The 56,078-nt window shown below is 68.9% G+C and carries 46 protein-coding genes, 1 tRNA gene and 1 pseudogene (1 of these 48 running past the window's edge); 22 read left to right on the forward strand and 26 right to left on the reverse strand.

The annotated features are described in order from the left end of the window. The first annotated feature begins 257 nt into the window (after positions 1–257). The 3 genes and pseudogenes from ACG0Z3_RS08530 to ACG0Z3_RS08540 form a co-directional block, all read left to right on the forward strand. Positions 258–527, forward strand: coding sequence for a transposase (locus ACG0Z3_RS08530; protein WP_394396857.1), 270 nt, complete (start codon positions 258–260; stop codon positions 525–527). Positions 528–587: 60 nt separating this feature from the next. Then, positions 588–815 carry a hypothetical protein gene (locus ACG0Z3_RS08535; protein WP_394396858.1) on the forward strand — a complete coding sequence of 76 codons (228 nt, stop codon included), beginning with the start codon at positions 588–590 and terminating at the stop codon, positions 813–815. A gap of 91 nt (positions 816–906) precedes the next feature. Next, positions 907–1,596 (forward strand): annotated as a pseudogene (locus tag ACG0Z3_RS08540) (transposase); the annotation flags it as partial. A gap of 508 nt (positions 1,597–2,104) precedes the next feature. Here ACG0Z3_RS08540 and tkt read toward each other — a convergent pair. The 7 genes from tkt to ACG0Z3_RS08575 form a co-directional block, all read right to left on the reverse strand. Then, positions 2,105–4,093, reverse strand: a complete 1,989-nt coding sequence (tkt, locus tag ACG0Z3_RS08545; protein WP_394396859.1) for a transketolase — start codon at positions 4,091–4,093, stop codon at positions 2,105–2,107. Between the two features lie 5 nt (positions 4,094–4,098). Next, a complete protein-coding gene (gene tal, locus ACG0Z3_RS08550; protein WP_394396860.1) occupies positions 4,099–5,046 on the reverse strand; it encodes a transaldolase in 948 nt (315 codons plus the stop codon). Between the two features lie 64 nt (positions 5,047–5,110). Next, entirely contained in the window at positions 5,111–6,577 is a 1,467-nt protein-coding gene (gene xylB, locus ACG0Z3_RS08555) for a xylulokinase (RefSeq protein WP_394396861.1), read from the reverse strand. Between the two features lie 14 nt (positions 6,578–6,591). Next, positions 6,592–7,908, reverse strand: a complete 1,317-nt coding sequence (gene xylA / locus ACG0Z3_RS08560) for a xylose isomerase (protein WP_394396862.1) — start codon at positions 7,906–7,908, stop codon at positions 6,592–6,594. Between the two features lie 47 nt (positions 7,909–7,955). Beyond that, entirely contained in the window at positions 7,956–9,506 is a 1,551-nt protein-coding gene (locus tag ACG0Z3_RS08565) for an MFS transporter (protein WP_394396863.1), read from the reverse strand. Positions 9,507–9,667: 161 nt separating this feature from the next. Beyond that, positions 9,668–11,320 (reverse strand): glycoside hydrolase family 43 protein, encoded by a 1,653-nt coding sequence (locus ACG0Z3_RS08570; protein WP_394396864.1) that lies wholly within the window; start codon positions 11,318–11,320, stop codon positions 9,668–9,670. Between the two features lie 2 nt (positions 11,321–11,322). Further along, complete coding sequence (locus ACG0Z3_RS08575; protein WP_394396865.1) at positions 11,323–12,852, reverse strand: MFS transporter; 1,530 nt, start codon at positions 12,850–12,852, stop codon at positions 11,323–11,325. Positions 12,853–13,087: 235 nt separating this feature from the next. On the opposite strand from ACG0Z3_RS08575, the gene ACG0Z3_RS08580 reads away from it, so the two are divergent. The 6 genes from ACG0Z3_RS08580 to ACG0Z3_RS08605 all read left to right on the forward strand — a co-directional run bounded on the left by ACG0Z3_RS08580 (position 13,088) and on the right by ACG0Z3_RS08605 (position 20,505). Beyond that, on the forward strand, positions 13,088–15,199 hold the full coding sequence (locus tag ACG0Z3_RS08580) for an alpha-glucuronidase family glycosyl hydrolase (protein WP_394396866.1): 2,112 nt from the start codon (positions 13,088–13,090) through the stop codon (positions 15,197–15,199). A 92-nt stretch (positions 15,200–15,291) separates the two neighbouring features. Then, positions 15,292–16,380: a LacI family DNA-binding transcriptional regulator gene (locus ACG0Z3_RS08585; protein WP_394396867.1), complete on the forward strand. Its 1,089-nt coding sequence runs from the start codon at positions 15,292–15,294 to the stop codon at positions 16,378–16,380. 43 nt (positions 16,381–16,423) lie between these two features. Further along, on the forward strand, positions 16,424–17,269 hold the full coding sequence (locus ACG0Z3_RS08590) for an NAD-dependent epimerase/dehydratase family protein (RefSeq protein WP_394396869.1): 846 nt from the start codon (positions 16,424–16,426) through the stop codon (positions 17,267–17,269). Continuing rightward, positions 17,266–18,240 carry an SMP-30/gluconolactonase/LRE family protein gene (locus ACG0Z3_RS08595; RefSeq protein ID WP_394396870.1) on the forward strand — a complete coding sequence of 325 codons (975 nt, stop codon included), beginning with the start codon at positions 17,266–17,268 and terminating at the stop codon, positions 18,238–18,240. Before ACG0Z3_RS08590 ends, ACG0Z3_RS08595 begins: the two co-directional genes overlap by 4 nt. Then, a complete protein-coding gene (locus ACG0Z3_RS08600) occupies positions 18,240–19,283 on the forward strand; it encodes an aldose epimerase family protein (RefSeq protein ID WP_394396872.1) in 1,044 nt (347 codons plus the stop codon). Before ACG0Z3_RS08595 ends, ACG0Z3_RS08600 begins: the two co-directional genes overlap by 1 nt. Positions 19,284–19,371: 88 nt before the next feature. Further along, positions 19,372–20,505 carry an ABC transporter substrate-binding protein gene (locus tag ACG0Z3_RS08605; protein WP_394396873.1) on the forward strand — a complete coding sequence of 378 codons (1,134 nt, stop codon included), beginning with the start codon at positions 19,372–19,374 and terminating at the stop codon, positions 20,503–20,505. 210 nt (positions 20,506–20,715) lie between these two features. On the opposite strand, the gene ACG0Z3_RS08610 is transcribed toward ACG0Z3_RS08605, so the two are convergent. From ACG0Z3_RS08610 to prfB, 5 genes are all read right to left on the reverse strand, one after another. Continuing rightward, entirely contained in the window at positions 20,716–22,032 is a 1,317-nt protein-coding gene (locus tag ACG0Z3_RS08610) for an SGNH/GDSL hydrolase family protein (RefSeq protein ID WP_394396875.1), read from the reverse strand. A gap of 430 nt (positions 22,033–22,462) precedes the next feature. Next, positions 22,463–22,538 (reverse strand) — tRNA-Thr (locus ACG0Z3_RS08615). A 48-nt stretch (positions 22,539–22,586) separates the two neighbouring features. After that, positions 22,587–23,603 carry a class 1 fructose-bisphosphatase gene (locus ACG0Z3_RS08620; protein ID WP_394396876.1) on the reverse strand — a complete coding sequence of 339 codons (1,017 nt, stop codon included), beginning with the start codon at positions 23,601–23,603 and terminating at the stop codon, positions 22,587–22,589. An 11-nt stretch (positions 23,604–23,614) separates the two neighbouring features. After that, on the reverse strand, positions 23,615–26,278 hold the full coding sequence (gene pepN / locus ACG0Z3_RS08625) for an aminopeptidase N (protein ID WP_394396878.1): 2,664 nt from the start codon (positions 26,276–26,278) through the stop codon (positions 23,615–23,617). Between the two features lie 98 nt (positions 26,279–26,376). Beyond that, positions 26,377–27,481, reverse strand: a protein-coding gene (gene prfB / locus ACG0Z3_RS08630; protein ID WP_394396879.1) for a peptide chain release factor 2 whose coding sequence is annotated in 2 segments (ribosomal slippage) — positions 26,377–27,399 and positions 27,401–27,481 — 1,104 coding nt in all. Because the reading frame shifts where the segments join, the coding sequence is not laid out codon by codon here. 116 nt (positions 27,482–27,597) lie between these two features. Here prfB and ACG0Z3_RS08635 point away from each other — a divergent pair. Further along, complete coding sequence (locus tag ACG0Z3_RS08635; RefSeq protein ID WP_394396881.1) at positions 27,598–29,775, forward strand: S9 family peptidase; 2,178 nt, start codon at positions 27,598–27,600, stop codon at positions 29,773–29,775. After that, positions 29,768–30,025, forward strand: a complete 258-nt coding sequence (locus ACG0Z3_RS08640) for a DUF4212 domain-containing protein (RefSeq protein ID WP_394396882.1) — start codon at positions 29,768–29,770, stop codon at positions 30,023–30,025. The genes ACG0Z3_RS08635 and ACG0Z3_RS08640 overlap by 8 nt, the downstream gene beginning before the upstream one ends. A 16-nt stretch (positions 30,026–30,041) precedes the next feature. On the opposite strand, the gene ACG0Z3_RS08645 is transcribed toward ACG0Z3_RS08640, so the two are convergent. Beyond that, a complete protein-coding gene (locus ACG0Z3_RS08645) occupies positions 30,042–30,956 on the reverse strand; it encodes an alpha/beta fold hydrolase (RefSeq protein WP_394396884.1) in 915 nt (304 codons plus the stop codon). A gap of 41 nt (positions 30,957–30,997) precedes the next feature. On the opposite strand from ACG0Z3_RS08645, the gene ACG0Z3_RS08650 reads away from it, so the two are divergent. Then, complete coding sequence (locus ACG0Z3_RS08650) at positions 30,998–31,522, forward strand: GNAT family N-acetyltransferase (protein WP_394396885.1); 525 nt, start codon at positions 30,998–31,000, stop codon at positions 31,520–31,522. Between the two features lie 85 nt (positions 31,523–31,607). Then, complete coding sequence (locus ACG0Z3_RS08655; protein WP_394396886.1) at positions 31,608–33,299, forward strand: acetate--CoA ligase; 1,692 nt, start codon at positions 31,608–31,610, stop codon at positions 33,297–33,299. Between the two features lie 105 nt (positions 33,300–33,404). Here the strand turns inward: ACG0Z3_RS08655 and ACG0Z3_RS08660 are convergent, their stop codons facing one another. The 5 genes from ACG0Z3_RS08660 to ACG0Z3_RS08680 form a co-directional block, all read right to left on the reverse strand. Then, entirely contained in the window at positions 33,405–34,055 is a 651-nt protein-coding gene (locus ACG0Z3_RS08660; RefSeq protein WP_394396887.1) for a hypothetical protein, read from the reverse strand. A 9-nt stretch (positions 34,056–34,064) separates the two neighbouring features. Continuing rightward, complete coding sequence (locus tag ACG0Z3_RS08665; protein ID WP_394396888.1) at positions 34,065–34,760, reverse strand: hypothetical protein; 696 nt, start codon at positions 34,758–34,760, stop codon at positions 34,065–34,067. A 78-nt stretch (positions 34,761–34,838) separates the two neighbouring features. Further along, a complete protein-coding gene (locus ACG0Z3_RS08670; RefSeq protein ID WP_394396889.1) occupies positions 34,839–35,579 on the reverse strand; it encodes a hypothetical protein in 741 nt (246 codons plus the stop codon). A gap of 32 nt (positions 35,580–35,611) precedes the next feature. Next, positions 35,612–35,851 (reverse strand): helix-turn-helix domain-containing protein, encoded by a 240-nt coding sequence (locus ACG0Z3_RS08675; RefSeq protein ID WP_268168466.1) that lies wholly within the window; start codon positions 35,849–35,851, stop codon positions 35,612–35,614. Beyond that, positions 35,851–36,399, reverse strand: a complete 549-nt coding sequence (locus ACG0Z3_RS08680; RefSeq protein ID WP_394396890.1) for a DUF2975 domain-containing protein — start codon at positions 36,397–36,399, stop codon at positions 35,851–35,853. Before ACG0Z3_RS08680 ends, ACG0Z3_RS08675 begins: the two co-directional genes overlap by 1 nt. Before the next feature lie 90 nt (positions 36,400–36,489). Between ACG0Z3_RS08680 and ybaK the strand changes: the two genes are divergently transcribed. From ybaK to ACG0Z3_RS08705, 5 genes are all read left to right on the forward strand, one after another. After that, positions 36,490–36,978: a Cys-tRNA(Pro) deacylase gene (gene ybaK, locus ACG0Z3_RS08685; protein ID WP_394396891.1), complete on the forward strand. Its 489-nt coding sequence runs from the start codon at positions 36,490–36,492 to the stop codon at positions 36,976–36,978. Between the two features lie 158 nt (positions 36,979–37,136). Continuing rightward, positions 37,137–37,847 (forward strand): glycerol-3-phosphate 1-O-acyltransferase PlsY, encoded by a 711-nt coding sequence (gene plsY / locus ACG0Z3_RS08690; RefSeq protein ID WP_394396892.1) that lies wholly within the window; start codon positions 37,137–37,139, stop codon positions 37,845–37,847. A gap of 4 nt (positions 37,848–37,851) precedes the next feature. Further along, positions 37,852–38,205: a RidA family protein gene (locus tag ACG0Z3_RS08695; RefSeq protein WP_394396893.1), complete on the forward strand. Its 354-nt coding sequence runs from the start codon at positions 37,852–37,854 to the stop codon at positions 38,203–38,205. A gap of 635 nt (positions 38,206–38,840) precedes the next feature. After that, positions 38,841–41,084 (forward strand): SIR2 family protein, encoded by a 2,244-nt coding sequence (locus tag ACG0Z3_RS08700; protein ID WP_394396894.1) that lies wholly within the window; start codon positions 38,841–38,843, stop codon positions 41,082–41,084. A gap of 103 nt (positions 41,085–41,187) precedes the next feature. Then, the gene (locus tag ACG0Z3_RS08705) at positions 41,188–41,385 is read left to right on the forward strand and encodes a tyrosine-type recombinase/integrase (protein ID WP_394397500.1); all 198 of its coding nucleotides are present in this window, start codon (positions 41,188–41,190) and stop codon (positions 41,383–41,385) included. Between the two features lie 142 nt (positions 41,386–41,527). On the opposite strand, the gene ACG0Z3_RS08710 is transcribed toward ACG0Z3_RS08705, so the two are convergent. After that, the gene (locus ACG0Z3_RS08710; RefSeq protein WP_394396895.1) at positions 41,528–43,555 is read right to left on the reverse strand and encodes a DEAD/DEAH box helicase; all 2,028 of its coding nucleotides are present in this window, start codon (positions 43,553–43,555) and stop codon (positions 41,528–41,530) included. A 140-nt stretch (positions 43,556–43,695) separates the two neighbouring features. On the opposite strand from ACG0Z3_RS08710, the gene ACG0Z3_RS08715 reads away from it, so the two are divergent. The 3 genes from ACG0Z3_RS08715 (at position 43,696) to ACG0Z3_RS08725 (ending at position 46,002) form a co-directional block, all read left to right on the forward strand. Beyond that, the gene (locus tag ACG0Z3_RS08715; protein ID WP_394396896.1) at positions 43,696–44,475 is read left to right on the forward strand and encodes an oxygen-binding di-iron domain-containing protein; all 780 of its coding nucleotides are present in this window, start codon (positions 43,696–43,698) and stop codon (positions 44,473–44,475) included. 255 nt (positions 44,476–44,730) lie between these two features. Beyond that, complete coding sequence (gene ppk2 / locus ACG0Z3_RS08720) at positions 44,731–45,612, forward strand: polyphosphate kinase 2 (protein WP_394396897.1); 882 nt, start codon at positions 44,731–44,733, stop codon at positions 45,610–45,612. Positions 45,613–45,633: 21 nt separating this feature from the next. Next, entirely contained in the window at positions 45,634–46,002 is a 369-nt protein-coding gene (locus ACG0Z3_RS08725; RefSeq protein ID WP_394396898.1) for a glutaredoxin family protein, read from the forward strand. 74 nt (positions 46,003–46,076) lie between these two features. Here the strand turns inward: ACG0Z3_RS08725 and ACG0Z3_RS08730 are convergent, their stop codons facing one another. From ACG0Z3_RS08730 to ACG0Z3_RS08760, 7 genes are all read right to left on the reverse strand, one after another. Further along, the gene (locus ACG0Z3_RS08730; RefSeq protein WP_394396900.1) at positions 46,077–46,328 is read right to left on the reverse strand and encodes a hypothetical protein; all 252 of its coding nucleotides are present in this window, start codon (positions 46,326–46,328) and stop codon (positions 46,077–46,079) included. A gap of 170 nt (positions 46,329–46,498) precedes the next feature. Then, on the reverse strand, positions 46,499–47,134 hold the full coding sequence (locus tag ACG0Z3_RS08735) for an L-threonylcarbamoyladenylate synthase (protein ID WP_394396902.1): 636 nt from the start codon (positions 47,132–47,134) through the stop codon (positions 46,499–46,501). Positions 47,135–47,168: 34 nt separating this feature from the next. After that, the gene (locus tag ACG0Z3_RS08740; protein ID WP_394397501.1) at positions 47,169–47,972 is read right to left on the reverse strand and encodes a phosphatase; all 804 of its coding nucleotides are present in this window, start codon (positions 47,970–47,972) and stop codon (positions 47,169–47,171) included. 115 nt (positions 47,973–48,087) lie between these two features. Further along, positions 48,088–50,007 carry a methyl-accepting chemotaxis protein gene (locus ACG0Z3_RS08745; protein WP_394396904.1) on the reverse strand — a complete coding sequence of 640 codons (1,920 nt, stop codon included), beginning with the start codon at positions 50,005–50,007 and terminating at the stop codon, positions 48,088–48,090. Between the two features lie 13 nt (positions 50,008–50,020). Further along, positions 50,021–51,838 carry a bifunctional diguanylate cyclase/phosphodiesterase gene (locus ACG0Z3_RS08750; RefSeq protein ID WP_394396906.1) on the reverse strand — a complete coding sequence of 606 codons (1,818 nt, stop codon included), beginning with the start codon at positions 51,836–51,838 and terminating at the stop codon, positions 50,021–50,023. 153 nt (positions 51,839–51,991) lie between these two features. Further along, positions 51,992–53,716 (reverse strand): single-stranded-DNA-specific exonuclease RecJ, encoded by a 1,725-nt coding sequence (recJ, locus tag ACG0Z3_RS08755; RefSeq protein WP_394396907.1) that lies wholly within the window; start codon positions 53,714–53,716, stop codon positions 51,992–51,994. Further along, positions 53,713–54,588 (reverse strand): hypothetical protein, encoded by an 876-nt coding sequence (locus ACG0Z3_RS08760; RefSeq protein ID WP_394396908.1) that lies wholly within the window; start codon positions 54,586–54,588, stop codon positions 53,713–53,715. The genes recJ and ACG0Z3_RS08760 overlap by 4 nt, the downstream gene beginning before the upstream one ends. An 82-nt stretch (positions 54,589–54,670) precedes the next feature. Here ACG0Z3_RS08760 and ppk1 point away from each other — a divergent pair, with 82 nt between their 5' ends. Beyond that, positions 54,671–56,078, forward strand: the 5' portion of a protein-coding gene (gene ppk1 / locus ACG0Z3_RS08765; protein ID WP_394396910.1) for a polyphosphate kinase 1. It continues 737 nt past the right edge of the window; 1,408 of the gene's 2,145 nt are visible here — the first part of the coding sequence; it begins with the start codon at positions 54,671–54,673; the stop codon falls past the right edge of the window.

Raw genomic sequence — 56,078 nt, forward strand, 5'->3', positions numbered from 1 at the left:
CAGCGGCCTGATGGGTGCCAATGCCGACCCATCGCGTCAGCCGCTGCTCCGCACCTCATAACCGCGCCCTGCTCGCCGGGCTCACCCCGCCAGTGAGTTGCGTGGAAATGTATTTTGCAGGTCTGACTATTTAGTCGGCCCTGAGGAACCTCTCCAACCCGCATGAACACTGGCGTTGCGGGCGATTGCCGATGGTGGAGATTGCAGGATTGCGGCCCAATGGATATCGATTCCTTGCAAACTGAATCGAGGTTGGGATGGGCCCGAAGCCGGTGGAAGAGCGCAGCGACCACGACCTGTTCCGCACGGAGTTGGTCAACCTGATCGACCAGCGGCACGAGCTGGCCAGGCTGGCCGATCTGATCGACTGGCCTGCGTTTGCCCAGCAATGGGGCGCGCAGTTCGAGTCCACGACCGGCCGCCCGGCGCTGCCGACGCGGCTGATGGCCGCGCTGCTGCACCTCAAGCACGTTTACGCGCTCAGCGACGAGGACGTCGTCGAGCGCTGGGTCGAGAACCCGTACTAGCAGCACTTCAGCGGCGAGCGCTACTTCCGCCACGAACTGCCCTGCGACCTGTCCAGCCTCGTGCGCTGGCGCAAGCGCATCGGCGAAGCGGGTTGCGAATGGCTGCTGGCTCACAGCATTGAGGCTGCCCGCCGTGCCGGCGTGATCAAGCGCAGCAGCCTGCAGACGGTGGTGCTGGACACCACCGTGCAACCCAAGGCGATTGCGCACTCGACCAACAGCCGCTTGCTCAACCGCGCCCGCGAGCAGTTGGTAGTCGGCCCTGCAAAACGCCTACAACCCGCATGAACACTAGCGATGCGGGGTGAATGCCGATGGTCAGAACTCCCAGAATCAAATTCAATGGCAATTGATTTCTGGGAGTTCTGGAGGGCAGGCGATGGCGACCGACGACTTCTTCCGCGCACGGCTGGATGGCATGGTGGATCCCCGCCACCCGCTCGCGGTTCTCGGCCGGCGCATGCCCTGGTCGCAGATTGAAGCGTCGCTGGCCCCGCTGTTCGCCCGCAAGGCCCGCATGGGCAAGTCCCGCGAGGACGCAGACATGTTTGGCCCCACGCTAGTGGTGGCCGCCGGCGGCGTGAGCCGCGCGGGCCGCCCGCGCCTGCCGATCCGACTGATGGTCTCGCTGCTGTACCTCAAGCACGCGTTCAACGAGAGTGATGAATCCGTCGTCGAGCGATGGAGCGAGAACGTGGTCTGGCAGCTCTTCAGCGGCATGGAGTACTACCAGAGCAAGCTGCCCTGTGACGCCACGCAGATCGGGCGCTTCCGGCGCGTGCTGGGCGAAGCCGGGGTAGAGCAACTGCTCAAGACGACCATCGAGGCGGCCGTGGCCATGAAGGCCGTCAAGCCCGTCGAGCTGGAGCGAGTGACGGTCGACACCACGGTCCAGGAGAAGGCCATCGCTCACCCGACGGACAGCCGGTTGCTGGAAGTGGCGCGGGCCAAGATTGCCCGCCTGGCCAAGCGGGCGGGCCTGAAGCTCAAGATGACGCACGAGCGCGAGGGCCAGAGCTTGCGACGGCGCGCCGGCGGCTACGCCCATGCCAAGCAGTTCAAGCGGCTGCTAGTCGGTCATGCAAAACACTTGTAACCAGCATGAACACTGGTGATGCGGGGTGAATGCCGATGGTCGGAACTCCCAGAATCAAATTCAATGGCAATTGATTTCTTGGAGTTCTGGAGGACAGGCGATGGCCACCGACGACTTCTTTTGCGCACGGCCGGACGGCATGGTGGATCCCCGTCATCCGCTTGCCGTTATTGCTCGGTGGATGCCCCGGTCGCAGATTGAAGCCTCTCTGGCACGGCTGTTCGCTCGCAAGTCGCGTCTCGGCAGACGCGGACATGTTTGGCCCCACGGTTGTGGTGGACGCGGGCGGCGTCAGTCGCGCGGGCCGGCCGCGCCTGCCGATCCGACTGATGGTCTCGGTGCTGACCGTCGATGACGGCAACCGCCGAGTAATTGATTTCACCGCTGGTCGCCGACTTCAGCTTTGGGCACTTTGCTGCCGTAAAGAGGCCGGTCGCAGCGGTCAGCACCCGCTGCAGAGCAGCCCCCACGATTGCCATCTTCAATGCCCGATGCAGTCCACCCCAGCGTCAACAACTGCCTGCACCGTGATGCCGAAGTGCGCGTACAGCGCCGGTGCCGGCGCGGACTCGCCGAATGTGTCGATGCCTACCACGGCGCCCTCCAGCCCGACGTACTGGCGCCAGGGGGCGGTGACGCCGGCTTCCACGGCCACGCGTGGCACGCCGGTAGGTAGCACGCTGGCACGCCAGGCGGCGTCCTGCTGCTCGAAGGTGAAGCAGGACGGCAGCGAGACAACGCGGGCGTTCACACCTTGGCCGGCCAGCTGCTTGTGCGCCTGCACGGCCAGGTCCAGCTCGGAGCCGGTGGCGATCAGCACGACCTGCAGCGGCGTGTCGGCCGCTTCGTGCACCAGCACGTAGCCGCCGCGGTGAATGGCGGCCAGCGTGGGCTCGTCGCGGTTCTGGTGCGGCAGGTTCTGGCGCGACAGCACCAGCGCCGTCGGCGTGTGGCGGTGGCGCACGGCGGTCTGCCAAGCCACCAGCGTCTCGACGGCATCGCCCGGTCGCCACAGGTCCAGGTTGGGCACCAGGCGCAACGTGGCGACCTGCTCGACCGGTTGGTGCGTGGGTCCGTCTTCGCCCAGGCCGATGGAGTCGTGCGTGAAGACGTAGATCGGATTCGTGCGCATCAGCGCGGCCATGCGGATGGCGTTGCGGGCGTACTCCGAGAACATCAGGAAGGTGCCGCCGAAGGGGCGGTAGCCGCCGTGCAGCGCGATGCCGGTCTGGATGGCCACCATCGCGAACTCGCGCACACCGTAGTGCAGGTAGTTGCCGCCGGCGGCGGCCTTCTCGATGGACGTGCAGCCCTTCCACTGTGTCAGGTTGGACGGTGCCAGGTCGGCCGAGCCGCCCAGCAGTTCAGGCATGCCGGGCGCGAGCGCGTTGATGCTGTTCTGCGAGGCCTTGCGCGAGGCGATCGTCTCGGCCTTGGCGACGGCGGCGGCGAGCTTGGCTGCGGCTTGCTCGTCAAAGCCGGCAGGCAGTTCGCCGCGCACGCGGCGCATGAACTCGGCGGCGAGGGGATGGGCGGCGAGCACCGCCTCCCACTCGTGCTGTGCGGCGGTGCCGCGGTCCCGGGCGTCCAGCGGCGCGCGGGCCTCGGCGGGCACGGCAAAGGGCGGGTGCGGCCAGTTCAGCGCCGCGCGCACGGCCGCCACTTCGGCAGCGCCTAGCGGTGCGCCGTGCACGTCGTGGCCGCCGGCCTTGTTGGGTGAGCCCTTGCCGATGGTGGTCTTCGCGCAGATCAGCGTGGGGCGGCCATCGTCCTGGGTGGCAGTGGCCAGCGCTGCATCGATGGCCGCAAAGTCATGCCCGTCGACGTCACGCAGCACGCGCCAGCCATAGGCCTCAAAACGCGCCGGTGTGTCGTCGCCAAACCAGCCCTTCACGTCGCCGTCGATGGAGATGCCGTTGTCGTCGTAGATGACGACCAGCTTGCCTAGGCCCCAGGTGCCGGCCAGAGAGCAGGCTTCGTGCGAGATGCCTTCCATCAGGCAGCCGTCGCCGACGAAGACGAAGGTGCGGTGGTCCACGAGGGTGTGGCCCGGCGCGTTGAACTCCGCCGCCAGCAGTTGCTCGGCCAGCGCCATGCCCACCGCGTTGGCCAGGCCCTGGCCCAGAGGGCCGGTGGTGGTCTCGACGCCCGGCGTCAGGCCCACCTCGGGGTGGCCCGGCGTCTTGCTGTGCATCTGGCGGAAGGCCTTCAGCTCCTGCATGGGCAGGTCGTAGCCGCTCAGGTGCAGCAGGCCGTACAGCAGCATGGAGCCGTGGCCGTTGGACAGCACGAAGCGGTCGCGACCGGGCCAGGTCGGGTCGGCCGGGTTGTGGCGCAGGTGCTTGCTCCACAGCACGGCGGCGATGTCGGCCATGCCCATGGGCATGCCGGGGTGGCCGGAGTTGGCCTGCTGCACGGCGTCGATGGCGAGCATGCGCAGCGCGTTGGCGGCGAGGGTGAGGTCTTGCATGGCGTTCAGGCTTGATGGGTGCGGATCAGCTGTTCCAGCGTCTCGGTGTCGGTGATGAACTGCGCGATGCCTTCGGTCAGCTTGTCGCGGGCCATCGCGTCGGCGGCGAGCGCGCCGTTGAACTCGGCCTCGGTCATCGCAGCCGGTGCGGGCTCGGTGGTGGGCGCTGGCATCAGGCTGCGCTCGACGGGCGCGTTCGCTTGCTGCAGCTCGGCCAGCAGCGCGGGGCTGATGGTCATCAGGTCGCAGCCGGCCAGCGCCAGGATCTGGCCGCTGTTGCGAAAGCTCGCGGCCATCACCTCGGTCCTGATGCCGTGGCGCTTGTAGTGGCGGTAGATCTCGACGACGGAGCGTACGCCAGGATCGTTGGGGCCGGCCATCGCGGCCTCGTCCCAGCTCTTGCCGGCCGTCTTCTTGAACCAGTCGTAGATGCGGCCGACGAACGGCGAGATCAGCTGCACGCCGGCATCGGCGCAGGCCCTGGCCTGGGCCAGGCAGAACAGCAGCGTCAGGTTGGTGCGGATGCCTTGCTGCTCCAGCTCGCGGGCGGCCTGGATGCCAGCCCACGTGGAAGCCAGCTTGATGAGCACGCGCTCTCGCGACACGCCGGCGGCGGCGTAGAGGTCGATGAGGCGCTTGGCGGTGCCGACCGACGTGGCCGTGTCGTGCGACAGCCGCGGGTCGATCTCGGTGGACACGCGGCCCGGCACGACCTTCAGGATCTCGACGCCGAACGCGACGAGCAGGTGTTCGGCCACGGTGGTGGCGCTTGCGCCGGGGTGCGCGGCGACGGCCTGCTCCAGCAGCGTGTGGTAGCGCGGCTGCTGCACGGCCTTCAGCACGAGGGAGGGGTTGGTCGTCGCGTCCTGCGGCCGGAACTGCGCGAGCTGTTCAAAGTCGCCCGTGTCGGCGACGACGGTGGTGTGTTGGCGGAGGAGATCGAGGCTGTTCATCGGTTGGGCAAAGCGCGGCCCTGCCGCCATGAAGCAGCACAGGCTTGGGTGGTGAAGAGGGGAGTTAGCTGAACTCGCTGCGCAGCGCCGCGTACAGGCGCTGGAAGCGGGCATGGCGGGGCTGCAGGGCAGCCGCCAGCACGGGGTCGGGTTCAGCGATTCGGGCGATGTCGGGCGTGCGGCAGACCTCGTCCACCGAGCCCCCCGTGGCTAGCCAGGCCAGGCGGGCCGCGCCTAAGGCACCACCGGCTTCGGCACCGACGCCATTCACGAGGCGCACGTTCAGCAGCGACGCGAGCAGCTTGGCCCACCATTCGCTGCGGGCACCGCCGCCCACCAGCCACAGCTGCTCGGCATGGCCGCCGCCAGCCTGCAGCGCTTGCCAGCCGTCCAGCAGCGCAAAGCCCACGCCTTCCAACACGGCGTAGCCCATCTCGGCAGCGCCGTGTTCATGCGTGAGGCCGAAGAACACGCCCTGCGCGTTGGCGTTGTTGTGCGGCGTGCGTTCGCCGCTGAGGTAGGGCAGGAAGATGGGCGCCTGCTGGCGCTGCGTGTCGCTCAGCGCGGCGGCCTTGGCGATGAGGTCTGCCTCGCCGCCTGGCATGCCCAGCATCAGCGTGGCCCAGCGCAGCGCGCTCGCGGCGCTGAGGATGACGCTCATCTGGTGCCAGGTGTCGGGCAGCGCATGGCAGAAGGCGTGAACGGCTCGCGCGGGATTGGGGCTGAAGGCCTCGTTGCACAGGAAGATGACGCCCGACGTGCCTAGTGACAGGAAGCCGTCGCCGGGCTTGACGACGCCCATACCGACGGCGCTGGCGGCGTTGTCGCCGCCGCCGCCAGCGACGGGGATGCCTGCGGGCAGGCCCCAGCGCGCGGACAGCTCGGCCTTCAGCGGTGCGCTGGCTTCGCTGCCTTCGACGAGGCGGGGCATGTGTGCTTCGGTCAGGCCGGTCAGCGCCAGCGCGACGGGCGACCATCGGCGCTGGGCGACGTCCAGCCACAGCGTGCCGGCGGCGTCACTCATCTCGCTCACCGCTTCGCCGGTCAGCTGCAGGCGCAGCCAGTCCTTGGGCAGCAGCACCTTGGCTACGCGGCCAAAGAGTTCGGGTTCGTGCTGGCGCATCCATGCCAGCTTGGGCGCGGTGAAGCCCGGCATCGCGAGGTTGCCGGTGATGGCTGGCAGCTCGGGGCAGGCGGCCATCATCTGCTCGCACTGCGGGCCGCTGCGGCCGTCGTTCCACAGGATGGCCGGGCGCAGCACGGTGTCGGCTGCGTCCAGCGTCACGGCGCCGTGCATTTGGCCCGACAGGCCGATGCCGCGCACCTGCGCGAGCGCAGCGCCGTGGTCGGCTTGGAGTCTGACCATGCCGGCATCGAGCGCGGCCCACCAGTCGGCGGGGTTCTGCTCACTCCACAGCGGCTGGGGCCGCTGCACGGTGAGCGCTACGCCGGTGGTGGCGACGATGGTGTGCTGCTCGTCGAGCAGCAGCAGCTTGATCTCGGAAGTGCCGAGGTCGATGCCGAGGAACATGGCCAGGGACCCGATCAGACGAAGTTGTTGACGATGTTTTCCAAGCGCTCTTGACGACCGGAACGCGGGGCAGGCGAGATGCTCTGGGCGTGCACCAGCGAAGCCAGATCGTCCAGCGAAGCACCGCCGGTGATCTTCTTGCCCAGGTCACCTTCCCAGCCCGCATAGCGGTCTGCCACGGCCTTCTCCAGCTGGCCGCTCTCGTACAGCGCGGCGGCGGCCAGGAAGGCGCGGGCCATCGTGTCCATGCCGCCGATGTGACCTTCCAGCTGGTCGATGGGGTCGATGGATTGGCGGCGCACCTTGGCGTCGAAGTTGGTGCCGCCCGTCGTGTAGCCGCCGGCACGGATCATCTCCAGCATGGCCGGCACAAGTTGCACATGGTTGTTGGGGAACTGGTCGGTGTCCCAGCCCAGCTGCTCGTCGCCGCGGTTGGCGTCGAGAGACCCGAAGATGCCCAGGGCGCAGGCGGTGGCCACTTCATGCTCGAAGCTGTGGCCGGCGAGCGTCGCGTGGTTGACCTCGATGTTGACCTTGACCTCATTCTCCAGGCCGTAGGTCTTCAGGAAGCCGTAGACCGTGGCGCTGTCGTAGTCGTACTGGTGCTTAGTGGGTTCCTGCGGCTTGGGCTCGATGAGGATGGTGCCCTTGAAGCCGATCTTGTGCTTGTGCTCGACGACCGAGCTCAGGAAACGGCCGTAGTTGGCAAGCTCGCGCTTGAGGTCGGTGTTCAGCAGGGTCTCGTAGCCTTCACGGCCGCCCCACAGCACGTAGTTCTGGCCGCCCAGGCGGTTCGTCCACTCCATGACGTGCTTCACTTGAGCTGCGGCGTAGGCGTAGACGGTGGGGTCGGGGTTGGTGGCGGCGCCGCTCATGAAGCGGCCATGAGAGAACAGGTTGGCCGTGCCCCACAGCAGGCCGACCTTGCTGTCCTGCATCTTCTTGGCTGCGGCTTCGAGCAGGCCGTCGAGGATGCGGTTGGACTCGGCCAGCGTCGCGCCCTCGGGGGCGACGTCGCGGTCATGGAAGCACCAGTAGGGCAGGCCCAGCTTGCCGAAGAAGTCGAACGCAGCGTCCAGCTTCATGTAGGCGGCCTTGACCGGATCGGCCTCGTTGAACCAGCTGCGCTGGAACACGGTGTTGCCCAGACCGAAGACGTCCTCGCCCTTCCAGCAGAAGTTGTGCCAGTAGCAGACGGCCGGGCGCAGATGCTCGGCCAGCGTCTTGCCGAGCACGACGCGCTTGGCGTCGTACCAGCGGTAGGCCAGCGGGTTGGTGGACGAGGGGCCTTCGTACTGGACGACGGGGAGATCGGAATAGGCGGTGCTCATGGCGGGTCCTTACTGCGGGAAAGGGATGGGTGGATTGATCGGGTTGGTCAGGCGGTGACGGGCACGGCGCCATTGCCTTCGTTGGCGTCGTCGCCGTCCACGCCAGCCTTGCGGCGGCGCTGGGCGAGCTCGTCAGACATCCTCAGCGTGGTCTGCTTGTCGAGCTTGTTGAGCAGCAGGCAGACCGTGCAGGCGGCAAACAGCGCGCCGACGACGAGGCTGGACGCAACGCGGTAGCCCTCGACGGCGTTGGGAGCCGTGGGGGCCTGGGTGTCGTAGCCGAAGAGGCCGGCCAGCAGCCACAGGAAGCTGGCCGAGCCCAGCGCCAGGCCGGCCTTCAGCGCGAAGCCGATGGTGGCGAACACCATGCCGGTGAAGCGGCGGCCGGTCTGCCATTCGGAGTAGTCGGCCGCGTCGGCGTACATGGACCACATGACGGCCACGGTGGGCGCGTAGACGATGGCGCTGAGGATGTGCAGGCCCAGCATGGCCCACACGGCGTCCGGCGGCAGCAGGTACATCGCGCAGGCTGTCAGCGTGCAAAGGCCGAAGCACCACACGCCAATGGCGCGCCGGCCGAAGCGCGCCGACAGGCCCATGGACGCCATGATGACGACGATGGTGGTCGCCGTGCCGGCCATGTTGATGATGCTGTTGAACACGTCAGCGACGTTGGAGCTGGCGAGTTGGTCGCGGGTGCCGTGCACGATGTAGCCCAGCGAGTCGGCCAGGCTGCCGGTGCCGCCCGCGTCGGGCGTGGTCAGGCCCAGCGCCGCGACGAAGTCGAACATCGCGGCCTTGTCGGCGTAGTGGTGGTAGTAGTTGTAGTGCGCGCCGCCGCGCAGCGACAGCATGCCGAACTGGAACACCGTGTAGGCCACCAGCGCGATCCACGGACCATTCTTCAGCAGGTCCAGGAAATCCTGCTTGGGCGAGGTGTGGCTCTCGACGATGGGCCGCACGCGCTCCCGCGTCGTGAAGAAAGTGACCAGGAACAGCACCAGGCAGGCCACGGCCCAGATGCTCATGGTGACCTGCCAGCCATGCGCGCGGTCGGCGCCTTGCGCGAACTTGGCCACCAGCGGCAGCGTGAGACCGCCCACGGCGAATTGCGCGACGTTGACCGAAACGAAGCGGAAGGAGTTCAGCTTGGTGCGCTCGTTGAGGTCGGCCGTCATGACGCCGCTCATGGCCGAGTAGGGCATGTTGTTCATGCTGTAGAGCGTCATCAGCAGCGTGTTGGTGATGCCCGCATACGCGATGACCATGCCGGTGCTCCAGCCCCAGGCCGGGTCGGGCGCCGTGTAGGCCAGCACCATGACGACGGCCCAGGGCACGGACGTCCACAGCACCCAGGGGCGGAACTTGCCCCAGCGCGTGTTGGTGCGGTCGGCAAGCACGCCCATTACCGGGTCGAACACGGCGTCCCACAGCCGCGGCCACAGCAGGATGGCGGCGGCCGTGTTGGCGGACAGGCCGAACACGTCCGTGTAGAAGTTCAGCTGGAACAGGATCATCGACATGAAAACCAGATTCGCCGCGGCATCGCCGCAGCTGTATCCGGCCTTCTCGATGAAGGACAAGGGCTGGCTTTTCATGTGTCTCCTCTGGTGTTTTTTTGGAGGCGGTCAGTTGCGTTCGGGCCGAGCGCCGGGCCGCTCCCAAGCCGGCCCGTCATGGCGATGTACGTGCGGCTCAACGCCGCACGTATCGCCGTCCCCACGGGGGACCGGCCAAGGTATGCCTTGGACGAGGGGTTTCATGCTTTTTCGTACGAGAGATAGTCGAAGTCGGCGTGCTTGCGCGCGCCGGCCAGGTCCTGGCATGCGATGCCGATGAAGTTGCCGGTGAAGCCGAAGCTGCTGGCGAAGCCGTTGACGAAGCGCGTGGCGTACTCGTCGCTCAGCATGGCCGTGTCCAGAGCCGGGCCCACCGCCTGCCAGGGCGCATCACCCTGACGGAACGAGAACTGGTAGTGGTCGTGGCTGAACGTCACCGCCAGGTCCACCGGGCCGTCGGCCAGCGGCACGGGCGCGGCGGGGGCGCTGATGGCGGCGTCGCGGTTGATGGTCAGGTAGAGCACGCGCTGCGTGTTGTCGGGCTCGCAGGTGATGTGCAGGTAGGCGTGGTTGCGCGTGTTGTAGTACGCCACCAGGCCGGCCATCTGGTGGAAGCTCTCGGGCTGGAAATCGACGCGCGTCTCGACGCGGCAGTTGAAGTGTTGCTGGCGGCGCGCGACCAGGCTCTGGTCGAACAGGCTCATCAGCGACTCGCGTCCCGTCAGGCGCAGGTGGCCGGGGCGGGCGGTGAGGGAGGCCCAGCTTTCGTCGAAGGGCTTGCGCAGCGAGTTCAGGTGGCCGCTGAAGACTGGTGTGTCGAAGTCGTCGCGGGCCGGCTCGGCGGGGAAGGGGTGGGCCGGCAGGCTGGGCAGCTCGACGTTGACGCTCGGTTGTTGCCCATTGCCGCCAACGATCTCCGGCCAGTCTTCCTCGCGCCAGCGGATGCGCTGCAGCGCCGTCTCGCGGCCCAGCGGGCAGTGCAGGCCTTCGTAGCCGTTCTCGGGGCGGTTGGCGGCGGCGTGCGGGCCGCTGCGCTCCAGCGGGCGGCCACACAGGTGGGCCAGGAACCACTCGCCGTCGGCCGTCTCCACCAGGCTGGCGTGGCCGCTGCGCTGCAGGCCGTCCGTCTGCTTCTGCCACGCCGTCAGCAGCGGGTTGCCGGGCAGTGTCTCGTAGGGGCCGTCCAGCTGGCGCGAGCGGGCCAGCGTCACGGCGTGCTCGTAGAAGGTGCCCCCCTCGGCTGTCAGCAGGTAATACCAGCCGTTGCGGCGGTAGATGTGCGGGCCTTCCACGACGCCCAGCTCGGTGCCGCGGTAGATGTTCTTGATCGGGCCCACGAGCTTCTTCTGCGCGTGGTCGTATTCCTGCAGCAGGATGCCGTTGAAGTGGTTCTTGCCGGGCCAGTGCGTCCACTGCTGGTTGACCAGCCACTGCCGGCCGTCGGCGTCGTGGAAGAGGCTGGGGTCGAAGCCCGAGCTGTTCAGGTAGATGGGCTCGCTCCACGGGCCGTCGATGCTGGGCGCGGTGATGAGGTAGTTGTGCGTGTCCTTGAACGCGCCGATGGTGGAGCGCACATCGGTGTAGATGAGCCAGAACTGGCCGCCCGCGTACGTCAGGCAGGGCGCCCAGACGCCGGTGGCGTCCGGGTGGCCGGTCATGTCCAGCTGACTCGTGCGGGTGCAGGCGTAGCTGTGGTGGCGCCAGTTCACCAGGTCTTTGGAGTGGTGGATGCGCACGCCGGGCCACCATTCGAAGGTGGAGGTGGCGATGTAGTAGTCATCGCCGTCCGGGCCCGGAACGCGGCAGATGGAGGGGTCGGCGTGAAAGCCCGGCAGGATGGGATTGGCGATCATCTTCAGGAGGTCAGGGGAAGCAGGGAGACCGGGCGGCGCTGCGGCCGGCCAGCATGGAAAAGTAGGGTGCCGATGACGACGAGGCCCCCGGCAGCGGTGGCGGCCTGGGCGGCGCCGGACAATTTGGCGGCCGCGACGCAGGCGGCCCAGTTCGCGGTGATCAGCCACAGCAGCGCCGTGCCCAGTAGGGCCAGCACCGCACCGGCGGTGAGCAGCGGGCGGTGGCGCCGGGCAAGGTCGGGCCCTGCGCCCAGGTCCACACGCGCGAAGCCACCGCGGAACCACAGCCAGAAGATGGCCAGGCTGGTCAGGTGCATGGCGCCGGCATAGACGAAGGCCCAGTGCTGCGTGCCGGTCCACTGCACGGTCAGCGCCGTCAGCAGCGTGATGAACATGCCGCCGATGCCGCCCGCCGTGGCGCCCAGGCCGATAACGGCGCCGGAGACCTGGGTGGGGAAGAGGTCGGTGGCCGAGGTCAGCAGGTTGGCCGACCAGGCCTGGTGGCAGGCCGTGGCCAGCGTGATCAGCGCCACACAGACGGCGAAGCTGTCGGTGCTGTAGGCGAGGATGCTGGCCGGCATGCAGGCTGCGAACAGGCCCATGGTCGTGAGCCGCGCCCGCCCCACCGGCCAGCCCCGTTGGGACAGGTGGCCCGACAGCCAGCCGCCCAGGATGGAGCCGACGCTGGAGCCCAGGTAGATCAACGCCACGAGGCCGGCGCTCTTCAGCGGGTTCTGGCCGCGCTCGCGTTCGAGATACGACGGCAGCCAGAACAGGAAGAACCACCACACCGGGTCGGTCAGCAGCTTGCCGAGCAGGAAGGGCCAGATCTGGCGGTAGCGCAGCAGCGCCGTCCACGGCAGGCGCAGCGCCTCGGTGGCGGGCGGTTGGCCGGCGCGGATGTGGGCCAACTCGGCCGCCGACACGCCGGCATGCTGCTCCGGCGCCTGGAAGCCGCGCTGCCAGAACACCAGCCACAGCAGGCCGGCCGCGCCGATGGCGATGAAGGCGGCCTGCCAGCCGAAGGTGATGGCCAGCCACACGGTCAGTGGTGACGCGATGATGCCCAACGCCGTGCCGGCGTTGAACAGCCCCGTGGCCAGCGCGCGCTCCTGCTGCGGGAACCACATCGCCACGGCCTTGATGGCGGCCGGGAAGTGCGCTGCCTCGGCCATGCCCAGCAGGAAGCGCACGAGCACCAGGCCCAGCACACCGGCCACCAGGCCATGCGCCGCCGAGGCCAGTGACCACAGGATCAGTGCCACGGCCAGGCTGCGCTTGACGCCGAAGCGGTCGATGGCCGTGCCGATCAGCGGCGGGAAGGCCGCATAGGCGGCCGTGAAGGCGAAGGTGACCCAGCCGTAGTCGGCGTCCGTCAGCCCCAGTCCGCCGGCTTCGAGCGGCTGCTGCAGCCGAGTCTTGAGTACCGACAGCGCGTTGCGGTCGATGTAGTTGATCGTGGTGGCCGCGAACAGCAGCGCGCAGATCCACCAGCGCGTGCGGCCCGGTGCCGCCGTCGTGCCCGCCCTCATCACGCGGCCCACCCGCAGCGATTGGTAGCGCTAGCGATTTGCCGGGTTAACCCGTGTCGCCGGGGCGCCCTGCGGGTTGATCCGGGGGTGGCGTGTTTCAAACGATGTCTCCGAGGGAAGCGCCGCTGCGAATGTGGGGTTGTGGCGGCTTGCGGGTTGCAAATGTAGCGCTACCATTTGGATTCGCGCAAGCCGGAATTTCTCGCGCCCGGCGCGGCGTGTCCTTGGAGACGGGATGAACACCTTTTTTGCAAGACTGGGCGGCCTGCTGTTGGTGACGGCCTTGGCGCTGCTGCCCGGCTGGGCCGCGGCTGAGGATGGCTACGAGCTGTGGCTGCGCTACCGGCCGCTGGTCGCGCCGGCCATGGCGCAATTGCCGGTGCGCAGCATCGTGGTGGCCGCGCCGGACTCACCCACGCTGCGGGCCGCAGTGGCGGAGCTGCAGCGCGGCGTTGCCGGCATGGCCGGGCGGGCGCCGGCGGTGGCAGACGCCCCGGGTCCGGGCGCCTTGGTGCTGGCCACGCCGGCCCGGGCACCGGCCGGCGTGAGCGTCGACTGGGCTGCGCTGGGCGCCGAGGGCTATGCGCTGCGCAGCCTGGTGCTGCAGGGCCGGCGCGTGACGCTGATCGCCGCCAACACCGACCGCGGCCTGCTGTACGGCAGCTTCGCCTGGCTGCGCGCGGCGCAGACCGGCGCGGACCTGTCGCGGCTGGACGAGCGCTCGGCGCCCAAGGTGGGCCTTCGGCTGCTCAACCACTGGGACAACCTGGACCGCCATGTCGAGCGCGGCTATGCCGGCGCGTCGCTGTGGGACTGGTGGCGCCTGCCCGACATCGTCGATGCGCGATACACCGACTACGCCCGCGCCAACGCGTCGCTGGGTATCAATGGTGCCGTGCTGAACAACGTCAACGCCAAGGCGGATTCGCTGACGGCGCCCTACCTCGCCAAGGCGGCGGCGCTGGCGGACGTGTTCCGGCCCTGGGGCGTCAAGGTCTGGCTGTCGGCGCGCTTCTCGGCACCGCGCGAGCTGGGCGGGCTGAAGACCTCGGACCCGCTGGACCCTGCCGTGCGCGCCTGGTGGCAGGCCAAGGCGGCCGAGATCTACCGAGTGATTCCCGACTTCGGCGGCTTCCTCGTCAAGGCCAACTCCGAGGGGCAGCCCGGCCCGCAGGACTACGGCCGCAGCCATGCCGACGGCGCCAACATGCTGGCCGAGGCGCTGGCGCCGCATGGCGGCGTCGTCATGTGGCGTGCCTTCGTCTACGCGCCCGAGGCCAAGGATCGCGCGGCCCAGGCCTTCGACGACTTCAAGCCGCTGGACGGCCAGTTCGCGCCCAACGTCATCGTGCAGGTGAAGAACGGTCCCATCGACTTCCAGCCCCGCGAGCCCTTCCACCCGCTGTTCGGCGCGATGCCCAAGACGCCGCTGGCCCTGGAGCTGCAGATCACCAAGGAGTACCTGGGCTTCTCGAGCCACCTCGTGCACCTGGGCCCGCTGTTTGAGGAAGTGCTGAAGGCCGACACCCATCGAGGCACCACGGTGGCGGGCGCCGTGAAGGCCATCGCGGGCGTGGCCAACATCGGCACTGACCGCAACTGGAGCGGCTCGCAGTTCGACCAGGCCAACTGGTACTCCTTCGGCCGCCTGGCCTGGGACCCCGACCTCGCCGCTGCCGACGTCGCCCGCGAGTGGGCGGCGCAGACCTTCACGGCCCGCCCGGCGGCGCGCGACGCCATCGTGGCGCTGATGGCGGACTCGCGCGAGGCCGTCGTGGACTACATGACGCCGCTGGGCCTGCACCACCTGATGGGCACCGGCCACCACCACGGACCGGCGCCCTGGGTGGACAACCTGGAGCGCGTCGACTGGAACCCGACCTACTTCCACCGCGCCTCGCGCAGCGGCATCGGCTTCGACCGCAGCGCCAGTGGCAGCAAGGCCGTGGCGCAGTACGCGCCGGCGCTTGCGCGGGCCTGGGGCGACCCGCGTAGCACGCCGCCCGAGCTGCTGCTGTGGTTCCACCACCTTCCCTGGGATCACGCCATGCCGTCGGGCCGCACGCTGTGGGCTGAGCTGGTCACCCGCTACGACCGCGGCGTGGCCACGGTGGACAGCATGGCCCGGCGCTGGGCGGCCTTGAACCCCGACATTGACCCGCAGCGCCATGCCGAGGTGACGGCCTACCTGACTGTGCAGGCGCGTGAGGCGCGCTGGTGGCGCGATGCTTGCATCGCCTACTTCCAGTCCGTCTCGGGCCTGCCCCTGCCGGCTGGCACGCGGCCACCCGCACGCAGCCTGGCGGACTACCAGGCGCTGCAGTTTCCCCATGCGCCGGGGCGCTGAGTTCGCGTCACCATGGGCTTGGTAGAGAATCACGCCTTCAGCCGCGCCGCGCTCCAGCGGCGGCCAAGAACAACGATGAGTCGAGGTGCAGAGTGAAGCCAAACGCGCGCCAGGGGCGCAGCACCAAGGTCGCCACCATTGCGGATGTGGCCACCCTGGCCGGCGTGTCACCGATGACGGTGTCGCGAGTGGTCAATGGCGAGCTGAACGTGCGCCCCGGCACCCGCGAAAAGGTGCAGGCGGCCATCACGCAGCTGAACTACGTGCCCAACCAGGCGGCCCGCCGCCTGGCCGGCTCGGAGCCCATCCGCATCGGCATGCTCTACATCGACCCGACGGCCGGCTACCTCAACGAGTTCCTCATCGGCCTGTTGAACAAGGCCAGCCTGCGCCACGTGCAGCTCATCGTGCAGCGCTGCGACGCAGCGCGTGACGGTGAGGAAGCGCCGGTCGCCGAGATGATCGCCAACGGCATCGACGGCCTCATCCTGCCGCCACCGTTCTGCGACTCGCAGCCGCTGCTGCAGCTGGTGGCCCGCACCGACACGCCCGCCGTGGTCGTTTCCGCCGGCCAGCCGCCGGCGGATGTCTGCGCCGTCAGCATCGACGACTACCAGGCCGCCTACGAGATGACGCGCCACCTGCTGAACCTGGGCCACCACCGCCTGGGCTTCATCATCGGCGACCCCTACCAGAGCAGCGCCGCGCGCCGCCTGGCGGGCTTCCACGCCGCGATGGCCGATGCCGGCCTGAACATCGAGGAAGAAGAGGTGGTGGCGCAGGGCATGTTCACCTACCGCTCGGGCCTGGATGCCGCCGAGCAGCTGCTGTCGCAGGAGCGCCGCCCCACGGCCATCTTCGCCAGCAACGACGACATGGCCGCAGCCACCGTTGCGATCGCGCACCGACTGGGCCTGGACGTGCCCAGCGACCTGACCGTCGTCGGCTTCGACGACGCCCCCCTGGCCACGACCATCTGGCCCGAACTCACCACCGTGCGCCAGCCCATCATGGAAATGGCCGGCGCGGCGGTGGACCTGCTGGTGCGCCACATCAAGGCGCGCCGCTCTGGCGAGTCTCTGCCCTGCGAGCATGAGCTCAAGGATTTCGAACTGGTCCGACGCCAGTCCGACGCCGCCCCGCGCCTGCGCCCGCCGCTGCGCCTGGGAGCTGGTGCCTGACCTCGACCCCCTGCTCGTGGCCCGCTGCCGGGCCCGCCCCGCCATGCAAGAACTGACCGGACTGCGCTTCAAGCGCCTTCTGCTGACCGGCGCTGCCGGCACCCTGGGCCGCATGCTGCGCCCGCGCCTGAAGCGCTACTGCGAGACGCTGCGCGTCTCCGACCTCGCCGCGATGGAGCCCGCCGGTGACGGCGAGGAAGTCGTCATCGCGCCGCTGGAAGACGAGGCTGCGATGCTCGCGCTGCTGGAGGGCGTGGACGCCGTGCTGCACTTCGGCGGCGTGTCCGTCGAGAAGCCGTTCTCCACCGTGCTGCCCGCCAACATCGTGGGCGCCTACAACCTCTACGAAGCCGCGCGCCGCCAAGGCACCCGGCGCATCGTCTTCGCCAGCTCCAACCACGTCACCGGCTTCTACGGCCAGGGCGAGACCATCCTGGCCAACGTCGTGCCGCGCCCGGACAGCTTCTACGGCCTGTCCAAGGCCTTCGGCGAGAACCTGGCGCAGTACTACTTCGACCGCCACGGCCTGGAGACCGTCAGCATCCGCATCGGCTCCTGCCTGCCCGAGCCGCAGGACCGCCGCCACCTGGCCAGCTGGCTCAGCCACGACGACATGGAGCGCCTGCTCGTCGCTGCCCTGAGCGCGCCCGTGGTGGGCCACAGCATCGTCTACGGCTGCAGCGACAACCGCACCACCTGGTGGGACAACGCCCAGGGCCGCCATGTCGGCTACCGGCCGCAGGACAGCTCCGAGCCCTGGCGCGCACAGCTGGAGGCCAAGCAGCCTCACATCGACCCCACGCGCCCCGAGGCCCGCTACCAGGGCGGCGTCTTCGTGACGCAGGGCCCGTTCCCCTTCGCAGGCCAGCCGGGCGGAGAGGGCGCATGAGCCACGTGCACGGGCCGTCCATCCCCTTCCAGCCCGCCGCGCGGCTGCCGGATGCGGCCTTCGAGATCCTCGCGCCCGAGGGCCGCGAGCTGCGCCTGTTCTCCGCCTGCGTGGAGCAGCTCGCCACCGGCCTGCAGTGGGCCGAAGGACCGGTGTGGTTTGGCGACGGGCGCTACCTGCTGTGGTCCGACATCCCCAACGACCGCATCCTGCGCTGGGACGACTGCAGCGGCCAGGTCAGCGTGTTCCGCCAGCCGGCCGGCAACGCCAACGGCCATGCGCGTGATGCGCAGGGCCGGCTCATCAGCTGCGAGCACCTGGGCCGGCGCATCACGCGCACCGAGTTCGACGGCCGCATCACGGTGTTGGCCGACCGCTTCTCGGAGAAGCCACTGAACTCACCCAACGACATCACCGTCGCGCCCGACGGCGCCATCTGGTTCACCGACCCGGAGTTCGGCATCAGTGGCGACTGGGAAGGCGCGCCGGCCGCGCGCGAGCAGCCGCATGGCGTCTACCGGCTCGACGGCCAGACGGGCGAGCTGCAGCGTGCCATCGACGACCTGGCCGGCCCCAACGGCCTGGCCTTCACGCCCGAAGGCCGGCTGCTGGTGGTGGAAAGCCGCGCGCAGCCGCACCGGCTGATCTGGTCGTACGCCGTGGACGGCGCAACGGTCAGCGACAAGCGCCTGCTCATCGACGCCCAAGGCCCTGGCGCCTTCGACGGCATTGCGCTGGACACGCAGGGCCGTATCTGGTGCGGCTTTGGCGGCGGCGGCCAGCCGGGCGTGGATCCGGCGCCGCTGGACGGCGTGCGCGTCTACAGCCCGCAGGGTCAGCCGCTGGCCCACATCCACCTGCCCGAGCGCTGCGCCAACCTGTGCTTCGGCGGCGCCAAGGGCAACCGGCTCTTCATGGCCAGCAGCCACTCGCTGTATGCCCTCTATGTCCATGCCCGAGGTCTTGTGTGATGAACGCTGAACCCGCCGTCGCCCAGCGCGAGTACGGCCGCCTGCCCGATGGGCAGGTGGTCCACGAATACCGCCTCGACAACGGCCATGGCCTGGTGCTGACGGCGCTGGACTGGGGCGGCATCGTGACTGGCCTCTGGGTGCCGGGTCTTGCCGACAGCATCGTGCTGGGCCTAGCCGACCTGCCGGCCTACCTGGCCGGCGCCGGCTCGCACCTGGGCGTCATCGCGGGGCGCTACGCCAACCGCATTGCCGGCGGCAGCTTCGTGCTCGACGGCCAGCGCCATCAACTCGTCACCAACGATGGCCCCAACTGCCTGCATGGCGGCCCGGCCGGCTTCGGCGCGTCGCTGTGGCGGGCGCAGCCGGCGGCCGATGGCAGCGCCAGCCTCACACTGTCCCTGCACAGCGCGCATGGCGACATGGGCTTCCCCGGCGCGCTGGACGTGCGCGTGCGCTACACGCTGGGCGAGGACATGAGCTGGCGCGTGGACTACGAGGCCACGACGGACCGGCCCACGGTGGTCAACCTGACCTCGCACGCCTACTTCAACCTCGCCGGCGTCCGCGCCGGGTCGGCCCTGGGGCACCGCTTGCAGTTGCTGGCCAGCCGCTACACCGTGCCCGGGGCGCACAGCATCCCGCTGCACCATTCGCCGGTGGCGGGCACGCCGTTTGATTTCCGCGCTGAGCGCGTCATCGGCGGCGAGATGGGCTATGACCACAACTGGCTGCTTGACCATCCGCTGGACGGTCAACTGCACCCGGCCGCGCGGCTGGTGGAGCCGGCCTCCGGCCGATGGATGAGCATCGCCACCACCGAGCCGGCGCTGCAGTTCTATGCCGGCATCTGGATGGACGGCTCGCTCGGCAGCGCCGACGGTGTGCGCTACACGCGCGGGGCCGGGGTCTGCCTGGAGACGCAGCACAGCCCCGACTCTCCCAACCGGCCAGTGGGGCCAGATTGGCCGACGACCGTGCTGCGGCCGGGCGAGGTGTTCCGTTCGTCCACGCTGCACCGCTTCGGCCACGGCCCGGGCTGAGCCCGTTCCGCCGTCGCGGAAGGGCTCTATGGCCTGCTGCGGTGGTTTCGGTTAGCGTCACCGTAGACCCATCCGGGAGTCCGCGCGCATGGCCACACCGACCTTCGATGAACGACGCCGCCAGACCCTGGCCTGCCTGCTGGCCGCCGGCCTGCCGCTGGGCTGCAGCGCGCCGCGGCCGGTACGGCTGGGCTTTGTGGCTGAGCTCAACGACACCTCGTCCGACCTGGCGCGCACGGCACGCAACGGTGCCTTGCTGGCCGTACAGGCGGCTAACGAGGCGGGCAGCGAGCTCGGGCCGGTCGAGCTGGTCGTCCGTGACCTGGGCGGCACGCCCGTCGACGCGCAGCGCGCCGTCGAGGAACTTGCCCAGGCCGGCGTTGTCGCCGCCATCGGCGCCGTGACCAGCGTGGGCACGCAGCGCCTGCTCGACGCTGCCACGCCCCGGGGCTTGCTGCTGGTGTCGCCCACCGCCAGTTCGCTGGACCTGCATGGCCACGACGATCTGCTGTTCCGCATCAACGGCACCACGCGTGACAACGGCCTGGCCTATGCGCGCCGCTGTGTCGAGAGGCGCGGGCTGCGCCAGGTGGCCGTGGCCAGGACGGCCCGTAACAAGAGCTTTGCCGACAGCTGGGCCCGCGAGTTCAAGGCGGCGTTGACGGGCCTGGGTGGCCAGGTCGTGCAGCAGGTGGACTTCGACTCGCTGAGCGATTCGCTGGTGGACGTGGCCCGGCAGTTGTCGCAACTGGCCGGCGTGCAGGCCATCGTCATCATCGGCAACGCGGTGGATGCAGCCCGTCTGACGCAACTGTTGCGCAAGCAGCGGGCTGACCTGCCCATCCTGGTGTCCGAGTGGGCGGCGTCGGAGCAGTTGCTGGAGCTGGGCGGCCAGGCCGTGGAGGGTGTGGAGCTCATCCAGCTCTACGACCGGCACGACCAGTCCCCGCGGTTCACGCGCTTCGCGCAGCGCTACGAGAAACAGTTCCGGGAGATGCCGGGCTTTGGCAGCGTGGGCGGGCATGACGCTGCCACGGCAGTGCTGGACGCTCTGCGCCGCAAGGCACGCGCCATGCCGCTGAAGGACGCGCTGCGCACGCAGGGGCCGTTCGACGGGTTGCAGCAGCCGGTGGCCTTCGATGTGAACGGCGACAACCTGCAGCGCAAGCCGTTCTTTGTGAGCATCCAGTCCGGAAGATTCGTGCCGGCCGTCGGTGCCTGAGGCGGGCCGAGCGCCGCGTCAAAAAAAGCGGCGGTCTGCTCGCGCAGCCGCCGCAAGTGACAGGACACCCCACCAGCCCGGGGCGCCCGACCAGAGAGTGGTCATGATTGGCGCAAATTGTGAGCGCTATCTTTTGTGTTGCCAAGTGATCGGCGGCATCGCACGCCGTCTCATGAGGGCTTTGAGTGAAGACGCTGACCGCGTGGCGCTTCAGCGGGCCGGGCAGCGGCGCTCCAGCAGCGGCAGCGGAAAGAAGTCCGCCATCGCCTGGTAGCCCGCCAGCGAGGGATGGAGCCCGTCATTGTCGAGCTCCCGGCGCAGGTGGGATGGGCGGGCGGGGTCCCGTACCAGGGCGTCGAAATCCACGACTGCGTCGAAGCGGCCGGGCGTGCGTATCCAGTCGTTCAGCGCCTGCCGGTCCGCCTCGTTCTCGGGGCCGGGCTGGTAGTAGCCGCTGCCGCCGTAAGGCATCACGGTGCCGACGAACAGGCACACGCCGCGCCCGCGGGCCTGGCTCGCCAGCGTGGTCAGGCCCTGCTGCAGCTCGGCCAGCAGGGCGGCGCGCGAGGCCGGTGTTGTCGTGCGCTGGCGATGGCTGCTGCCCAGGTCATTGACGCCAGCCAGCAGCACCACGTGCGTGACACCGCTGCGCGACAGCGCGTCGCGCTCGAAGCGCGACACCAGGCGGGGCCCGAGGCCGTCCTGCAGCAACCGGTTGCCGCCGATGCCCGTGTTCACGACCGAGCCCGGCCGACCCTGCGCGGCGAGGCGGCGGGCGAGGGCATCCGTCCAGCGCTGGTAGCTGCCGGACGGTACGCCATAGCCGTCGGTGATGGAGTCGCCGGTGGCCACGAGGACCGGCTGCGGTGCCGCACCGCCTACGTCCACGGCAGCCAGGTGCCACCAGCCCGGCTGAGCGGTGGCGTCGGGCCAGTCGACAGCGTCCGCCTTCCCGCCCGGCTGCGCCCAGCTGTGGATGCGCGCGCCAGGGTGCACCGTCGCCCGGGCCGGCGACCCGACGATGTGCATCTGCACCGCCACGTCCGCCCGTGCGGGCACGGGCAGGGCGACCGGGTCGCTCCAGGCCTCCTCGCCGGGGCCCAGCACGAGCTCGCGGCGGCCCTGGAAGTGCAACGGCTGCAGGCTGCCGGCCTGTAGTTGCGGGGCGCCGCTTTCGGTGCCCGGCTGCACGCGCGCCACGCTGGCGGCGCCCAGCGTCAAGGGCTCGCGGCCGAACAGGTTGCTGACGCGCACCCGCATCGTCTGGCCGGCCACCGTCGTGCGCACGATCTGGCGCAGGCTGACATCGCGCAGCGGCGACTGCCAGGCCGCGGCCGGTGCCGGGCTGGCAGGAGCGAGCTGCTGCTCCAGCTGGGCGCTGCCCCAGGCGGCCAGCCAGTCGGTGGCCTCACGGGCAGGCGGCGCGCTGCTGCAGGCCGACAGCAGCAGCGCACCCGCCAAGGCGCCCGACAGGACGGGCCGGCGCGACAGGCGTGCGCTGTGGGACGGTTCGAACGACGAGGGCATGCCAGCGGTCTCCTGGTAGAACATCAAATGATATCGCTACCAGATTGGCTGTTTCGGGATGATGCGCTTGGTGTTCGGCAATGAGTACTGTATAAATATACAGATTCAACGAAAGGCCACGCCATGCTCAGCCAGTACCGCCAGACCTACACCCCCAGCCGCCCACTGCCGCGTTGGCTGCAGCGCCTGATCAGTTGGCTGTGAGGCACGTTGCCGGGGGCGGCGTGACGAGTGCGCGACTGCCCGCACCAGCGGCGCCTGGGTTGCGCGTGTGCTGGGTCGCCTGGGCTAGGGAGTGCGTCAGCACGGCTTGTCGCTGCGATGCCTGCTGACGACGCCGCTTGCCACGCCACCCGCTACACGGAGGCTACATGGCGCCCAGAAACAACAAAGCCCAGCGGGTGAGGCTGGGCTGAGTACTTGATATCTGTGGTGCCGGCAAGAGGAGTCGAACCCCCGACCTTCGCATTACGAATGCGCTGCTCTACCAACTGAGCTATGCCGGCTATGCGGATCGCAGGTTTGCGTTCCTCAAGAGCCCGCCATTATAGCCACTATTTTTGAGCCGCTTCGCGGTGGTACGCAGCGATGCGTTCAACCTCGTTTTTCGAGCCCAGCGCCACGGCCACGCGTTCGTGCAGCTTGGTGGGGTTGAGGTCCATGATGCGCTCGGTGCCGTTGACGGCCGCACCGCCGGCCTGCTCGATGAGGAAGGCCATCGGGTTGGCTTCGTACATCAGGCGCAGCTTGCCGGGCTTGTCGGGCTCGCGCTGATCCCAGGGGTACAGGAACACGCCGCCGCGGGTCAGGATGCGGTGCACGTCGGCCACCATGCTGGCCACCCAGCGCATGTTGAAGTCCTTGCCGCGGGGGCCTGTCGAGCCGGCTAGGCATTCGTCGATGTAGCGCGTCACCGGCGGCGCCCAGTGGCGCATGTTGGACATGTTGATCGCGAACTCCTTGGTGTCGTCCGGGATCTTGACCTCGTCCTGCGTCAGCACCCAGGAGCCGGTCTCGCGGTCCAGCGTGAACATCGCGACGCCGTCACCCACGGTCAGCACCAGCATGCTCTGCGGGCCGTAGACGCAGTAGCCGGCTGCGGCCTGCTGCTTGCCGGGCTGCAGGAAGTCTTCCTCCGCCACGCCGCGCGAATGACCCACCTTGCGCAGCACGCTGAAGATGGTGCCGATGGATACATTGACGTCGATGTTGCTGGAGCCGTCCAGGGGATCGAACAGCAGCAGGTACTCGCCCTGCGGGTAGCGGTTGGGCACGACGTAGATGCTGTCCATCTCCTCGCTGGCCATGGCGGCGAGGTGGCCGCCCCATTCGTTGGCCTCGATGAGCACCTCGTTGGCGATGATGTCGAGCTTCTTCTGGACTTCGCCCTGCACGTTCTCGCTGCCGGCAGAGCCGAGCACGCCGCCCAGGGCGCCCTTGTTGACGGCGATGGCGATGCGCTTGCAGGCGCGCGCGACAACCTCGATCAGCAGCCGCAGCTCCTGCGGGATGTGGCCGTGTTCGCGCTGTTGCTCGATGAGGTATTGGGTGAGGCTGGTCTGGCGTGACATGGGTGTGCTGCTTAGGTTCCAGAGGCGAGGGCGCGTTCGACGATTTCTCGAACGTCGGTGGACAGGTCGGGCTTGGCGGCCACGCGGGCCACGGCCTCGCGGGCGGCGCTGCGGTAGGGCTCGGCCAGCACCGCCCAGCGGTCCATCGCGCGGGCGATGCGGCTGGCCAGCTGCGGGTTGATGGCGTCCACCGCCAGCACCTGCTCTGCCCAGAATACATAGCCGCCCGCGTCGGCACGATGAAAAGCGGCCGGGTTGAACATGCACAGCGACGCCAGCAGGCTGCGCGCGCGGTTCGGGTTCTTTAGCGTGAAGTCGGCGTGCTTGGTCAGCGCCTTGGCGCGGGCGAACACGCGGCCTTCGCTTTCCGGTGCGCGTGCCTGCAGCGCGAACCACTTGTCGATGACCAGCGCATCGTCCTTGAACAGCGCGTGGAAGCGCTCCAGTGCCGGCGCGGCCAGCTCGGCGCCGGCGTTGACCAGCGCGGCCAGCGCACCGAGGCGGTCCGTCATGTTGGACGCATCCTTGAAGCGTTGGTAGGCCTTGCCGGGCCACACGGTATCGCCGGTGGCCTGTGCGTCCAGCACGAGCATGGACAGCGCGAGGTTGGCCAGCGCGCGCTTGCCGGAGGACACCGGATCCGGCGTGTAGCCGCCGGCGATCTGGTTGGCCTCGAAGGCGGCAGCCCAGTCGTCACGCAGCGCGCCGGCGAGCTGCTGTTGAGCCGCCATGACCGCGGCGTGGATGGCCTGCGGGTCGACGACGTCCAGCTGCTCGGCGATGTAAGCCTCGCCCGGCAGCGTCAGCGCCAGTTCCTTGAAGGCGGCATCCAGCTCGGGGTGGTTGAGCAGGCCGCGCATCGCGTCGATGAAGACGGGGCTGAGCTGCAGCGGCTGGCCGGCGCGCAGCGCGTGCAGGATGCGGTTCAGCGCCAGGCGCTGGCCGGCTTCCCAGCGGTTGAACGGGTCGTTGTCATGGCGCATCAGCACCAGCAGCGCAGCGTCGGACAGGCCGTCGTCGAGCACCACGGGTGCCGAGAAGCCGCGCAGCAGCGACGGCACGGGTTCGCTGTCGATGTCCTCGAAGACGAAGGTCTGCTCGGCCTGATCCAGCACCAGCACGGTCTCGGTGTCGCCGTTGGCGTTCAGCGCCAGCGCGGCGCCGTGGCGGTCCAGCAGGCCCATGACGACGGGGATGACCTGTGGCAGCTTGTCGCTCTGGCCCGGCGTGGCGGGCGTGTGCTGTGCCAGGCGCAGCGTGTAGGTGCGCGCGGCTGCGTCGTGCTCGCCGTGGGCCTTCACGCGCGGCGTGCCGGCCTGCGCGTACCAGCGCTTGAAGGCGTCCAGGCGTGTGGCGAGCGCCGAGCCGGGGTTGGCGTCGGCGATGGCTGCGGCGAAGTCGTCGCAGGTCACGGCCTGGCCGTCGTGGCGCTCGAAGTACAGCTTCATGCCGGCCTCGAAGCCCTTGCGGCCGACCAGCGTCTGGTACATGCGGACGACTTCCGAGCCCTTCTCGTAGACGGTGGCCGTGTAGAAGTTGTTGATCTCGCTGTAGCTGTCCGGGCGCACCGGGTGGGCCATGGCGCCGCTGTCCTCGGGGAACTGCAGCGCGCGCAGCTGGCGCACGTCCTGGATGCGGCAGACGGCGCGGGCCGACGACGTGCCGGCCATGTCCATGCTGAATTCCTGGTCGCGGAAGACGGTCAGGCCTTCCTTCAGCGACAGCTGGAACCAGTCGCGGCAGGTCACGCGGTTGCCGGTCCAGTTGTGGAAGTACTCGTGGGCGACGATGGACTCGATGCGGGCGAAGTCCGCGTCCGTGGCCGTGGCCGGCGAGGCGAGCAGGGCGCTCGTGTTGAAGATGTTCAGGCCCTTGTTCTCCATCGCACCCATGTTGAAGTCGGACACGCCGACCACCATGAAGCGCTCCAGGTCCAGCGGCAGGCCGAAGCGGGCCTCGTCCCAGACGATGGAAGCGATGAGGCTGTTCATCGCGTGCTCGGTCTTCTCCAGGTCGCCCCGGCGCACGTAGACCTGCAGCAGGTGGTCCTTGCCGGCGCGGGTGCGCACGCGCTGCTCGCGCGCGACGAGGTCGCCCGCGACGACGGCGAACAGGTAGCTGGGCTTGGGGAAGGGGTCGTTCCAGACAGCGAAGTGGCGGCCGTTCTCCAGCGTGCCGCTGCTCGTCAGATTGCCGTTGGACAGCAGCACTGGGTACTTGGCCGCATCGGCGCGCAGCGTGACCGTGTAGACGGCCATCACGTCCGGGCGGTCCAGGAAATAGGTGATGCGGCGGAAGCCCTCGGCCTCGCACTGCGTGAAGAAGCTGCCGCCCGACGTGTACAGGCCCGACAGCGCCGTGTTCTTCTCCGGCGCGATGGTGTTGCGGATCTCCAGCGCGAAGTCGTCGTCCGGCGGGTTGTCGATGACGAGCTCGTGGCCCTCCTGGCGGAAGGACACGCCGGCGCCGTTGATCAGCGCTCGCAGCAGGTTCAGCTCCTCGCCGTGCAGGCGTAGCGGGCCGTGCGGCACGGCGCGGTTGCGCTCCACCTGCATCTTGCTCGTGACGAGGGTCTTGGCGGGGTCCAGGTCGAAGCTCAGGTCGACCTTGCGGATCCAGAACGGGGGCTGCTGGTAGTCCAGCCGCTGGATCAGGGGAGCGGTGCCTTCACGCATGAGGGGCTTCCTTGGGAGGGGGAGGGCGCGGCGGGCGTCGGGTTACGACGTCCGCCAGGGGCTGGCCGGGCTGTGCGCGTGGCCAGCATTGCGGGGCATCAGATGCCTTGCTTCAGGCTCTCGGTGATGAAGGGGTCGAGGTCACCGTCCAGCACCTTCTGCGTCGCGGAGGTCTCGTAGTTGGTGCGCAGATCCTTGATGCGACTCTGGTCCAGCACATAGCTGCGGATCTGGTGGCCCCAGCCGACGTCGGTCTTGGTGTCCTCCAGCGCCTGCTGCTCGGCCATGCGCTTCTTCATCTCATGGTCGTACAGGCGCGAGCGCAACCGCTTCCAGGCGACGTCGCGGTTGCTGTGCTGGCTGCGGCCGTCCTGGCATTGCACGACGATGCCGGTCGGGATGTGCGTCAGGCGCACCGCCGAGTCGGTCTTGTTGATGTGCTGGCCACCGGCGCCGCTGGCGCGGAAGGTGTCCGTGCGCACGTCTGCCGGGTTGATGTCGATCTCGATGCTGTCGTCCACCTCGGGGTAGACGAACAGCGACGCGAACGAGGTGTGGCGACCGCCGGACGAGTCGAACGGCGACTTGCGCACCAGTCGGTGCACGCCGGTCTCGGTGCGCAGCAGGCCGAAGGCGTACTCGCCCTCGACCTTGATGGTGGCGCTCTTGATGCCGGCCACGTCGCCCGGCGTCTCGTCTTCCATCGTTGCCTTGAAGCCCTTGCGCTCGGCGTACTTCAGGTACTGGCGCAGCAGCATGCCGGCCCAGTCGCAGGCCTCGGTGCCGCCGGCGCCGGCCTGGATGTCGATGAAGCAGTTCAGCGGGTCGGCCGGGTTGTTGAACATCCGGCGGAACTCGAGTTCCTCGACCTTGGCCTGCAGGGCCTTGGCGTCCTCCTCGATGGCCAGCATGCCGGCCTCGTCGCCCTCGTCCTTGCTCATCTCGAACAACTCGGCGTTGTCCGCCAGCGAGCCGGTCAGGTGCGTGATCGTTTCGACCACGGTCTCCAGCGCGCGCTTCTCCTTGCCGAGTTCCTGGGCCCGCTTGGGGTCGTTCCAGACGTTGGGGTTCTCGAGGGCGGCGTTGACTTCGTTCAGTCGCAGGGCTTTGCGATCGAAGTCAAAGATACCCCCTTAGCGCGTCGGTGCGCGCTGAGAGGTCGGCCAGGGAGTTGCCGATTTGGTTGATGTGTTCGATATCCATGACGGGCACAACCGTGCAGTTCGGGAAAGGCCGCGATTTTTGCATGCGCCCGAGCAGGCACACTCTGCGTCGCCGGGGCCAGGCTGCCGAGGGCAGCGCCCGGCCGGAGAGCTCCCATGCATCTGCTGCCTACCTGGCGTGCGCTGGCCCACACGGCTGCGCTTGCCACCAGCCTGATCTGCGCCACCAGCGCCGCCCATGCCCAGGACGCGCCGCGCGCGCCCGTCGCCGCCAAGAAGCCCAAGGACGTCAGCGTGCACGGCGACCGCCGCATCGACGACTACTTCTGGTTGCGCGAGAAGGACCACCCCGAGGTGCAGGCCCACCTGAGGGCCGAAGCCGCCTACGCGGATGCCTGGTTCAAGCCCCATGCGGCCGCCGAGGCCCGGCTGTTCGAGGAGATGAAGGGCCGCGTGCAGCAGCGCGACCAGGGCGTGCCGCAGCGCGAAGGGCGCTGGTGGTACGTCAGCCGCATCGATGTCGGCCAGCAATACCCCGTCTACGTGCGAAGCGCCGCGCAGGGCCCGCAGCGGCTGCACGACCCGCAGGCGCCCGAGCAGGTGGTGCTGGACCTCAACGAGCTGGCCAAGACGCGCAAATTCGTCAACCTCAACGCCGTCGCCGTCAGCCCCGACGGGCAACTGCTCGCCTACGGCGTGGACGCGACTGGCGCGCGTGACTTTGAGCTGCACGTGCGCGACCTGACGACCGGCGAAGACCGCGTCATCGCCACCACACCGCATGCCGACGCGTTCGAGTGGTCGGCTGACGGCAAGACGCTGTTCTACATCCGCCACAACGAGGCCCGCCGCTCTCACCAGCTGTGGCACCACCGGCTGGGCGCTGCGCAGGACCAGCTGGTGCACGAGGAGCCGGACGAGCTGTTCAACCTGATGCTCGCCAAGTCGCTGGATGGCCGCACGCTGATGCTGGGCTCGCGCTCCAAGGACACCATGGACTGGCGCGTGCTGCCGGCCGACCAACCCGAGGGCCGCTGGCGCGAGGTGTTGCCGCGCAAGTCCGGCCAGGAGTACGCCGTCACGCCCTTTGGCGACGAGCTGCTGCTGCGCATCGACGACCGCGGCGTGAACTTCCGACTGCTGCGCCTGCCGATGAAGTCCGGCGCCGGTGCGCTGTTCAAGCCGGCCGACCTGGCCCGCGCCCAGGAGCTCATCCCTCACCGCGCCGATGCGATGGTGGAGCAGGCGGTGGCCTTCAAGACTCATGCCGTCGCGCAGATCCGCGAGGGCGGCTCGGTCAAGCTGCGCCTCTACCCGCTGCGAAGCGGCAAGCCGCGCGACATCAGCTTCCAGGAGCTTGCCTACAACGCCGTGCTGACCCCGCAGCGCGAGTTCGACGCGCCGCGCGTGCGCTTCGCCTACAACTCGCTCACCACGCCGGCCAGCACCTATGAGGCCGACCTGGCCACGGGCGCGCTGCAGTTGCTCAAGGTCGCCCCGGTGCAGGGCGGCTACGACGCCAGCCTCTACACCAGCGAGCGTGTGTGGGTGACGGCGCGGGACGGCGTCAAGGTCCCGGTGAGCCTGGTCTACCGCAAGGACAAGCGCCGCGCCGGTCCGCAGCCGCTGTGGCTGTACGGCTATGGCAGCTATGGCATCCCCAGCGACCCGCGCTTTGCCAGCAGCCGGCTGTCCATGCTGGACCGCGGCGTCATTTACGCCATCGCCCACATCCGTGGCGGAGGCGACCTGGGCCGCCAGTGGTACCTGGACGGCAAGCTCGACAAGAAGATGAACACCTTCACCGACTTCGTCGCCTGCGCCGAGGCACTGGTGAAGCAGGGCTACACCCAGCCCAGCCAGCTCATCATCCATGGCGGCAGCGCTGGCGGCCTGCTGGTGGGCGCGGCCACCAACCTGCGGCCCGACCTGTTCAAGGCCGTCGTCGCGCAGGTGCCTTTCGTCGACGTGCTCAACACCATGCTGGACGCCAGCCTGCCGCTGACCACTGAGGAATACATCGAGTGGGGCAACCCCAACAAGGCCGACGAGTACGCCTGGATGCGCGCCTACAGCCCCTACGACAACCTGAAGCCGGCCACCTACCCGGCCGTGCTGGCCAAGACCGCCATCAACGACAGCCAAGTGCCCTACTGGGAGGCCGCCAAGTACGTCGCACGGCTGCGCGAGCTGAACCAGGGCGCCGCGCCGGTGCTGTTCGACATCAACATGACGGCCGGCCACGGCGGCGCCTCTGGCCGCTTCGACGCGCTGCGCGAGACCGCGCGCACCTATGCCTTCATGCTGCAGCAGTGGGGCTTGCTGAATGACTGAGCCCGGGCACGGCGATTACTGGCGCCGCACGCGCCGCCTGACCGCCGGGCTGCTGCTGGCCTGGGCGCTGGTGGCCTTTGTGCCCGTGGTGTTCGCGCGCGAGCTCAGCGTGGAGCTGTTCGGCTGGCCGCTGGCCTTCTGGCTGGCCTCGCAGGGCGCGCTGCTGGGCTTCTGCGCCATCGTCATCGTCTACGCGCGGCGCATGCGCCGGCTGGACGAGGAGTTCGCCGAGCGCGCGGATCGCAGCTGAGGCGCGGCGCCCGGGGTCAGACCTTGCTCAGGAAGGCCTCGACCGCCTCGGCCAGCGCCTGGGGCTGGTCGTGGTGCAGCATGTGCCCGGCGTCCTGCAGTACCGTGCGGGCCAGGTCGGCCACCACAGCCAGCCGCGACTCGAACTCCTCGCGCGGGTAGCGCCCGCCCCAGAAGCGCGTCAGCTGGTCGTCGCTGCCCTCCACCCACAGCGTGGGCGCCGTGATGCGCTGCCAGCAGGCCAGCACCTCGGCCTTGCGATACAGAACTGGGTTGGACAGCTTGTGCGCTGCGTCAGCGTTGAGCTGGAAGCCTGTCGGTGATTCATCGGGCACGGGGCGCGCCCAGTGACCGGCCAGCCAGGCGGCCTTGTCGGCAGGCAGGCGTGGGTTGGTCTTGCGCAGGCGCTCGGCCACGTCGGCTAGCGTCGCGTAGGGGCGCAGCGTGGGCGGGTCCTTCAGCTCGTCCAGCCAGCGCGCCAACCGATCGGGCGCGGCGGCGGGCGACACGTCGGGCATGCCGAAGCCTTCCAGGTTCACCAGCCGGCGCACGCGCTGCGGGCGCACGCCCGCATAGCTCATCACCACGTTGCCGCCCATGCTGTGGCCGACCAGGTCGACCGGTGCATCGGGGCTGACGCTGTCCAGCAGCGCGTCCAGGTCAGCCAGGTAGTCGGGGAACCAGAAACAGTCTGCCCCGCCCGCGTCGCTGAGGCCGAAACCGCGCCAGTCCAGCGCGATCACCTCGCGCGCCTCGCGCATCGCGTCGACAAGGAACTGGAACGACGCGCCCACGTCCATCCAGCCATGCACCAGCACCAGCGGCGGCCGCCCCGGCAAGGCCTGGCCCCAGCGCAGCAGGTGGTGGCGCAGCCCGCGCAGGGTCAGGAATTCACTGCGGTGCGGGCGATGAACGGCGTAGACATGGGGCATATCCGCACTGTAGGCGACGGCGCAGCCCCGACAATGCGGCCATGCCCCGCCCAGACATCCGCCCCGCCGAACCCCGCGACCTTCACGTCATCGTCCAGTTGATCAGCGAGCTGGCCGAGTTCGAAAACCTGAGCCACCTGCTGGCGGTCACGCCCGAGTCGCTGGCGCCGCATCTGTTCGGTGACGAGCCGGCGGCCGAGTGCGTGGTGGGCGAGGTCAATGGCGAGGTGGTCGCGTTCGCGCTGTTCTACAAGAACTTCTCGACCTTCCTGTGCCAGCCGGGCCTGTACCTGGAAGACCTGTACGTGCGCCCCGCCCACCGCCGCAGCGGTCTAGGCCGCGCGCTGCTCATCCACCTGGCCCAGCTGGCCTGCGAGCGCGGTTACGGCCGCTTCGACTGGACGGTGCTGGACTGGAACGAGGATGCCATCCGCTTCTACGAATCGCTGGGCGCTGACGTGATGCCCGAGTGGCGGATCTGCCGCCTCGCCGGCGATGCGCTGGAGCGCTACAGCGACGGCGAACGCCCGAGCCGCTGGTCGCCCTCCGCCTGGCTGGGGCTTTAGCCTGGTACTGACCCCGGGCTAGCCCCGGGGCGCCAGTCCGGCCGGGCTGGCTAGCATGAGCTCCCCTTGTCCGAACGGGTGGCCCATGGCGGAAGACCGATACGCGCAGCTGCATGCCGATTTCCGCTGGCAGGTGCCGCACGACTTCAACCTCGCCGAGGCCTGCTGCGGCCGCTGGGCGCGCGCCACGCCTAAGGCCACCGCTATCTACTTCGAGAGTGACAGCGGCTGCCGTGCGCAGTACAGCTACGCGCAGCTGCAGCGCGCCGCCAACCGCCTGTCCAACGCGCTGATGGCCCAGGGCGTGAGGCGCGGCCACCGTGTTGCGGTGCAACTGCCACAGCGCTTCGAGACGGCCGTGGCCCACATCGCCATCCAGCAGCTCGGCGCGGTGGCGTTGCCGCTGTCCATGCTGTTCGGCGCTGAGGCGCTGGCCTACCGGCTGCAGGACAGCGGCGCCGTGCTGGCCATCGCCGCCTGCGAGGCCATGCCCGCGCTGCGCGCGGCCCGGCCGGACTGCCCGGCGCTGCGGCGCATCATCGTCGTCGGCGACTGCCCGCCCGCGCGCGATGAACTCGGTTGGATGGACGCGTTGCAGGCCGAGGCCGCGAGCTTCACCCGCGTCGCCACGCGCGCTAGTGACGCGGCGCTGCTGCTCTACACCAGCGGCACCACCGGCAACCCCAAGGGCGCGCTGCTGCCGCAGCAGGCGCTCATCGGCAACCTGCCGGGCTTCATCGCCAGCCAGGACTGGTTTGGCTTCGACCCGCAGGATGCGCGCCAGCCCAGCGACGCCGTCTTCTGGAGCCCCGCAGACTGGGCCTGGACGGGCGGGCTGATGGATGCGCTGCTGCCCAGCCTTTACTTCGGCCGGCCCATCGTGGCCTGGCAGGGCCGCTTCGCGGCGGACAAGGCCTTCGAGCTGATGGCGGCCTACGGCGTTACGCACGCCTTCCTGTTCCCGACCGCGCTCAAGGCCATGATGAAGGCCGCCCCCCGGCCCAGGCGCCGCGGCCTCAAGCTGCGCACGCTGATGAGCGCCGGCGAGGCCGTGGGCGACGCGGTGTTCACCTGGTGCCGCGACGCGCTGGGCGTGCCCGTCAACGAGATGTTCGGCCAGACCGAGATGAACTACGTGCTCGGCAACTGCCAGCGCCTGTGGCCGGCGCGGCCCGGCAGCATGGGCCGCGCCTACCCCGGCCACCGCGTGGCCGTCATCGACGACGACGGCCGCGAATGCGCGCAGGGCCAAGTGGGTGAGGTGGCTGTGCACGCGCGCGATCGCCATGGCGCGCCCGACCCGGTCTTCTTTCTCGGCTACTGGAACAACGATTCCGCCACCCGCGCCAAGTTCACTGGCGACCCGGCCGACAGCTGGTGCCGCACCGGCGACCTCGCGCGCCTGGAGGCCGACGGCAGCTTCTGGTACGAGGGCCGCGCGGACGATGTGTTCAAGAGCGCCGGCTACCGCATCGGCCCCGGTGAGATCGAGAACTGCCTGCTCAAGCACCTGGCCGTCGCCAACGCCGCCGTCGTGCCCAAGCCCGACGCTGAGCGTGGCGCGCTGGTGAAGGCCTACGTCGTACTGGCCGACGGGCATGTGGGAGACGCCGCGCTGGTGGCCGCGCTGCAGGCCCACGTCAAGGCGCGCCTGGCGCCTTACGAGTACCCGAAGGAGGTCGAGTTCATCGCCGCGCTGCCGATGACGACCACCGGCAAGGTGCAGCGGCGCGTGCTGCGGCTGCAGGAGCAGCAGCGCGCTGGGCTGGCCGCGTGAGCCCGGTGGGCTGGGGTAAGACGCGCGAACCCCAGCGGCCGGGAACGGTGCTGTTTTGGTCAGTGTCAGCTGACTCGTTACGCGGACAGCGACGCACGCTGCCGCTCACTTGCACTGATAGGGCTTGCCCATCATCGCGACGGTGCGCGGCGCCACGCTGCGGTTGAAGGGGTCGCTGTCGGAGATGCGCGAGCGGAACACCTCGACGCAGGTGCTGCCCTTGCGCAGCACGCTGCGGTGTTCGCCCAGCGCGCCGACGACTTGGGACTGCGCGGCCTTGGGCTCCTCCACCCAGGCGCCGGCGCCGCCGGTGGCGTCGGCGATGCGGTCCTCCAGCGTCCGCCGGGGCGTGTTGCTGCGCGGGTCGCTGAGCGCCGGGTTGCGCTGGGCAGCGGCCGAGGCGGTGTACTGCGGTGGCAGCGTCAGCCGCAGGGCGGTGCGCGGTGGCTCGCCGGGCGGTGCGGTGGGCGGCGTGGCCGGCGTGGTCGGCGGAGCGGGGGCGTCCGCCGCCACCGTGTAGGGCGGCGGCGAGATCTGTGGCGCTGGCGCGAGGGGCGGCGGCAGGCGCGTGATGCGGAGGGTGTCGGCGATGGGCGACTGCACCCGCGGCTGCGGCTGGATCAGCCGCACGGTGGTGGCCTGCCGTTCGCGCGCCGGCGCCAGGCCGGGCGGTCGGTGCAGCAGCGCCGCCACCAGCAGCGCCGCGTGCAGCGCGACGACAAATGCGCGTGCGGCCCAGCGGTGGTGTGTCGCCATGGGCGCCGGTTACAGCTTGATGGACAGCTTGGTGCCCGGCGGCGGCACGAGCCGGGCCGCGTCGGGCCAGTTCTCCTGGCCGGTCAGCACGGTGCAGGGGCGGCTGGCCTCACCCTTCTTGGTCTCAGGCTCGCGCTCGCCCGTGGCCGGCTGCAGCGGCAGGCCCAGCAGCTGGCCGTTCTCCGTCCAGGTCAGCTCCCAGGTCGGCGCGTCGCTGCAGATGCGTACGCCCTGGCCGCGTGGGAACAGCCAGCGCAGGTAGAAGGGCAGCAGCTCCTCACGCAGCTTGCGCCCCACCTGCATGATGCGGCGCACGGTGGCCAGGTCCAGCTGTTCGGGCGGCGTGGTCAGCTTGACGGTGCCGTTCACGGCCAACTCGCCCTTGGCCGCGTTGGTGGCGAGGTCGGCGGTCTTGGCCTCGGCGTCGGGCAGCAGGGGCAGGTCGAAGCGGCCCTCGGCGTCGAGCTTGATCGGGTGGTCGGCCTCGTCGCTGCGTACCGCCATGCGCAGCTCGGCCAGCGGCTTTTTCGTCTTCTCGGGGATGACACGGAAATCCATGCGGAACAGCCCCTCGCCATGCTGGCGCAGCTTGCTCAGCAATTGGTTGAGCTGGGCGTAGGGCAGTACCGCGCCGTCGCGCTTGAGCTCGGTGCGCACGGCCGGCAGCACCTGGGTGTCCGAGGCCGGGGCGGCCGGACTGGCCATCAGGAGTGACGTTAGCAACAGAGGTGTGACCAGGGGGCGCATGGCGGGCTCGCAGGCGTTTGGGGGTGGGTGGGGCGGTCAGCTGCCTTGCAGCTTCACGCTGAGGTGGGTGCCGGCGGGCGGCAGCAGGCGGGCGCTGTCGGGCCAGCTTTCCTGGCCGGTCAGCAGCGCGCAGGGGCGGGGGCTCTTGGCATCCTGCGCGTCGCGCTCGCCGGCGGTGGCAGGCAGAGCCAGGCCCATCAGCTGGCCGCCTTCCGGCCATTCCAGTTCCCAGGTGGGCGTGGGGCTGCAAACGCGCACGCCTTCGATGCTGGGCACCAGCCAGCGCACGGCCCAGGGCAGAAGCTCCTCTCGCAGCGTGCGGCCCAGGGCGACGATCTCGCGCACCTTGCCCATCGTCAGCTGCTCCGGCGCGAGGTTGAGTTCCAGCGAGATCTTGGCCTTGAGGTGGCCCTTGGGCGTGTTGGTGGCGAAGTCGGCGGTCTTGGCCTCGGCCTCCGGCAGGATGGGCAGCTGGATCAGCCCCTGCGGGTCGATGGACAGCGGGTAGTCCTTGTCATCGGTGCGCACGGCGATGCGCACATCGGCCAGCGGCACCTTGGTGCGCTCGGGGTCGACCCGGAAGTCCATGCGGAACAAGTTCCTGCCGTGCAGCCGCAGCTTGGTGAGCACCTCGTTGAGCTGGCGGTAGGGGAGCACGGTGCCGTCGCGCTTGAGTTCGGTGTGTACGGGGGGCAGCACCAGGGTGTCTGCAGCCAGAGCGGGCAGGGCGCTCAGCAGCGCGGTGGTCAGCAGCAGGCGCGGGGCGAGGGAATGCATGAAGTCGATCGATAAGTCAGTGAATCAGGAAATCAGGGCGGGGTGTCGCCGTCGGGCTCAGGCTCGGGGCCGGGCTCCCAGGCGAGCAGCTCACCGGGCTGGCACTGCAGCACCTCGCAGATGCGCGCCAGCGTGTCGAAGCGCACGCCGCGCACCTTGCCGCTCTTGAGCAGCGACAGGTTGGCCTCGGTGATGCCCACCCGCTCGGCCAGCTCGCGCGAGCGCATCTTGCGCCGCGCGAGCATGACGTCGAGGGTGACGATGATGGGCATCAGACGAACTCGGCGTTCTCGTCTGCCACGCGGGCAGCTTCCGACAGCACCTGGGCCAGCGCCAGCAGCAGCAGGCCGAACAGCAGCGCGAGGTAATGGTCGGACGACAGCCCGAACCACAGCCGCCGCTCGCCCTTGCCGTTACCCCAGGTCAGCGCCAGGATGGCCAGCGTGTGGCCCAGCGGCTGGGCGGCGGCCAGGCTGCACACACCCAGGCCCAGGCGGCGCAGGTGCGCGGCCGGCCGGCGCGCCAGCAGCTCGCCCTGGGCGAAGCAGCCGAACAGCGACCACATCTGCCACAGCGTGAACAGGCTCGCCGCCGTGGGCAGCAGCATGGCCGCCAGGCCCCACAGCCGCGAGCCCAGGTCCAGCTGCATCGTACTCAGGCTCCAGGTGCGCGCGGCCACCTCGGCCACCCAGTCGGGCTGGGCCCAGAACACGAAGGGCAGGGTGCCGATGAACAGCGCGCCCACCAGGCTCAGCAGCCGCACGATCCAGGCCAGCCGGCGGATGCGCCGGTGGCCGTCGGTGGAAAAGGAGTCCGGCATGCACGCCTTCGTGAAACGAGAAAAACTTACTGTAAAACAATAAATCATTGCCGAGAAACAGAATATTCACACCCCCCCGAGAATGGCGGTATGAGCAAGAAGAGCACCCATGTCAGCGAGACCCCGGCCACGCAGATGCTCAAGCGCGCCGGCGTAGCCTTCACCGAGCATGTGTACGACTACGTTGACCACGGCGGCACGGCCGAGTCCTCCAAGCAGCTGGGCGTGGACGAGCATGCCGTCGTCAAGACGCTGGTGATGCAGGACGAGAAGGCCGAGCCCCTGATCGTGCTGATGCACGGCGACAAGACCGTCAGCCTGAAGGAGCTGGCGCGGCAGATCCCGTGCAAGAAGGTGGAGCCCTGCAAACCCGAGGTGGCGCAGCGCCACAGCGGCTACCAGGTTGGCGGCACCTCGCCCTTCGGCGTGCGCAAGGCCATGCCGGTGTTCGTGGAGGCGAGCATCCTGGCGCTGGAGAAGATCTGCATCAACGGCGGCCGGCGCGGCTACCTCGTCGGCATCGCGCCGCAGGTGCTGACCGAGCTGCTGGGCGCCCGGCCGGTGCACTGCGCGAACTAGACAAAGCCGGGCGTGGCGCGGCATGTCCGGAACCGAACTGCGATAGGTGTTGCGGGACGAAGCGGCGGGTCGCGACCCGCCCTACACCGCTGACGCGGCAGGCGGGCCGGGGGGGGCCGGGCCGGCGGGCCGCAGCGGCTGCATGACAATGCCGCCCCATGCAAACCGCTCTCCCTCTTCTTGCCGCCCTCGTGGGCTACCTGATCGGCTCGCTGTCGTTTGCCGTCATCGTGAGCCGCGCGATGGGTTTGTCCGACCCGCGCTCCTATGGCTCCGGCAACCCCGGTGCCACCAACGTGCTGCGCTCCGGCAACAAGGCCGCGGCCATCCTGACGCTGGTGTTCGATGCGCTGAAGGGCTACCTGCCGGTGCTCGCCGTCTACCTCTGGGGCGCGCCCCACGGCCTGGGCGAGGGCACGGCCGCGCTGGTGGGCCTGGGCGCTTTCCTGGGCCACCTGTGGCCGGTGTTCTTCAAGTTCGAAGGCGGCAAGGGCGTGGCCACGGCGGCCGGCGTCATCTTCGGCCTGAACCCGCTGCTGGGCGTGGCCACGCTGGCCACCTGGGCCATCATTGCTTGGTTCAGCCGCTACTCGTCGCTGGCCGCCATCGTGTCGGCCGCGTTCGCGCCGATGTATCAGTTGCTCATTTGGGAAGCCGGCCCCACCGCGCTGGCCCTCATCATCATGGGCTTGCTGCTGGTGTGGCGCCACCAGGCCAACATCAAGAAGCTGCTGGCCGGCACCGAGAGCAAGCTGGGCCAGAAGGCCGCGGGCGCAACGCCGGCCGCCGGCACCAGCAAGAAGCATCCGCACGGCACTGGCCCCCGCCCGGCCGGGCATTCGCATCACCACCCCTCACGAAAGAAGTGACCCCATGAGCAACAGCATCGAGCGTTACGACGTCGGCCCCCGCATGTCCGAGATGGCCGTCTACAACGGCGTGGCCTACCTGGCCGGCCAGGTGGCCGAAGACGGCAGCCAGGGCATCGAGGGCCAGACGGCCCAGGTGCTGGCCGCGATCGACAAGCTGCTGGCCCGCGCCGGCACCGACAAGACCCGCATCCTGCGCGCGCAGATCTTCATCGTCGACCTGGCCGATTTCGCCGCCATGAACGGCGTGTGGGAGCAGTGGGTCACGCCGGGCCACACCCCGCCGCGCGCCACTGTGCAGGCCGCGCTGGCCCGCCCGGAGTGGAAGATCGAGATCGTCGTGACCGCAGCGGTCTGATCGGATCGCTCATCCGCCTCGACAAGGGCGGCCTGGTCAGCGTTGATAGCGCTGGCGGGCTGCCCTTTTTCATGGGCGTGTTCCTGGCTGGCGATAGGAAGTTGTGCGTTTTTCCGGGAGGCGGGATCGGTGAGTGACCGCTTCAGGCTGATCAGAGACACTCGCCGCAAAATTACGAATGTCGGCGGCCGCAACAACCGGTCAGTGGGGCCGCCCGGCGACGCGGGTCCGGTGTTCATCCTGAACCGCCCGCCCAACGATAGGACGGGCGGCGCAGCACGAGAGCGACTGGGGTGCCTATCGGCTCGGAGAATTGCCCATCCAACCCCGACCGCGTTTTCTCGGAAGCCGACAGTAGCCCAGCTGTGGCAGACTGAAACGCAGCCCGATCACGAAACACGATTGTGGGCAGGGGCCAAAAAACCATTCAAGGAAATGAGGGAATTATGCTGTCGTCAGATGACTTGGAATCCCTTCGTCAAGGGCTATTTGCCGGTCAGTACAACCTTCTCCTTGGAAGTGGCGTATCTCTAGATTGCCGGGACCGAAATGGTCATGAATTGAAATCAGCGACTGCGCTCACGAAGGATTTGTGCGCACACAAGGGTGTGGGCGAGAATACTACGCTATCACGAGTGAGCCTCCTGCTTGATTCGGCAGAGACTGATAAGTATTTGACTCAACCTTACCTTGGTTGCAGGCCGGGCGAAACTGTTAAGAGACTTACTTCCTATGTGTGGAAGACAGTTTTTACATTCAATATTGATGACGCCCTAGAAAATGCATACGATTCGACTGAGCGGCCGAAGCAAAAAATTGAATCCCTTAATTACGACAGTGCATTCAAGACGCAGCCTAACAAAGGCCACCTGTCAGTAGTCCATTTGCACGGATTTACTAGGGAGCCAGAAAAGGGCTATGTTTTTTCGACCGCAGAGTATGGACGCGCCACCCGTGGGATGAGCGCCTGGATGCACGTCCTTTCCGAGCTAATGGCAAGCGAGCCATTCATCATTGCAGGAACCAGCCTGAATGAGCCGGATCTTGAATATTATCTAGCCGGCCGCACGTCGACATCGGCAAGAGCGAATCGTGGGCCATCCTTCCTGGTGGAGCCCTATCCCGACAAGATTACGGAACTGATATGCAAGGAGCACGGCCTAACGCTTGTGAAAGCGAAGCTATCGGAATTTCTTGCCTGGCTTTCCACCGAGCTGGGCGCGGCACCTACAGTTTCGCAACTGACGGTTCCGTCGATGGACGGCATATTCGGCACGAGGCCATCCGCGGAAGATCAGGTCAACTTCTTCTCCAGCTTTGAGTTGGTTAGACCTTCAGCCCCTAACGCGGAAGGCGAGGTGTCGCCGTTTTACTTCGGAAAAACCATTCGATGGTCAGATTTGGAATCGTCCATGGACGTTCCGACCAACGACGAGATGGCCATCGGCGCAAGGGTTAAGAACTGGACAAGCGGGGACGACGCCAAGGTCAAGCTGTTCAGCTTAAGTTCCGAGCCGGGTAGTGGGAGAACAACCATTATCCGAAGAATCGGCTACGACCTCGCTGGAGGCGGGGTGGTAGTGCTGAATCTGAATTCAAACTCAGTTATCGACCCGGAGAACGCGGCTAGAGTTCTTAGTGCAATCAATCGGCCAATCGTGTTACTCATAGATGGATTGGCAGACCATTCCCCGTCCATGCGTTCGTTAATTTCCTGCGTCAAGCTGAAGAGACCGCTTGCAATCTTATCGGCGGACCGTGATTACAGAAAAGATCACATAGACAGGGTTCTTGGCGACCTGGATATTGAATACTTCGGAGTCAGTGACTGGCCTGTTGAGTCCTACGAAGGGTTAGTGGAAAAGCTGCGTCGTGCTGGATTGTTGGGGGCATCTGATGCCGTTCGTTATCCGAAGAAGTTTGCGAACATGCTTCTGCGAGACCCCGTGGCAATTGCCTCATGCAGGGCTCTCAATAATTTCAAACCGCTTGAAACTATCGTAAGGTCGATTTGGAGCGATGCAAGTGAAAGCGATAGGCGTAGCTACGCGGTTGCAGCACTCGCTGAACATTGCTACCCAGGAGGTGTGGCTTATCCAATTCTTGAAAAATCATACCGAAACGCTGGCCTTAATAATCAACTGGAATTGGACTGCCCACTGCCATTAACCTATGCGGACGATGGTGATTATGTTTTGCCATTGAACCCTGTGATTGCAGATAGATTGCTGCATATGCTGGCAAGGGAAAAGCAAGCACTGCTCTTGGAGATATTCTCGATGCTCGCCGTGGCACTCTCTCCCTATGTTAATAGGCGCGCAACAATTTCGAGAACTCCTGAGGCGAAGCTCGCAGCTCGCCTATTCAGTGCGGAACAGGTCGCAAGACCATTGCTGGGCACATTTGCAGGAACATTCTTCAGTCAAGCCCGCGAGGCTTGGCAATGGAATTCTCGGTACTGGGAGCAGAGAGCATTACTGACGCAGGCGGAAAATATTGATTTGGCAATTCAGTATGCTCGACACGCGGTCGCTATTGAAGAGCATCCGTTCCCGTGGACGACACTCGCCTCACTTCTTTCAAAGAAGTTGGAGCTAACAAATGTCGGCGTCGATACAATCTATGGCGAGATTTATGAAATTTTAAATCAGGTTGTACGATATGAAAGTACAACAAAAGCATGGCGACCCACGCCGCACCCTTATGCGACGTTGTTCCATGCTACTAATATTTTTATTTCAAAGGGTGGCAAAATGCCGCCGAGGAAGCGCGATTGGATACTTCAACAGATTGAATTTTGCTCAAAGGTATTCTCGCGCGACAAAATGCTGAACGAGGCTGCTGACCGCATATTGGTGAGTATAAAACTGCCCAACTAGCGCAAAATATCGCCTGCGCACGGGCTATGACGGTCATGTCCCAGCGCGTGCGTAAGTCCACAGCCCGGAGCTGCTGAGATGCGGAAGGTTGCTCAACGCGCCGTTGCGGACAGTCGAGTCGAGACACTATCGCCACGCTGCACACTCTGCGTCATGCGTTTGCCCCCACCTGCTGCAAGCGGGCTACGACATCCGCTCGGTTCAGGGTTTGCTGGGCAATACCAACGTTGCCACAACCACGCGCTACACGCATGTGTGCAAGGTCGTCCGGCCACGGGCCGAGCAAGTCAGTGACCGGTAGGTGGCCGAGAGCGTGAGTTCGGCCGCGGCGACCAAAGGACGGAACCCGCTGCATAGCCGCCATCCAGCAGATGTCGAAAGCAAGTAGCGCCTCTATCGGCTGCGGCAGAGCCGCTCAGCCAGCCGCCGCATCACCCGCACGCTCAACCGACACCCTGCGCCCGCTTTCGCCAGAACGCTGCGTCGATGAGCTGTTCGGCGCCGGTGCGCGCGTTGATGAACCAGAACGATTGCCCGTCTGCACTGAGGCGCGCGACCTCGCCCTCGTGCCGCCCGGCACGCACGCGCTGGCCGACGGTGTTGGCCGGGAAGTCCGGCTGCGCGGCCAGCTCCAGCAGTGGCGTGGCCGCGCGCGTGTCGCCCTCCAGCCGCAACCGCTGCATCAGCGGCGCCAGCAGCGGGCTGGCCGCATCGGCCGGCGACACGAACAGCACCAGCTTGGCCTGCGCGCGGCTCAGGCCCACGTTGAGCAAGCGCTGCGCTTCCTCGCCGTGCAGAAAGGGCTGGGCGCCGTCGGCTGGGTCGAACAGCACCACCGGCGCCTCGCTGCCCTGCGCCCGGTGCACGGTGCTGACGCGCAGCTGCTCCGGCAGCCCGCGCGCGCGCAGCCGCTGGCGGATCAGCGCGCGCTGGGCGCGGAAGGGCGTCAGCACGATGACCTCCTCGGCCTGCCACTGGCCGCTGGCCAGTGCCTGCGTTAGCAGCTCGGCGATGGCCTCGGCCGATTCGCGCCGCACCGGCCCGCGCTCGGCGGCTACCCAGCCGCCGTCGGTCTGGATGCGGTGCACGTGCACATGCGCGTCGGCCGGGATGTCGCCCAGCGTGCGCTGCCGCGCAGCCAGCCAGGCCGGCGCGGCCTGCGCATCGGCCGCCACGCGCAGCAGGCCGTCGTAGAACAGCTGGCTGACCAGCTCACCGATGGGCGGCGCCATGCGCGATTGCTCGTCCAGCAGCGCGACCGACGCGGTCTGCGCGCCGGTGCCTCGCGGCATCTCGGCGAAGGCCGAGCGGCCCAGCCAGCGGCGGGCCAGGCGGTCCTCGCTGCGCTGCACGGGCGAGAGCTGCTGCGGGTCGCCCGCGAACAGCCGCGCGCGGCCCAGCGGCATCAGCGCCAGCGTGTGGGCCAGGCTCACCTGGCTGGCTTCGTCGAACACCAGCAGGTCGAAGGGCGGCTCGTCGTCGGGGGCCAGTTCGCGCAGGGCTTTGAGCGTGAAGGCGGCGCGCGTGGTCGTCATGCTGGCCAGGCGGCAGCGCTGCAGCACCTTCAGCGACGAGGCGCGCAGCTCGTCGCGCAGGTCGCTCACGCGGTCGGCCCAGGCCTTCAGCGCGTGCGCGTCGCGGCTGGGCGGTCGGGCGGCTTCGGCGCGGGCGAGGCGGGCGATGAGCTCGCGGTCCTGCGTGGGGATGAGGTGCTCGCGGCCGTCGTAGGCGGCGGCGTCGAAGCGCGTGCCCAGGCGCTGCACGGTGGCGCGCAGGGGCTCGCGCCGGCCCTTCTGCAGCGCCTTGTCGACGGCCAGCGTGGCCAGATCCACGGCCTGGTTGGTGGTGGACAGCAGCAGCACACGCGCCGTGGGGTGGCGGTCCAGGTACTCGGCCAGCAGCACGCCCAGCGTGGTTGTCTTGCCGGTGCCGGGCGGCCCCCACAGGAAGGCGCTGCTGAAGCCGGTGAGCGCGAGCGCGGCGCGCTGCGCCGGCCGTAGCCAGCGGAAGGGCTCGCCGGTCAGCGGCGTGCCGCCGCGCAGCGGGCGGGGGGCCGACAGGTCGGGTAGGCAGGCCAGGGCGGCCTCGGCCCACGGCGTGTCCCACCAAGCATCGGCCACGGCGTTCAGGAAGCGCGTGGGGTAGAGCCGGATCAGGTGGCCGGCCGGCGGCGGCGGGCTGCTGGCGTTCTGCAGCACGAGCTGGTCGTCCTCCACGACGACGGCCAGCACGCTGGCGCCGCCCTTGGTCGGGCTGCCCCACCAGGCAGCGGCGCCGTCCAGGCTGTCATCCAGCAGGGCCTGCGCCGAGGCGGCGCCGGGCCGCTGGCCCTCGGCGAACACATAGCCCGGCTCCAGCGTGACGCGCCACAGCGTGCCGTCACGTTCGGCGTGCAGCACCTTGAAGTCGTAGTACTCGGGCGTGGCCGAGAGCTCGGCGGTCAAGGCCGCGCGGATGTCGGCGAGGCTCATGGCATCTGGCATGTCGAAAACAGGGAGGGCGAGACTGTAAATGCATACAGCATCAGGCCGACCTTGATCTTGCTCAAGACGTGCCACCTGTGGCGCGGTTAGCCTGCGCAGCCACCACCATCACTCTCCGGGTTGCCAGGATGTCCATCGAGTTGTTCCGCCAGGACCGGCATGTCTGCGTCATGTTCGCGCGGCTGGGCGACGAGGGCGGCGATGCCGTGCAGTCCAACCAGTTCCTGCTCGTCAATGGGGACACCGGCGCCATCCTCGACCCCGGCGGCAACATCGCCTATCACGAGCTCTACCTGGGCATGTCGGCCTTCTTCCCGCCGCACAAGCTGGCGGCCATCCTGGCCTCGCATGCCGACCCGGACATCATTGCGTCGCTGGACCGCTGGATGACGGCCACGGTGGCGCCGGTCTATATCTCGCGCATCTGGGAGCGCTTCGCACCGCATTTCTGCAAGCCCGGCAAGACGGCGGGCCGCATCGTGGGCTTGCCCGATGCCGGCGAGCGGCTGCGGCTGGGCGCGGGGGCGGACCGCTTCGAGCTGTGGGCGCTGCCGGCGCACTTCCTGCACGCCGAGGGCAATTTCCAGTTCTACGACCCGGTCAGCCGCATCCTGTTCTCGGGCGACCTGGGGGCGTCCCTGGGCACGAGCCTGAACCCGGAGCAGCCGGTCACGTCGCTGGCCGCGCACATCCCGCGCATGGAGGGCTTCCACCGCCGCTACATGGTCAGCAACAAGGTGCTGCGGCTGTGGGCGGCCATGGTGCGGCAGCTGGACATCCGGATGATCGCGCCGCAGCACGGCGCGCCCATGGTGGGCCCGGCGGTGCAGGAGTTCATCGCCTGGGCGGAGCAACTCGAATGCGGCGTGGACCTGTTCGGGCCGGCGAACTACCGCGTGCCGGGCTGAGAGCCTTTGAACAAATCCATCACACCCGCTCGTCCGCCCCAAACGCCGCCACTCGGCGTTGCAAATACGCGCCGTAGCCCGAGCTACGGCTGTGCTTTGCGCCTTGATTGGCGGCACTTGGGGCGCCCGCTCGGGCGCGCCGGATTCATTCACAGGCTCTGAGGCGGCGGCGCTGTCATGGCCGCGCCACACGCGGCCGCTAGCCTGCCGGCTTTCAGCCGGGAGCCGAACTTGGGGCACATCGAAGACGAGCTGGTGAAGCGCATTCACCGCGATCTGCAGGACGATTTCGACGAGGAGCTGGAGCTCGAACTGGAGGACCGCGACTCTGGCGTGACGGCGGGCGACGAGCCTGCTGACGCATCCACCGAGCGGCGTCGCTATTTCCGCGAGCTGTTCCGGCTGCAGAGCGAGCTGGTAAAGCTGCAGGACTGGGTGCAGCACACGGGCCACAAGGTGGTCATCCTGTTCGAGGGGCGCGACGCGGCGGGCAAGGGCGGCGTCATCAAGCGCATCACACAGCGGCTGAACCCGCGCGTGTGCCGCGTGGCCGCGCTGCCGGCGCCCAACGATCGCGAGCGCACGCAGTGGTACTTCCAGCGCTACGTATCGCACCTGCCGGCGGCCGGCGAGATCGTGCTGTTCGACCGCAGTTGGTACAACCGCGCCGGCGTGGAGCGCGTGATGGGCTTCTGCACCGACGAGCAGTACGAGGAGTTCTTCCGCTCGGCCCCCGAGTTCGAGCGCATGCTGCAGCGCTCGGGCATCCAGCTCATCAAGTACTGGTTCTCCATCAGCGACGACGAGCAGCGCGTGCGCTTCCTGGGTCGCATCCACGACCCGCTGAAGCAGTGGAAGTTGAGCCCCATGGACCTGGAATCCCGCCGCCGCTGGGAGGAATACACCAAGGCCAAGGAGGTGATGCTGGAGCGCACGCACATCCCCGAGTCGCCCTGGTGGGTGGTGCCGGCCGACGACAAGAAGCGTGCGCGGCTGAACTGCATCCGTCACCTGCTGAGCCAGATGCCGTACGAGGAGGTGTCGCATGCCGACATCGAGCTGCCGGCCCGCCAGCGGCGCGAGGACTACATCCGCCACCCGGTGCCGGCCGAGCTCATCGTGCCCGAGGTGTACTGAGCAGCTCCTAACATCCGGGGCATGAAGCTGCCCTGGTCCCTGCTGGCGGTCATCGCCGTCGCGTCGCTCGCCTCCTGGGGCTGGCGCAGCCATGTGTCTGCGCAGGATGCGCGCCAGCTGGCTGCGCACGTGCAGCCGGGCGACATCCGCATGATCTCGTCCGAGACCTGCGGCTGGTGCACCACCGCGCGGCGCTGGATGACGAGCGAGGGCATCCCGTTCCAGGAGTGCTTCCTGGAGCGCGACGCGCAGTGCCGCGCAGACTACGTGGCCCGCGGCGGGCGCGGCACGCCCACGCTGGTGGTGCGCGGGCAGACGGTGATCGGCTTCGACCGCGCACGCATGCTGCAGATCCTGGACGACAAGGCCGAGCCGAGTCGGCAGCGCTGACTCAGCAGCGCTGGCGACTCGACTCGGCGGCGGTGGGAAGAAGAGGCGTCATTCGCATCGACGGATCGCCCCGTTCAGATGCGCTTGGTGGCGGGCTTGGCGGCGGCCAGCGTGGTGTGGCGCAGCAGCGTGGCTTCGCTGTAGCCGGTGACGACGACGCGCGGCAGCTGGGCGATGACCGGGGCTTCGGCACGGACCGCCTTGCCGGTGACGACGACGCGTTCCAGCTTGACGGTGGGTTGCGGCGCGGCAGTGGCGGCGACGGAGAAGGTCAGGCCAGCGGCAGCGGCGATGACGGCGGTGAAGAGCTTGTCTTGCAGGTTCATGATGGACTCCATTCGGTGGGTTTCGAACGGCGTGATTGCTTGTTCGATGGAGTCAGTGTCTGCAATGGGGCCGGGCCCTGCCACCCGACTGCGATCAATCGCTGGCCGCGCCGGATGAACTGCAGCAAGGCGGGATGAGTGGCAGCCAGCCGCCGCCGTTTCAGCCGCGTTCAGCCCAGCTGCAGGCCCAGGCGGGCCACGTCGCCCCGGCCCTGGCGCACCAGTACGGGCTCGTCGCCCTGGCTGAGGTCCAGCACCGTGGTGGGCTGGGCCGGGCAGGCGCCGGCGTCGAGGATGAACTGCAGCTGCCGGTCCAGCCGCTCGGCCACTTCGGTGGCGTCGTTCAGCGCCTCGCTGTCGCCGGGCGGGATCAGCGTGGTGGACAGCAGCGGCTCGCCCAGCAGTGCCAGCAGGTCCTGCGTGACGCGGTGCTCCGGCACGCGCAGGCCGATGGTGCGGCGGCTGGGGTGGGACAGGCGCCGCGGCACTTCCTTGGTGGCCGGCAGGATGAAGGTGTAGGCGCCCGGCGTGGCCAACTTGAGCAGCCGGTATTGCCGGTTGTCCACCATCGCGTAGGTGGCCAGCTCCGACAGGTCGCGGCACAGCAGCGTCAGGTGGTGCTTGTCGTCCACGCCGCGCACGCGGCGCAGCGCCTCGGCGGCGGCCTTGTCGTTGAGGTGGCAGACGAGGGCGTAGCTGGAATCGGTCGGCACCGCGCCGATGCCGCCGGCCTGCAGCATCTGCACGCACTGGCGCAGGAAGCGCGGCTGCGGGTTGTCGGGGTGGACGTCGAAGAGCTGGGCCATGGCTTAGCGTAACCCGCGCTGCGCGCCGCCAAACTCAGCGGTGGTGGATGCGGTCCGCCAGCGCTGCCCAGACCGGTGTCAGGCTGGCCTGCAAAGGCGGCAGCGTGCCGAGGTCGACGCGGCTTTCCTCGGGGCAGTGGAAGTCCGAGCCGCGCGAGGCCAGCAGGTCGAACTCGCGGGCGGTGTCCGCATACTCCGTGAACTCGGCCGGCGTGTGGCTGCCCGTCACCACCTCGATGCCACGGCCGCCATGGGCGACGAACTCGGTGATAAGCGCGTATTCCTCGGTGGGCGTGAAGTCGTAGCGGCCCGGGTGGGCGATGACGGCGGCGCCACCCGCGCGGGTGATCCAGCCCACGGCGTCCTTCAGGCTGGCCCACTTGTGCGCCACGAAGCCGGGCTTGCCCTCGGTCAGGAAGCGGCGGAAGACCTCGGGCACGTCGCTGCAGTGACCGCCGTCCACCAGGAAGCGGGCGAAATGGGTGCGCGAGATCAGGTCGGGGTTGCCGACGTACTTCAGCGCGCCCTCGAACGCGCCCGGGATGCCGGCCGCGGCAAGGCTGGCTGCCATCTCGCGGGCACGGGCCTCGCGGCCGCCCCGGGTGGCGCGCAGGCCCTCGATCAGTTCGGGCGCGGTGTGGTCGAAGCCCAGGCCCACGATGTGCACCACGCGGCCCGCGAAGGTGACCGAGATCTCGGTGCCGGTCAGGTAGGGCAGGCCCAGCGCGAGGGCGGCGTCGATGGCGCGCTGCTGGCCGCCGATCTCGTCATGGTCGGTCAGCGACCACAGCTGCACGCCGGCCGCGTGCGCCCGCGCGGCCAGCGCCTCGGGCGTCATCGTGCCGTCCGAGACGGTGGAGTGGCAGTGCAGGTCGGCGTTGAGCGTGGCGGCGAGATTCACGGCCTGATTCTGGCAGGCCGGCCAGGCCGATACGGTCAGCAGGGCTTGTCGCTCACAGCCGGAAGGCGTTGACGGTGTCGTCCATGCCCTGGGCCTGGCCGCGCAGGCTGTCGGCCGCGGCGGCGGCCTCCTGGACGAGCGCGGCGTTCTGCTGCGTCATGGCGTCGATGGCCTGCACCGCGGCACCCACCTCGTCGGTCTGTTGCGCCTGGGCGCGGGTCTGTTCGGCCATGGTGTGGATGAGCGTGTCCATGTCGCGCACTTTGCCGAGGATGGCCTGGACGGCGCTGCCTGCTTGCGTGGCCTGGGCGGTGCCGGCTTCCACCCGTTCGACGGACTGGCCGATCAGCGACTTGATCTCGCGGGCCGCCGTGGCGCTGCGCTGGGCCAGCGCGCGCACCTCGGTGGCCACCACGGCGAAGCCGCGGCCAGCGTCGCCGGCCCGGGCGGCCTCCACCGCCGCATTCAGCGCCAGGATGTTGGTCTGGAAGGCGATGCCGTCGATCAGGCCTGTGATGTCGCCGATGCGCTGGCTGGCGTCCGCGATGCCTTTCATCGTGGCGACGACCGCGCCGACCACTTGCCCCCCCTGGGCGGCGACGTCGGCCGCCGAGCTGGCCAGCGCCTCGGCGTGGCGCGCCGAGGTCCGGCTGTGCTGCACGGCCGCGGTGAGTGCCTGCACGTTGGAGGCGGTCTGCTGCAAGCGCGCGGCGGCCTGCTCGGTGCGGTCGGCAAGGTCCTGGTTGCCGGCGGCGATCTCGTGCACGGCATGGCGTATGCCCCCGGCGTCGGCATGGATGCGCTCCACCAGGTCGCGCAGGCGCTGTTGCATGTGGGCCAGCGCGGTAAGCACGCGGCCGAGTTCGTCGCGCCGGCCCGCAGGCACGGCCTGACTGAGGTCGCCGGCGGCGATGCGTTCGGTGACGTCCACCATCTGGCCCACCGGGATCAGCAACTGCCGGATGGAGCGCACCATGATGAAAATCATCAGCGCCAACGCCGCCGGCAGCAGCACGAGCACGGTGTTGCGGTAGGTGCGCGCGGTGTCGGCCCGGTCGGCCAGCGCGGCCTGCAGCGCCTCGACCACCTGTTCGCTGAGCTGGCTTTGCAGCGCGCCGGCTTCGGCCAGCCGGGCGGCCAACTGGTCCAGCGGGAAGTTGACGTCGCTTGCAGCGGCGGCCAGCGTTTCGTCGACTTGCTGGCGCTGCGCCTTGGCTTTGTCGGCCAGCGGCTTGAGGCGCTCGCTGAGCGAGCCCTGGTCGGCCTGCAATGCCAGTTGCAGATGGATCTGCATCTGCGCGGCGTGCTCGCGGTAGCGCGTATGCGCGGCCGACATGGTGGCCATGTCGTCCACGGCGGCGGCGCGGGCCAGGGCGCCCAGCTCGGACAGCGCGTCCTGTACCCGGGGTGCGGCCTGCAGGCCCGCGATGATGGCGAAGTAGGACGAGGCCTGCGGGTCCAGCAGCAGGCCCGTGCCGGCGTTGAGCTCGGCAATGGCCTCGAACGCCACTTGCGCCAGTTGTCGTTGCGCCGTCATCAGCCGGGCCGCATCGAGCGGTCCGTCGGTCAATGCTTTGCTCAGTTCGGCCTGCAGCTCACGCAGGCGCGACACGCGTTCGCGTTGCTGGGCGACGAGTGCTGGCGCCAGCTTGTCGTCGGCCAGTGCTTGCTCCAGTGCTTGCAGCGCACGCAGCACCTGCTGCGTGGCGGTCTCGGCCTGCGGCTTGAGGTCGGGCCTGGTGCTCAGCGCCTCGGCACCCAGGCCACGCTGGTGTTGCAGTGCAGCCAGCAGCGCCTGCCAGGCCTGGTTGGCCGGCAGGCCATGCTGTTCGGCGGACACGACATCGAGTTGTTCGATGTACTGCTCCAGCAGCGCGCCGCTGGGCAGCAGGCCCAGCAGCAGCGACAGCACGGCGACGAGGCCGAGGCGCGTGCGCAGGCTCCAGTGTGCGGAGAACTTGAGTAGCGTCATGGGCGGGGGCTGTTCAGGCGGCCAGGTCGTGGCGCGGGAGGGGGTGGCGTCGGTCGATGAAGTAGCGGCTGTTGCCGGCGCGACCTTTGGCCACGCGCTTGGGTTCGGCGAGCGCGGCGCTCAGTGCGCGCGCGTTGTCGAACGAGCCGGGCACATGCAGGATGGCGCCCGCCGAGAAGGTGGGCAGCGGGTGGAAGCTGGGCTGGTGCTGGCGGTTCAGCGTCACGTAGCCACCCGCGGCCAGGTGCTCGGCCGAGAAGAAGCTGCGCACGCCGGCATCAAAGGCCTGGCAGATGCGGGTGAGGCGCGCCTCCCAGTCCGGGCTGACCATGGCCAGCACGAAGTCATCGCCGCCGACATGGCCCACGAAGTCCAGCTGCGGGTCCACCGCCTGGGTCAGCACACGCGCGGCCAGGCGGATGATGTCGTCGCCGATGCGGTAGCCGTAGACATCGTTGAAGGGCTTGAAGTGGTCGATGTCCCAGACCACGGCGGCAAAGGTCTCGCCGGCTTCGATGAGGCGCTCCAGGTGGTTGTCCAGCGGCACGTTGCCGGGCAGCAGCGTCAGCGGGTTGGCGTAGCGCGCGGCGTGCACCTGCAGGTCAGAGACGGCCTTGAGCAGGTCGGAGCTGCGCCCGGCGCCGAAGTAGGTGCCGTCGCGGGTGATGATGAAACCGTCGATCAGCAGCCGCTCGTCCAGGTTGGCCACGGCATCGCTCATCGCGCGCAGCGGCGTGGCGACGTCGAACACCAGCGGGTGCGGGTCCATCAGTTCCGCGCAGCTGCGCCGGTCGAAGATGTCCATGAAGAAGCGCTCCGTGCTGCGCTTGAGCACATGCAGCGAGCGCAGCACGCCGATGGGGCGCTGTTGACCGTCGAGCACGGGAATGGCCAGCAGTTGGTCGTCGCCGTGGAACAGGTCCACGATGCTGCGGCAGTTGGTGTCCGGTGTGACGGTGAGCCCGCGGCGGGCCAGCTGCGCAGCGCTGGTGATGGCGCCCTGGCCCAGCGGCAGCGCCAGGTCGTTCTGCAGCAGGCGCGGTTGCGCGGCAGTGGCAAGCCGCCCGCTCCATGGCACGCTCAGCGACGTGCGCGGCGTGGCGCTGGGGCGGGCGAAGAGGTAGCCCTGGCAGAGCGTCACGCCCAGGCGGCGCAGCACGTCCAGGTCGGGCTCCTGTTCCAGCCCCTCAGCCACCACCTCGCAGCCGCTGGTGGCGGCCATCTCGACGATGGAGCGCACGAACTGCTGCTTCAGCGGCTCCTGCGCGATGCCGTCGATGAAGTGGCGGTCGATCTTGACGAAGTCCGGCCGCATCTCCATCCAGCGGCGCAGCGACGCAAAGCCCTCGCCGAGGTCGTCCAGCGCGACGCGAAAGCCCCGCTCGCGCAGCGCCTGCAATGCGCCATCGAGCTGCTCCAAATCGTCGATTGGCCTCGTTTCGGTCAGCTCGATGACCACACGGGAGGTCGGCAGTCCGAGTTCCTGGAGCTGCATGGCCAGCCGGCCGGCATGCTCGCGCGCGCCCAGCAGGGTGTCGGCGGTGACGTTGAGGAACAGGCTGCCGGGCAGACCCAGCGCCTTGAAGCGCTGTGTCGCGCTCTGCACGATCAGCCGCTCCAGCTCCACCAGCCGGCCCAATCGCGCTGCGGCCTCGAACAGCACCAGGGGCGAGTGCAGCGGGCCGTCAGCTGGCGCGCGCGTGAGGGCCTCGAAGCCGTAGATGTCGGCGCGGTCGATGGCGACCAGCGGCTGGAAATGGATGTCGAAGCTGCGCTGCGCGATCAGCCGGTCCAGGGCTTGGGCAAGGGGGGCTGACGCCGTGTTGCGCATGGGGGCTCCGAGCGGCGCACCCTGCCGAAACAGCCGGCAGAGTCACCGCTGCGCATTCTTGGAAGCGACTGTGTCAGTCCCGTGACGCGGGTAACCCCGGGTGTTGATCCTGCCAACTGCGTCACGCCCCCGGCTCGGGCCAGCCTCAGCGCCTCAGGCGGCGGCCTCGATGACGTACTGCAGCCGCTGCTGCCCCTGCCATTCGTCCAGGCTGAGCCGGTAGGCCAGCGTGGCGCGCTCGGGCAGCATGTCCACGTGGTTGAACCAGATGCCGTCGATGAGCCGGCCGGCCTGGCGCAGCCGCAGCTTGAGGTGCTTCTCGCCCACCAGGCGCTGCGAGACCAGCTCGAAGCGGTCGCAGAACACCGGCGGCTCGAAGCCCTGGCCCCAGACCTGTGCGTCCAGAAGTCGCGCCGTCTCTGGCGTGGCGGCCTCGGGCGGTAGGGCGCCGTCGTGGCACAGCGTGCGGGTCAGGTCCTGCTCGCTGAGCCACTCCTCGGCCACCCGGGCCAGCGCGAGCGCGAAGCGGTTGATGTCGTCCACGGCCAGCGTGGCGCCGGCCGCCATCGCGTGGCCGCCGAACTTGGCCAGCAGGTCGGGCTCGCGCTTGGCCACCAGGTCCAGCGCGTCGCGCAGGTGGAAGCCCGGGATGGAGCGGCCCGAGCCCTTGAGCTGGCCGTCGGCACCGCGCGCGAACACGAAGGTGGGGCGGTGTACGCGGTCCTTAATGCGCGACGCGACGATGCCCACCACGCCCTCGTGGAAGTCGGCATCGAACAGGGCTACGGCCGGCGGCAACGCGCCCTGCAGCGCCTCGACCAGCCCGTCCAGCCGCGCCTCGGCCATCTCGCGCATGCCGGCCTCGATGTCGCGGCGCTCGCGGTTGATGGCGTCCAGCTGCGTGGCCAGTTGCAGCGCGCGCTCGGGGTCGTCGGTGGTCAGCGCCTCGATGCCCAGCGTCATGTCGGAGAGCCGGCCGGCCGCGTTGATGCGCGGGCCCAAGGCAAAGCCGAGATCGAAGCCCTGGGCCTTGCTGGCATCGCGCTTGGCGGCGCTGAACAAGGCCATCACGCCCGGCTGCGCGCGGCCGGCGCGCATGCGCTTCAGGCCCTGGGCGACGAGGCGGCGGTTGTTGGCGTCCAGCTTCACCACGTCGGCCACGGTGCCCAGCGCTACCAGATCCAGCAGCCCGTCAAGCCGCGGCTCGGGCTGGGGCAGGGCGCCGCGGCGGCGCAGCTCGGCGCGCAGGCCCAGCAGCACGTAGAAGGCCACGCCCACGCCGGCCAGCGACTTGCTCGGGAAGCTGCAGCCGGGCTGGTTGGGGTTGACGATGGCGTCCGCCTCGGGGACAACGATGGCGCCGTCGACGACGGCGGGCAGGTGGTGGTCGGTCACCAGCACCTGCAGGCCGCGCGCGCGGGCATGGGCCACGCCGGCCAGGCTGGCAATGCCGTTGTCCACGGTTACCAGCAGGTCGGGCCGCTGCGCCAGCGCCAGGTCCACGATGGTGGGCGTTAGGCCGTAGCCGTGCACGGCACGGTCGGGCACGACGTAGCCCAGCGTGTCGGGCAGGGCGCCCAGCTGGCGCAGGCCGCGCAGCATCACGGCGCAGGCGGTGGCGCCGTCGCAGTCGTAGTCGGCCACGATGACGATGCGCCGGCCGGCCTGCAGCGTGTCGGCCAGCAGCGTCGCGGCCGCGTCCAGCCCCAGCAGGCCGGTGGGCGGCAACAGCTGGCCGAGGTTCTCGTCCAGTTCGGCGGCCTCGCGCACGCCGCGCGCGGCCAGCAGCCGCGCCAGCAGCGGGGCGACGCCGGCCTGCTCCAGCGCCCAGGCGCTGCGCGGGTTGACCTCGCGCTCAACCAGTCGCGGCGCGTTCACAGCGCCTCCAGCACGGCGGCCAGCTCGGGCGCCTGGAACCGGCGCTTGAGCCGGTCCATCCACGACAGCGGCTGGGCCGTGAAGCGGCGCGCGACGCGCTGGCCGCACAGCGTCAGGCTCGTCAACGGCTGCGCCAGCGGGCCGGCATCCAGCCGCTGCCAGGCCTCGGCCCAAGCGGCGAGGTCGCCGTTGAGCAGCGGCGCGGTCAGGCGGTCGTCCACGGTGATGTCGGCGGGCTGGCCGTTGCTGCGGCCGATGTCGCCGATCCAGACCGAGTTGACGACATGCTCGCCTCGCGCCTCGCGCTCGGCGTTCAGTGCATGGCCGTGCAGCAGCATCTGGGCCTCGTTCTGCCAGCGGCGCAGTGTGCGGTGCTGCGGCAGCCAAGGCTCGATGTGCTGGCCGGCGGCACGTTCGAAGCTGGCGGCCTGCAGGCCGTCCAGCGCGCTGGCGTGGGCGATGGCCCAGCGCTGCGCGTCCAGCAGCCGCCACTGCCAGCCTTCCTGCTCGGGCCACAGCTCGTGCAGCACGGCAGCGAAGCGGGCGGCCTCGGACTCCGACAGTGCCAGTGCGGCGGGCGGCAGCACGTCCACGCCGTCGGTGCCAACGGCCAGGTGAACCGGCGTCATCAGCGCCCAGCACAGATCGGGGCCGGCGTCCACGCTCCAGGCGGCGGCGCTGGGCTCGGCCTGGCCGCGCAGCGCGGCCAGCGCCAGGTGGTGCGGCGGCTGGGGCGAGAACTCGTCGCTGCCCCAGGTCTCGGCGGGGCTGAGCCGTGCCAGCTGGGCGGCCAGATGGGGCAGGGCCAGGCCGGCAAAGGCATGTCGCGCGGCGTCGTCCAGCGCGGCGGCATGGGGAATCATCAGGTGCATGGGGCAGATTATCCGGACGGCCTTCGCGGTGCCCGGCGGGGGGCTCACATGACTGTCACAAAGCGTTCATACACTTTTCATCATGACCGCTGCTAATTCGTCGACGCCGCTGAAGTTGCTCAACCGCGAGCAGGCTATCCTGGAATTCAACCGCCGTGTGCTGGCCCAGGCCCAGCGCGAGGACGTGCCGCTGCTGGAGCGGCTGCGCTACATCTGCATCGTGTCCAGCAACCTGGACGAGTTCTTCGAGGTGCGTTTTGCCGACATGCTGGACGCCGCGCGCGACCCGCTGAGCACCGTGACCGGCCAGGACGTGGACCGCGTGGGCCGCGCCGCCCACACGTTGATCGACGAGCAGTACCACGTGTTCAATGAGCAGGTGATGCCGCTGCTGCGAAAGCAGCGCATCGTCATCCTCAACCACGCCGACCGTGACGACGCGCAGCGCGCCTGGGTGGGCAAGTTCTTCGAGCGCGAGGTCAAGCCGCTGCTGGTGCCGGTGGGCCTGGACCCGGCCCACCCCTTCCCGCAGGTGGCCAACAAGTCGCTGCACTTCATCGCGCGGCTGTCGGGCAAGGACGCCTTCGGCCGCGACAACCGCATCGCCATCGTCAAGGTGCCGCGCGTGCTGCCGCGCGTCATCAAACTGCCGGCGGAACTGTCGGCCCCCACGTCGCCGGGTACGGCTTCTGCCCCCCGTGGGGGCGCGGCGGGCTCGGGAGCGGCCCAGCGCCCGCCGGCTGCCGGCCACCAGGCCTTCGTGCTGCTGACCAGCGTCATCCGCGCGCATCTGGAGGAGCTGTTTCCCGGCCGCAAGGTGGAGGCGTTCTCGCAGTTCCGCGTCACGCGTGACTCCGACCTGGAGGTGGACGAGGAGGAGATCGCCAACCTGCGCCACGCGCTGCGCTCTGGCCTGACGACGCGCCACTTCGGCCGCGCCGTGCGGCTGGAGGTCGTCAACACCTGCCCGGCCGAGCTGTCGGCCTTCCTGCTGGAGCAGTTCGGCCTGCCGGCGGCAGCGCTGTACCGCGTGAACGGGCCGGTCAACCTGGTGCGGCTCAACGAGCTCATCGACCAGACCGACGCGCCGGCGCTGCGCTTTGCGCCCTTCGAGCCGGCCTGGCCCACGGGGCGGCTGCCGCGCCACAAGTCCATCTTCGACCGGCTGCGCAAGGGCGACGTGCTGCTGCACCACCCGTTCGAGAGCTTCGACCCCGTCGTTCAGATGCTGCGCGAGGCGGTCAACGACCCCGATGTGCTGGCCATCAAGCAGACCATCTACCGCACCGGCGCCAAGAGCGAGCTGATGGACCTGCTGATAGAGGCGGCGCGGCGCGGCAAGGAAGTCATGGCCGTCGTGGAGCTGAAGGCGCGCTTCGACGAGGAGGCCAACATCAACTGGGCCGAGCGGCTGGAGGCCGTGGGGGCGCAGGTGGTGTACGGCATCGTGGGCTACAAGACCCACGCCAAGCTGCTGCTGGTGATGCGCC

The sequence above is a fragment of the Pelomonas margarita genome (assembly GCF_043555875.1).
Classification (GTDB): Bacteria; Pseudomonadota; Gammaproteobacteria; order Burkholderiales; family Burkholderiaceae_C; genus Pelomonas; species Pelomonas margarita.

What these genes read in the sequence shown, in the direction of transcription:
- ACG0Z3_RS08565 (WP_394396863.1), bottom strand. Translation starts at nt 9,506, where the DNA reads ATGAAAAGCCAGCCCTTGTCCTTCATCGAGAAGGCCGGATACAGCTGC.
- ACG0Z3_RS08530 (WP_394396857.1), top strand. Translation starts at nt 258, where the DNA reads ATGGGCCCGAAGCCGGTGGAAGAGCGCAGCGACCACGACCTGTTCCGC.
- ACG0Z3_RS08570 (WP_394396864.1), bottom strand. Translation starts at nt 11,320, where the DNA reads ATGATCGCCAATCCCATCCTGCCGGGCTTTCACGCCGACCCCTCCATC.
- ACG0Z3_RS08725 (WP_394396898.1), top strand. Translation starts at nt 45,634, where the DNA reads ATGAAGCTGCCCTGGTCCCTGCTGGCGGTCATCGCCGTCGCGTCGCTC.
- ACG0Z3_RS08665 (WP_394396888.1), bottom strand. Translation starts at nt 34,760, where the DNA reads ATGGCCAGTCCGGCCGCCCCGGCCTCGGACACCCAGGTGCTGCCGGCC.
- ACG0Z3_RS08710 (WP_394396895.1), bottom strand. Translation starts at nt 43,555, where the DNA reads ATGAGCCTCGCCGACATCCGCGCGGCCTTGACCGCCGAGCTCTCGGCC.
- ACG0Z3_RS08595 (WP_394396870.1), top strand. Translation starts at nt 17,266, where the DNA reads ATGAGCCACGTGCACGGGCCGTCCATCCCCTTCCAGCCCGCCGCGCGG.
- xylB (WP_394396861.1), bottom strand. Translation starts at nt 6,577, where the DNA reads ATGTTCCTCGGCATCGACCTCGGCACTTCCGAGATCAAGCTGCTGCTG.
- ACG0Z3_RS08695 (WP_394396893.1), top strand. Translation starts at nt 37,852, where the DNA reads ATGAGCAACAGCATCGAGCGTTACGACGTCGGCCCCCGCATGTCCGAG.
- ACG0Z3_RS08600 (WP_394396872.1), top strand. Translation starts at nt 18,240, where the DNA reads ATGAACGCTGAACCCGCCGTCGCCCAGCGCGAGTACGGCCGCCTGCCC.
- ACG0Z3_RS08745 (WP_394396904.1), bottom strand. Translation starts at nt 50,007, where the DNA reads ATGACGCTACTCAAGTTCTCCGCACACTGGAGCCTGCGCACGCGCCTC.
- ACG0Z3_RS08650 (WP_394396885.1), top strand. Translation starts at nt 30,998, where the DNA reads ATGCCCCGCCCAGACATCCGCCCCGCCGAACCCCGCGACCTTCACGTC.
- tal (WP_394396860.1), bottom strand. Translation starts at nt 5,046, where the DNA reads ATGAACAGCCTCGATCTCCTCCGCCAACACACCACCGTCGTCGCCGAC.
- ACG0Z3_RS08750 (WP_394396906.1), bottom strand. Translation starts at nt 51,838, where the DNA reads ATGCGCAACACGGCGTCAGCCCCCCTTGCCCAAGCCCTGGACCGGCTG.
- ACG0Z3_RS08715 (WP_394396896.1), top strand. Translation starts at nt 43,696, where the DNA reads ATGTCCATCGAGTTGTTCCGCCAGGACCGGCATGTCTGCGTCATGTTC.
- ACG0Z3_RS08645 (WP_394396884.1), bottom strand. Translation starts at nt 30,956, where the DNA reads ATGCCCCATGTCTACGCCGTTCATCGCCCGCACCGCAGTGAATTCCTG.
- ACG0Z3_RS08655 (WP_394396886.1), top strand. Translation starts at nt 31,608, where the DNA reads ATGGCGGAAGACCGATACGCGCAGCTGCATGCCGATTTCCGCTGGCAG.
- ACG0Z3_RS08605 (WP_394396873.1), top strand. Translation starts at nt 19,372, where the DNA reads ATGGCCACACCGACCTTCGATGAACGACGCCGCCAGACCCTGGCCTGC.
- ACG0Z3_RS08670 (WP_394396889.1), bottom strand. Translation starts at nt 35,579, where the DNA reads ATGCATTCCCTCGCCCCGCGCCTGCTGCTGACCACCGCGCTGCTGAGC.
- ybaK (WP_394396891.1), top strand. Translation starts at nt 36,490, where the DNA reads ATGAGCAAGAAGAGCACCCATGTCAGCGAGACCCCGGCCACGCAGATG.
- ACG0Z3_RS08735 (WP_394396902.1), bottom strand. Translation starts at nt 47,134, where the DNA reads ATGGCCCAGCTCTTCGACGTCCACCCCGACAACCCGCAGCCGCGCTTC.
- tkt (WP_394396859.1), bottom strand. Translation starts at nt 4,093, where the DNA reads ATGCAAGACCTCACCCTCGCCGCCAACGCGCTGCGCATGCTCGCCATC.
- ACG0Z3_RS08575 (WP_394396865.1), bottom strand. Translation starts at nt 12,852, where the DNA reads ATGAGGGCGGGCACGACGGCGGCACCGGGCCGCACGCGCTGGTGGATC.
- plsY (WP_394396892.1), top strand. Translation starts at nt 37,137, where the DNA reads ATGCAAACCGCTCTCCCTCTTCTTGCCGCCCTCGTGGGCTACCTGATC.
- ACG0Z3_RS08610 (WP_394396875.1), bottom strand. Translation starts at nt 22,032, where the DNA reads ATGCCCTCGTCGTTCGAACCGTCCCACAGCGCACGCCTGTCGCGCCGG.
- ACG0Z3_RS08635 (WP_394396881.1), top strand. Translation starts at nt 27,598, where the DNA reads ATGCATCTGCTGCCTACCTGGCGTGCGCTGGCCCACACGGCTGCGCTT.
- ACG0Z3_RS08580 (WP_394396866.1), top strand. Translation starts at nt 13,088, where the DNA reads ATGAACACCTTTTTTGCAAGACTGGGCGGCCTGCTGTTGGTGACGGCC.
- ACG0Z3_RS08740 (WP_394397501.1), bottom strand. Translation starts at nt 47,972, where the DNA reads ATGACGCCCGAGGCGCTGGCCGCGCGGGCGCACGCGGCCGGCGTGCAG.
- ACG0Z3_RS08660 (WP_394396887.1), bottom strand. Translation starts at nt 34,055, where the DNA reads ATGGCGACACACCACCGCTGGGCCGCACGCGCATTTGTCGTCGCGCTG.
- ACG0Z3_RS08680 (WP_394396890.1), bottom strand. Translation starts at nt 36,399, where the DNA reads ATGCCGGACTCCTTTTCCACCGACGGCCACCGGCGCATCCGCCGGCTG.
- ACG0Z3_RS08590 (WP_394396869.1), top strand. Translation starts at nt 16,424, where the DNA reads ATGCAAGAACTGACCGGACTGCGCTTCAAGCGCCTTCTGCTGACCGGC.
- ACG0Z3_RS08760 (WP_394396908.1), bottom strand. Translation starts at nt 54,588, where the DNA reads ATGCACCTGATGATTCCCCATGCCGCCGCGCTGGACGACGCCGCGCGA.
- pepN (WP_394396878.1), bottom strand. Translation starts at nt 26,278, where the DNA reads ATGCGTGAAGGCACCGCTCCCCTGATCCAGCGGCTGGACTACCAGCAG.
- ACG0Z3_RS08730 (WP_394396900.1), bottom strand. Translation starts at nt 46,328, where the DNA reads ATGAACCTGCAAGACAAGCTCTTCACCGCCGTCATCGCCGCTGCCGCT.
- ACG0Z3_RS08640 (WP_394396882.1), top strand. Translation starts at nt 29,768, where the DNA reads ATGACTGAGCCCGGGCACGGCGATTACTGGCGCCGCACGCGCCGCCTG.
- xylA (WP_394396862.1), bottom strand. Translation starts at nt 7,908, where the DNA reads ATGAGCACCGCCTATTCCGATCTCCCCGTCGTCCAGTACGAAGGCCCC.
- ACG0Z3_RS08620 (WP_394396876.1), bottom strand. Translation starts at nt 23,603, where the DNA reads ATGTCACGCCAGACCAGCCTCACCCAATACCTCATCGAGCAACAGCGC.
- ACG0Z3_RS08675 (WP_268168466.1), bottom strand. Translation starts at nt 35,851, where the DNA reads ATGCCCATCATCGTCACCCTCGACGTCATGCTCGCGCGGCGCAAGATG.